Source organism: Veillonella parvula DSM 2008, from assembly GCF_000024945.1.
GTDB classification, from domain to species: Bacteria; Bacillota; Negativicutes; order Veillonellales; family Veillonellaceae; genus Veillonella; species Veillonella parvula.
Genome location: NC_013520.1, coordinates 1274559 through 1332229, shown reverse-complemented (window position 1 = coordinate 1332229; position 57671 = coordinate 1274559). Strand labels below are relative to the sequence as shown.

The window sequence follows — 57671 nt, the reverse complement described above, 5'->3', positions numbered from 1 at the left end:
AAATCCACCCGTTTTTGCGTGTTTGGAACGATATATTCAATCGCAACACCAGCTAAGTCAGGTATAGCAAAATCACGTATAACATTAGCCATATAAGATAAAGAAGTTTGCCATGAATGAATTTCAGATTCACCAACACGACGATATTTTTCTGTTAATGATTGATGTAACTTTTTGACCAAGACACCTTGTTCGAAATCTTGGATGAAAGCTTGTTTTGTAGAAGAGTAGATAATCATTTTCTAACCTTAATATAAAAATGAAGGAAAATTCATGAAATGTGTTGAATAATATTATTATAACATTTTATTATAGATACAAAATATATTGGTTATATAGTTGATGAGATATTAATTCTGAAATAAATGTATACTAGATAATTTATGAGGACAATTTCAATGAATGTAACAAGTAGTGATAATTTATCATGGGCAAAGTTTGAAGTAAATAATCCTAACAAACAAATTGCGTTTGAAAATATGTGTCGATCTTTATTTTCCCGAGAATTTGTTTTAGATTCTGAAGTGTTACATTCAGATCCTAATCATCCAGGAGTAGAGGTTGCTCCTGTAAGGTCAAAATATGGGGATTGCAATATTAGCTTTCAAGCTAAGTATTTTGATTCTAATATAAATTATAAACAAATAAGAGACTCATTAAAGAAAATGCTTGAAGTTTATACGGGAAAAATAGATAAAGTTTATCTATTTTCAAATAAAGATATCACTTCAACAAGTAGATCTTATAGAGATATTGTTGAGATGTTAGAAGCTTCAGGTGTTGCTATTGTCTTGATTACAGGTCAAACAATTTTAGATAAAGTAATGGATTATCCTACAGTTTTCACGACATATTTTGGGAAATATTCTTTTACTAAAGAGTGGTTTAGAGAAAATCTTGAACTTAGTTTAGAGAATCTTAGGAATAGATACAATGCGAGATTTAATATAAGTACTGAGACAGAAGATAACTTATTATTATTTTTGAAGGATTCAAATGCGGCACAATCAATTAATACACGAAAACATCAAGTTACAGAATATTTAAAAAAAATAGCTAGTAATTATAATTGTAGTAATAAAAAAGATGTTAGAGCATTTATTCATATTATTGAAGCTATTCCAGATGTAAAAATTTATAATTTGAATGAGGCGTTAAATTGGTCTAATATATTTAAAGATAAAAGTAAAGATATTATAAAACGTCTTTGTTCTAGTGAGAAGAAACTTTTAAGTAAACTTGAAAACAAAGAATCAAATTCTGATGATAAAGAAAACTTATATGATAAGTTAACTGAAGTAAGAAAGCTTTTAAAAATCTCAGAGCAATTAAAATTTTCTAAAGATGTAAAATCATTGATTAATAGTAATGTTTTAATTGTTAGAGGGGAAATGGGGACCGGAAAATCACAACTTTTAGCAAATACAGCAAAAAAAATTATTGATAATGATAATCTTGTAATCTTAAGTTTGGGGCAAACATATTTAAATGATGAGCGTATTGAAAAGCAGTTTTTAAAAAGCCTTAAAGGAGATATATCTAATATTTTTTTTGAAGATATACTTAGATATATGGACGAATATGCTTACTTAAATAATTGTTATTCAGTTATACTTATTGATGCTGTAAATGAATCAAATAATCGGGACATTTGGAGATATGGTATAAATAACTTGATTTCTATTATTAATAAATATAATAGAATTCGATTAGTTATATCTCTTAGGACTGGATTTGAGAAATTGACCTTGAGTGAAAAAGTTATTAATGATATTAGTGAAGGAACTATTGCATCAATTACTCATAGGGGATTAGATCATGAAAATATTGATGGGGTATTTGATTTTTTGGCTAATTATAAGATACCAGTATTTCCAGAAATTTATTTAAAACAAGAAATTTTTAATCCTCTTTATTTAACGTGGTTTTGTCAAACCTATAAGGGTGAAAGTCAAGATTTATTAGCTTTAATTAAGGAAGTTTTAAATAAGGCTGATAACGAGGCCTCCAAAGCGGCTAACTTTGAAGAGCCTATAGGCCTTATAAAGAAATTCTTAAATGAATATATTGAGAATAAGCAAAAGAAGAATATAATTTCTAAAGAAGAATTAATAGCTTTAAATTGTTGGCAGTTATATGGTGTAACTAATAAAATTTCTTATATAAAATCTTTAGAACGTTCAGGGATTATTACATCATTTATTTTTGATGAAAAAGAAATATATTATATTTCTTACAATTTACTGGAGGACTATATATATGCAAGTTGGATTATAGAGAATAAAAGTGATGATGAATTAAAAGTGTATGTTTTATATAACTTATTTGAGATAAATCATGAATTGCAAATAAGGAATGGTGGTAATGCAAGTCTATTTTCTATGATTGCCGCTTTATATTCAATTAAGAATGGTGCAGAATGTATAAGCATTATAGATGATATTGTAGAGGATGGATATAAACGAGATATTTTAGAGGAATACTTCAAGACCTTTTGCTGGCGAGAGTATAATGATTCTTTAGAATCTTTTATCGCATCTCTTGATAAGTATAAAGTCAGCCCTAATATTGTTTGGCAAATCTTTATTGAAAATTCTAGTAAAACTAATAACATATTAAACTCACTAGGTCTTAATAAATTGTTAAATAGTTATTCGCTGGCCCGTAGAGATTATTTGTGGACTATTTTTGTTAATAATTTAAATGAATCTGATATAATTATTAAATTTGCTTATCATATTGAAAAAGGTAATACTTTAGAATTAGTTTCTGAAGAAAAAATTAAATTATTATTGATATTATTTTCTTGGTTCCTTACCTCATCAAATCGTGTATTGCGTGATAGAATTTCTAAAGTGATGATTGAAATTCTAAGACATAGATTTACTCTTTGTAAATATCTACTTGATTTATTTAAAGCCGTAAATGACCCTTATATTGTACAAAGATTATATGGGATTGTTTTTGGTGCTGTAATGAAGCGGGGAGGGGAAGATGAAGCTGATTTTGAAGAGTTAGCAATTTACATTTATAAAGAGGTTTTTTGTAAGGATGAGGTATATCCTGATATTTTACTTCGTGATTATGCAAGGCTAATCATTGAGCGGTTTATATATGAGTTTCCCCATAAAGGATCTAACTTTGAAAATAATATATTTGAGCCACCATATACTTCACAGCCAATACCTAGAGGTAATGTGATAGATTATTATAAATCTGAATATTATTTCGGAGGGCGTGGTTGCATATGTTCGTCAATGATGTTTAACTCTAAAGTAAAAAGTGGAGGGATGTACGGGGATTTTGGTAGATACGTTTTTCAAGCTGCACTTTCATATTTTAAAGATGTAGATGAAGATAATATTTATTATTATGCTATGGATTATATATTTAATATATTGGGGTATTCTGAAAAGCTATTTGGTAAATATGATATGCGTAAAGGTGGATATGGGGATAGAAATTTTATGCAACGTACTGAGAGAATTGGAAAGAAATACCAGTGGATTACCTTCTATAATGTACTGGCTCGTCTTTCGGATACACATAAATTACTAGGATCCTATTCAGATGATAAAAAAGATATTCAATATAATGGACCTTGGAACCCATATGTAAGAGACTTTGATCCAACTTTAAATACACGATATTCTATGAATCATATTAGTACTCCTGTTTTTGAGGAGGAGCCTTTAGAAAATAGTTCTTTTTTGATTAATGATGTTTCAAAAGATGAAATTGATTGTTGGCTTGAAACTCCTGACAATATGTTTAATGAATTTCCTGATAGATTAATAAAAAAAGCATTTGATGGTATGGAATGGTTTTCATTAAGGTTTTATAAGAATTGTCAATTCCGGATTCATGATGATGATGTGTTATTTATAAAAGGGGATCAAGATATATGGATGTCATCAACTATGTATTTGGTATCAAAATCAAATGAACCAGTTACTTTAGATAAAATAGAATCATCAGAATTTATGAGTACTATTACTAGTAGCATACGATCATGTTATTCTTTATTCAATAGAGAATATAGTTGGAGTCCTGGATATGTTGATGAGTTTTGTAGCCATGAGAATTTTTTAAAGGGGACTGATTTAAATATAATTCCCGCATGTATAAACTTCTTGTGGGAAGAAGAATTTGATGCATCAAAAGAAAGCGCTATATCTTTTTATATACCGGCAGGTGAAATTATTCAAAGTATGGGCTTATACCAACGTGATATAGATGGAATTTATTATTATAAAGATGAAATTGTAGCATTTAATCAAAGTATTAATGATGGAGGCACTACAGAGCTATTGTTAAGACGAGATATATTAGATAAGTTTTTGGAAGAAAATAATTATAGTGCATTTTGGTATATTCAAGGTGAAAAGATATTCTTTCTAGATGATCGGCAATCTAAATGGAGTAATTGGAATGGTTACTATTTATATAAGAATAAGAAAATAAATGGGAAGCTTAAATGTGTAATAAAATCTGAATAAAGGTCAGATATTTTATCTGTATTTAGGTCATATTGTACTTATAACACAGACCTATTTTTAATTTCTTCATGAAATTTCTTTCTTTTATTTGTATAATACTGCCATTGGTCTTAAGAGAGGGCAGAGGTAGATGAAAGAAATAGCAAAACAGATTATAAATTATTGGTATTCATTAGATGCACTACAACCAAAGATAGTGTCAGATTATACAAAGATTGAGAAGAATAAGCCAAAGGTATTTGAGATATTTAGTGACCATATTAAGTTGTATCAACAATCAGCTATTGATTTTTCTCTTATAGATAGTGATTCGTATTATAAAACTGTATCTGAATTGGTATTACCTATTCCTGATATAGTACATAGTCAATCATTGTTATCGTATTTAACACATTTTGAAGAGTATTATAAGAAATGGATTAGTACGTATACGGTAGACCTGTCTTGTGCCGTATTTACTTGTGTGGTTGATGGAACGTCTGTACTGGAGCAGTTTATTAACAAGATGGGAATTACAGATATACCCGAAACACCTTTATTTCCAGCATTATATTGCTCATCTTTTATGACAGATAATGATGGAAATTATGTTGCTGATAGTGTTAGACTTTCACCATTTATATGGGCCGTACGGGAACTAGTGTTATTCCCGGATAAACCATTGCAGAATTTACATCTACATCAGTGGAAAGATATTGAAAAGGATATGGAGCGTGTATTACAATCCCAGGAGAAAGTGCTTTCAATAGATGAGACCATACAGATTGTGAATCATTACGTATGTGAACAGATTTTACAGCCTATAGGCGTAGAGATGAAGCGTGCTGGTGATGTATACACCTATTGTGGATTAACATCTACACTAGTGAATCGTAAAACCAAGAGTCAGCCTTACCGCCATGATTTGAAAGCAAGTTGTTTTTTAAATGATTTGTATTTTTTGTCTAAACATATAGACGAAATAGCTGAAGATAATAAGTTATTACACTATATTAATAGTTTAAACACGTCAATTGAACAATACGATTTATTACAAGACACTGAACAGCTACGACATTGGTATACGCCTAGAGCATTACCGTTAGGAAGATGGCCATCACCATTTAATTTATCCCTGATGCAACAAGTAGCCGTTAATATTGCAAAAGAGAACCCAAAGGAAATTTTTTCTGTTAATGGGCCGCCAGGGACAGGGAAAACAACGTTGTTAAAAGATATTATTGCTAATAATATTGTTGAGCGAGCTAGTAAAATTTGTGAATATAATCATGTTGAGGATATATTTACTAAGGTAAAAAGCCCAGATGGGGACGCATATTGTTATGAAATTCCTAGTTCTATTAGTAAATATGGTATGCTAGTGCTATCTGCTAATAATAAGGCTGTTGAAAATATATCATTGGAATTGCCCAATATATCAGCTGTTAGGACCGGATCTAATGATTCACACATATTTGATCCAAGGCATTCTGATATAAAAATAGATATCAGTGTATTGCAGAAAAAAGATGATAAAGACTCCGTCTCTCCTAATGAAATTTACTTCACATATCTTGCTAATCAGCTGCATAATACAACTGATCAATGGGGACTCATATCTACAAGGCTAGGTAATTCAAAAAATATTTCTGAATTTAAACCGATATTGAATTCTCTTTGTACACGATTAGAGTCTGTGATGAATGTAAAATCGGCACAAGATTTATTTGTTACAGCTAAGAAGCAATTTCAGGAACAATATGAGTTAGTAACACAATTGTTTGCTTATACTGAAAGCTATGAGCAAAATATACAGTGCTTGAAAGAATTAGAAGGGGATATTTCTAAACTAGAAGCTACTCAAAAAGCGTTAGATTGTGAAATTAATCAATATACGGATATAGAAGGAGACTTGACCTCTATTGAATCGCGTAAGCTAGAGCTATTAAATGATTTGATTGAGTTGAATGCTAAGCGTTCTTTAGTGGATAAGGTATTGGGGAAGATATCTATATCAGTATTAAAAGGGCTAAGTAATACAGCGTTACTATCTATTATTAATGAGAAAAATAGAGAATTGAAATCTATATTAGCTGAGCTTGTTACCTTACATGACAGATTGCAACTTAAGTATGTATTAGAAAAGCAACGTATTGAATTAGAATCTGAGTGTAAAACTTTGCAGGAAAATATAGTTGATATAAAGGCAGTACAAGGCAAATTATGTCAAACATTACAATTATCTAATAAGGATAATATTAGCTGTTTTGATACAGTTGAAAGTTCATATGGCGTATCACGCAATAAAGATGAATCGGCATATATTTCTGCACATACAGCCTATTTATATGCTTGTGATTATATCAATGAATGTCGAGAGCAACTATTTTTCGATGCCTTACAAGTACAAAAGGCAGTAGCTATTAGTAAACCATTTAGAAAGAACATGCAACTCTTATCATCTTATTGGGGTTCTTATAAGAAACGTCAAGAGTTAGATAAACAATTTGGCTTAGATCAAGTATTTCCTTTAGTATTTAATACATTATTTTTAGCGGTACCGGTTATATCCTCTACATTTGCGGCTGTTGAAAGTATGCTTCGTAATTGTACAGGTGAAGGTTCTATTGGGACTATTATTGTAGACGAGGCTGGTCAAGCATCGCCACATATGGTATTAGGTGCATTATATCGTGCACAACAAGCCATTATTGTAGGTGATCCAAAGCAAATTGAACCAGTTCAAACTGTTCAGGATTTATTTGTTAATTATGTAGGGAATCATGATATAGATTGTTATAGACATAAGGAATTATCCGTTCAACGTTTAGCAGATGCACAAAATCCATTTGCTGGTACGATACGAGAAGAGGATGATTCTGTTTCGTGGGTAGGCTGTCCACTAGTTGTTCATCGTCGTTGTGGTGAAATTATGTTTAATGTATCCAATGAATTGTCTTATGGCGGTTTTATGATTAATGAAACCGTGAAACCAAAAGAACCGGTTGAAATTGCCCTTCCTAGTTGTTGGATTACCTATGATGCTAGCCAAATCATTTCTAAGTCAAAAAAAGATCATTACATAAATACGCAAGGTGAAATTGGGGCTAAGTTAATTAATCTCTTACAGAATCATAATGTAAAGCTAGACGATATATTTGTCATATCTCCTTTTAAAACTGTTGCTGAAGGCTTTAAAGCATACATGAGTAATCAACTAGTATATATAGACGATGAAAGTCGTGATATCTGGATTGAAAATAATATTGGCACAGTTCATACCTTCCAAGGCAAAGAAGCCAAAGTCGTTATTTATATGTTAGGCTGTCAAAGCGATGGCACTGCTAATGGAGCTATTAAATGGGTTAACGCTAATAATGTAAATGTAGCCTTTACAAGAGCAAGGGAGTATATCTATGTTATTGGTGACGCTACCAAATGGGCAGAACTCAATAAAAATCTTGCATTTGCCCAAAGATACTTGCCTATTTATACTTTAGAGGATTTCTAAGTTAATAAGTTGCAATGACTATAGTAGATTGCTAGATTATAAGGTATAGGTTACTATAGATGTTTCTATAAAGAATTTATATTTACAATAAGGCTTTATAAAAGAAAACAAGGAAAGAAATCCTTAGATTCCTTTACTTATTTAAATATGATATAATTTATATCAAAGTGAGGCATAAATGGTTTCGACGCCAGACTTCGCTTCTAGATTTATTGAATTGAAGAAACGGTCTGACTTCTATGTCGGGCCTTTTTTCATGCGTTTTCTCACCGCCAATCCTCGAGTTGATTAGCAAAGGCTGGACCCATTTAGAGGTCTCAAGTTCAATATAGTGTTGTGAAAAATAAAAGTAAATAGATTAGAGGTTCCTAATAGTCACCTAGGTGACTATTAGGAACCTCTTTCGTTTTGTAATTACTATCATAAAAACGAATTAACTATGTTAAAATACAATTAATATTAGTGTTTAGTGGGGGAGATATTTATGAAACGTTGTATTACATTACTAAGTTTAGGTTTGTGTTTAGCGGCACCAATGCTTTCAAACGCTAACGATATTAGACCTCTAATACATGTTACGAATGTACATAATGGTCAATATGATGAAGGTTTAGATGCTATTACAGAAATCAAGTTTTTTGGTCCGTATCAGTTCCGTGTATTGAAGGACTCTGTGGAGACTAAGGGGGAAACTAAAGATATAGATGGGAGAGCTTTTAGAACCTCTGATGGTGTTTTTATGCATGTGAAGGCTAGATCTATCGATAATACAAGTATCTCTTTAGATAAAGAGATTAAAAAAATTGTTAAAGATAGAACGGTTCCTGAACCTACGGTAAAGATGGTATTGCCTATTAAGTATGATGTAACAGAGATTGATAATGATGGTGTGCGTAGTTTACTAGCCGAATTCATGTATGGCTGGCCATTACATAATAGGACGGACATGGTATTAGTTACTGATTATGAAGATACTCGTTACTATTATAATTTACAGTTTTATAGAGACCAGCTACCAAAAGGTGTTCGCATTGAGCAGTTACGCCAGATGATTATGGATGCGCAGTTTAGTTATAAATAAGGTGTATTTGATCAGATTCCCATATTTATTTATCCTAATGTATTTAGTCAGTTTGTAATATTTAGCTGAATGGGTATAGTAAAAGTAAATTAAAAAGAGGTTCCTATGTGTCAATTTGTGACCATCAGGAACCTCTTTTGTTGTGCAAGAGTTTATATAGTTTTCAAACTATTATAATATGCTTTTACCTAAAGGAAATACAGTTTTACCGAATACTTTGTTAACAAGTACAGCACCAGAACCGTAGAAGCCTAATAGGGAGATGAATAATTCAGACCATGCTGCAAGAGCGAAGAAGCCTGTTTTGCCGCCTAAGAATAGGTCAGTTGCTAGACCGAAGAATAGGAAGCAGATAAGTAGCATAATAGCGAATACAACTTTATTCGTTTTTAAAGATGCAATTGTACCAAAAATAGAGAAGATTAAAAAGCCCACAAAAGCAAATGCTAATTGTGTTACATCGAAACCTTTTTGAATTTCAGGACCGAAAGATCCCATTTGGATTAACCAAACGCCAGCCATTGCAGACCAGAATAAACCGTATGCACCGAATACAACAGAGCCGAAAGGATTATTTTTCTTGAAATCAAAATGGCTTGCCATTAATTGGGCCAAAGAACCTAATAAAACAGCCCAAGGTATAATAACGGATGTTGTTGGACCAGACCAGCCTACGCGGGACGTGGATACCACAAAACATACAATAGCTAAACCTAGTAGACCAAGACCTGTTGGATCTGCTACATTTTCACTCATTTCAACTTTTCTTACTTCCTTTTCCATTTGTTCCTCATTTCTCTGTCAACTAACTACAACCATACAGTAAAATATTCACATGATATTGTGCGGTCATCTCCCATTCAATACACTAGCTATTGAATTGACGGCGTATCTATGTGAAAGCACTGCCCCATAAATGTAACATATATCACATTTTTAAGGCAATAGATTTGGAATAGGAGCTATGTGTAAAATGTATAATGTGAAAAATGAAATAAAAGTGAGAAAATAAAAGAAAAAGCGTGCAAAATGAGAAGCCTATGATTTTATTTCCCAATTTTGTACGATTTTAATTTATAAATCTCTTATTTATATGAATTTGCTATAGATTATTGACAAGAATTTAGAATATATCAATGACTATACTCAATATATGAGTAGTGCCTTGAATATGACTAATTTTATTTTAAATTCCATGAAAAGGTGCATATATTATTTATTTAAGGTTTCAATAATGCTTAGAATATCATCTGCTTTTCGGGCAATATGTGTTACGCCTAGTTCTTTATGGAGTGATTCTTCTCTAAAGCCCCATGTAACACCGATGCAAAGTAGACCGGAGTTTTTGGCGGTAGCTACATCAACTTCAGAGTCACCTACATAAATGGATTCTTCTGGTGTAGAACCTAGATCTTTTAATGCTTGGAGCACCATATCTGGTGCTGGTTTACGTTGTAACCCTGGTCTTTCACCAATGGCAACAGGTAAACGATCGCCAAAGTACTCTTTATTAAGTGGTGTTACACCTTCTTGGATTTTGTTAGACACGATGGCTAATTTATAACCTTGTTCACGCAATACATCAAGCATATTTAGGATGCCTGGGTAAGGAGCTGTTGTGTCTTTTAAATGCTCACCATAGTAAGCTTTAAATTCCTCAATGTATGGCTCTAATTCATGATCAGCTACTGTACTAGGGAGACACTGACGCATTAAATATGTTACTGCATTACCGAGTGCTGCTTTTACCTCTGTTAGAGATTTTTCAGGGAAGTTATGTGTACGTAGAACATGATTTACGGCGTTAGCTAAATCTGTAGCCGTATTGAGCAATGTACCGTCGCAGTCAAAAACGATAGTCGTATATTTCATAGGGTCCTCCGATATTAAATTAATATGTACTTTTTAAGTATATGATAAATATGTAGAAAATCAAGAGAATAGACCTATTAGTTACTATAATTATGTTACAATGATAGAAGTAATAATTACAGTGTATAGGAGGCGTAGTATGACTGAAATACAAGCTCTTTTATTAATAAAAGCTACCCTAGAAGCCGCTGATATTCACGGCATCGAATCTATCTTGGCTGACGATTGTGAATATATGTCTACGGGCCGTGGCATTATTGGGCGAAACCGCAATGAAACTGTTGATTTTTTGTCCTCTATGGCTGAGTCTATTAAGGCCGACAATGTGCCTGTTACGTGCAAGGTGATGCATATTACCGATGTGTACGAGGAGGATGCGCTATTCCATGAGGGTCGTCATGGCTTAACCGTTTCTTATGAAAGCGGCGATAATTATGTGTATCTGCTATTTGTAGATTTAAATGACGAGGGACTAGTTGACCGTATTGTATCTAGTCAGGAAAATTATAGCATTGAGTATGATGATCTCCGCTTTAGTTCTGATGAAAGCGAATATGCTTTCACGACTTCGCCAACGACTGTGAAAGATTGGATTACAGCACTCAGCATGTGGCTTGAAACTGCAAATGTAGATGTAGACGATTTTTATCAATATATCGATGAAGATACGCGCGTTGTATTTCAAAAGGGCGATGCAGAATCTATTACTCTTGAAAGTGGCCTTGAGGTAGAGGACTATTTTGATCAGTTAATGAATCAACATTTTAATGCGGTGCCTCATATCATTCGAGATGAAGAAGATGGACTAATCTTAACCTATGGTCCTATGAGTGCCATTGCTACCCTCAATGAAGAGGGATCATTAGCTCTTATCAGTATCTATATCGACACCCGTGATGAAGACGAAGCAACGGATGAGATTGGCTATATCGAAGAGGACTTAACGAAGGAAACTATTATTGAAGAGGATCTATATTAGTCGATACTACTTATTTGATATATCTAATCTAATTAGGATTAATAGATAAAATAAAAACTACCAGTTAAACATATATCTTTTAAACAGACCTTCTACTATGGAAGGATAAGGCATTAGATATTATCAATAACTGGTAGTTTTTTGTATTATTTATATTTCGTCATGGTCTTTAATGAGACCAGCTTTTTTCTTTTTCCAGTAGGAGTAGTAGAACGGCAAGATTACGATACAGCCGCCTAGACCCCATAATAATTGGTTAGTTTGAGCTTGGGCAAGCATCCATAGGGATGTGCCAATAGCGATGACTGGGATTAAGTAGCCACCAGGGATTGTGTAGGAGCGAGCTTTGTCTGCCCATTTACGACGGAAGATAATAACAGCCAAACATGTTGGTAGGTATTGTGTAAAACGAGATACCGCACTAATGGCTGCTAGTGTTGTAAAGGAACCAGACCATGCAAGTAATACACTGGCAATGGCAGTAACGATAGCTGCTACATATGGTGCATTGTAACGATTACGTTTTGCCAAAGCACTTGGTAACATACCATCCTCCGCCATGGATGTTGCCACACGAGGTGCATAGTAAGCTTCGGCAAAGTTGATACCACCCATAGAGATCAATGTGCCTATTAATACGATATACATACCAATAGGTCCAACAATTACGTTGAATGCATCTTGTACTGGAGCCTTGGTATTTGCTAAATCTGTACCAAGTACACCAATAGATACGGCGAGGATTGCCATATACAGAACGGATACGAGAAGCATACACATGATAATAGCACGTGGTAAATTTTTTTTAGGATTTTTCATATCCTCTGCAGCAATGGCAATAACTTCAAACCCTGTATAGGCAAAAAATAGAAGAACTGCAGCTTGAGCAAATGATCCATCTACATAGTTGTCTTGAGGGAAGACTGGTGTAAAGTTAGCTCCATTTATAAAGAAAATACCAATTGCAATGAATAGGGTAAGCGGAACTAACTTAGAGATAGTAATTAAGTTATTAACGAATTTTGATACATTAACACCAAATATATTTACAATGGTAAGACCTACAATTAAGATAAATGAAATGACGTCCTTTGCAAAATCACCACTTAAAGCTGGTACTGCAGCACCTAATGCTGTAGCAAAGCCAACGGCCATAGCCGCCCAGGCAATAACGGTTACGATCCATTTTAAAACGCCCACTTCAAAGGCCCAAAAATCACCTAATGCATGTTTTGCATATAGATAAGGACCTCCATTACGTGTAAATAGGCTGGCTGCCTCTGCAAAGCAAAGGGCGATACAACCTGCGATAACGGCGTCAAATAACAGGACGCCTAAGCTAGCGGAACCAATTATAGAATATGCTTTGTTTGGTAGTAGGAAAATACCTGTCCCTACAATACCATTGATGCCAAGGAGTACAATACTCCAAAAGTCAAATTTTCCTGTTTCTTTCATGATACAATCTTCCTACTATTTAGTTATATTTTCTCGAACTGCTTTTACGAATGCAGTAAATAAACGTTTTGCATTTTCATCACTTGTAGACATCATTTCTGGGTGGAATTGACAGGCGACTAACCAAGGATAAGATGGGTCCTCTAAACCTTCTACAGTACCATCCTTAGCTCTTGCTACAACTTGTAATCCTTTACCGACGTTTTTAACTGTTTGGTGATGATGGGAATTCGTAATCCAAGTATTGCAACCTATAGCACTAGCTAGTTTTGAGTTGGTCTCAATCTCTACAGTATGGGTACCAAGAGAAGGTGTTTGATTCTGAGAGTGTTTTATTGTACAGTTTTGATCATATTTTAAGTCTTGGAATAAAGAGCCGCCACGATATACATTTAAGATTTGTAAGCCACGACAGATGCAAAAGATAGGAATTTGTCTTTCTTCTGCTGCTTTGATTAAAGCAAAGTCGAATTGATCTCGCTCCGGAAATACATCGCCAAGACCTTGCAAAGGTTCTTCTCCATAGTGAAGAGGGTATACATCATGACCGCCAGATAATAGTAAGCCGTCAAGCTTTGCTACCGTTTCGCGAGCTACATCAAGATTTTGGGTAAATGGAATTATAACAGGAATGCCACCAGTTTTCTCAATAGAACGAGGATAGTCTTGGTTTACGTAGGAGCGCAATAAATCTACGTAAGGACCACCATTATCTCGTAAGATATTGCCAGATATGCCAATAAATGGTTTCGTCATAATATCACCTCATATGTGTAAAAATCTGTACAACCTGATGTTAGTGTATCAGATTTTTATGGATAAAAACACTACTAATAGATATAATTATAAGACTTATAATAGAGAAAATATGTTAAAGTTGATACATTTTACTATATTTTCTTTCCAGATATAGTTGTATATGTTTAGTGCGAAACATGGTATGATAGACTACGAATAAACTGTGCGGGAGGTTTACTATGGTTTTTCTAACATCCTTACAAAGTATCATACCTATTGTACTACTTATTTTGTTAGGATATATATTAAAAGGGCGGGGCATGTTTAATCCTACCTTTAGCGGTAATTTATCGCGATTTATCATGTCGGTTGCATTACCAGCGGGAGTATTTGTATCTGTATTACATCACTTACATACTTCAGATATTTGGAATTTACGATATGGCATGTTAGTAGTTGTCCTAACATATGTTATTGCATATATTGTTGCGTTCATTATGATGAAAATGCTGAAAGTTCCTAAAGGGCGACGTGGTATTTTTATCAATATGGTAGTAAATGATAACTGCTTGTTTATTGGGTTACCAGTGCAAATTGCACTCTTTGGTCAAGATGCGCTGCCGTATTTCCTGTTATATTACATCGGTAACACTATTTCCGTATGGATGGTGGGGGTATTCCTTATAGAACTAGATCCACTGCCAAATTCTGAAGTAGATTTTAATAATGGCTCCTATAAGATTGATAGTATAAATAATAGTTCAGAATCTACTGAAGGTAAAAGCAAGAAACCTAAATTTGATTGGAAGAAGTTATTACCACCACCATTGATAGGTTTTTTTGTGGCATTAATCTTCTTGTTCTTTGAAATTCCTTTACTTCCAATTTTGCATACTACCTTGAATTACTTAGGTGACATGGTAACCCCACTATCCTTGATTTATATAGGTATTGTACTTCATGATGCGGGCTTAAAAAGCATGCGTTTAAATAAAGACTCCATCGGTGGGATTGTAGGACGATTTGTCATTTCCCCGATTATCATGTTCTGTTTGATTACGGTCTTACAATATGGAGCAGGCATTGTATTAGAGCCAATCGCAATCATCACCTTTGTTGTACAATCAGCAGGACCTGTCATTGCAGTATTGCCAATTGTAGCTAATGAATCAAAAGCTGACTTGCCATTTGCTACAGGTCTTGTAATGATTAGTACCATACTATTTGTTGTAGTAATTCCAATCATAATGGAAATTTTGACAATGATAGGTATACAGGCTTAAAATAAGGAGAAAATTAAAATAAGTAAATAAAAAATAGGTTCCTAATGGTCATATAGGTGACTATTAGGAACCTATTTTTATGTAAGTATATACAGCTTATCTAAAAAATCTACCAATGAGTGGCATGCTTGCGCCATCATTTTTATTAAGTCCTTTTAGAAGAACCATGATAATAACGTAGAGCAATAAGCCTTCGATACCAGTGAGTATAAAGTTAGCCCACATTGGTAAGATATCTGTTAAATAGTGGTAACTCAAGAAGATGAGGATACCCATAACACCGGCACTGACCACATTTTTCCATAGTAAGGAAATATCTAGGAAGTAGCCTGTGTATTTTTTGATGTAAATCAAGTTAAGTAATGCGGCGAAGCCAATATCAGCAACGGTTGCCCAGGCGGCACCGCCGATGCCTAGCCAAGGAATAGCCGTCAGTGTCCAGTTAAGGATGACCTTGATTATGAGGGAAATCCCCATATTTATGACTGGAATACGTGGTCTGTTGAGACCTTGTAGAATACCTGTTGTTACTTGATGTACACCTAGGAAGAATATAGAGAATGCCGTGATTTGCGTTGCTAGTTCTGCCTTAGGCGCATTGTAAATCAGTGTAACAGTTGGGGCAGCAAGTACATATAATAGCACTGTAAATGGTACGGTTGCCATAAATGTTAAACGCATAGAGCCAGCAGTGCGATCATATATACCTTGATGATCGCGTTTTGCAAAGGCATGAGAGATAGCTGGTACAATGCTTGTCGCAAGGGCTGCGGTAATGATGGTAGCCAAGTTGATGAGCGGTACCGCCATCCCAGTAAGATAACCGAAGAGTTCTGTTACTTCGTTCATTGGGAACCCAGCATCTAATAAGCGACGTGGTACGATAAGTAAGTCGAGATTCGCCGTCAACGGTAACATGATACTTGCTAAGGAAATTGGTATGGATAATGTTAAGAGTCGTGACAATATTTCTTTAGCTGATTCACGAGGACCATCGTAGCTTTCACCAGTACTACTAGCCTTAGGTAATTTGTAGTAATAATACAACAGCACCAGGAAGGCCCCAAAAGCACCTACACCTGCACCCAAGCTAGCGCCACCTGCCGCGGCCGGTAAACCGTAAGGTAATAAAATAGCAGCAGCACCTAGCATAACGATAACCCGTAGCAATTGTTCTACAATTTGGCTAATCGCTGTGGGCGTCATCATTTCATAGCCTTGGATATACCCGCGGAAACAGGAAATCCATGTTACAAAGAATACTGCCGGAGCGAGCGCGATGATAGAGTAGTAGGCACGGCTTTCAGCAATGAGACCACTAGAGATTAACCAATCTGCACCAAAGTACATGGCAAGACTGGCGATAAAACCTGTTATAGTCAACATTGTAAAAGAAATATTGAATACTCTCTTAGCACCACTAAAGTCGTGTAAGGCTAATCGTTCTGCCGTCAAAATAGAGATGGCAATCGGCACACCTGCGCTCGAAATTTGCAATAGTAACAAATAGATAGGAAAGGCCATCTGGTAGATGCCGATCCCTTCACCGCCCAAGATGCGGGATAGAAGAATCCAGTTGATACTACCGATGGCTTTCACTACGAAACCGGCAATGGTTAAAATTAAGGTTCCTTTTAAAAATCCACTAGCCATTGATTATAGTTTGTTGGAAGAACCCAATACATTTTTAATTTTGTGAGCTACCATGCCTTTAATAGCATCACGAGCAGGTCCTAAGTATTTACGAGGGTCAAATTCGGATGGGTTTTGAGCCAAGTATTCACGTACAGATGCGGTCATAGCAAGACGAAGGTCTGTATCGATGTTGATTTTGCAAACCGCCATTTGAGCTGCTTTGCGAAGCATTTCTTCAGGAACGCCTTGAGCACCAGGAATGTTGCCACCGAATTCATTACATTTTGCTACGAATTCAGGCAATACGGAGGATGCCCCATGCAATACGATAGGGAAGTTAGGCAATAATTCGCCCACTTTTTTCAAACGATTGAAGTCGAGGTAAGGGTCGCCTTTGAATTTGTAAGCACCATGGCTAGTACCAATAGCGATTGCTAAGGAGTCTACGCCAGTTAGGTGTACGAATTCAGTAGCTTGTTCTGGGTCTGTAAAGCGAGCATCTGCATCGGATACGTTTACATCATCTTCGACACCAGCCAAACGGCCTAATTCTGCTTCTACTACAACGCCATGAGCGTGAGCATATTCAACAACTTGTTTAGTGATTTTTACGTTTTCATCGAAATCATAGTGAGATGCGTCGATCATAACGGATGTGAAACCACCATCTACACAGTCTTTACAGATTTCAAAGGAATCGCCGTGATCAAGGTGAAGAGCGATCGGTAAGTTGCTGTCTTCAAGAGCTGCTTCTACGAGTTTAACAAGGTAAATATGTTTAGCATATTTACGAGCACCTGCAGATACTTGCAAGATAAGAGGGGATTGTTCCTCTTTCGCTGCATCTACGATACCTTGTACGATTTCCATGTTGTTTACATTGAAAGCGCCAACAGCATAGCCGCCTTCATAGGCTTTTTTGAACATTTCTGTAGTAGTAACTAATGGCATGTTGTCCTCCTTGGCTCTAGAGCCTGTCATATCATGTTATTAATACTGTGACTGCTAGTATTTCTAGCGCATATGAGCTAGATAAAAAAACTAGTGTTATTGCAATCATATATCAATTCAAGTTAAGTATATCAAGAAACACTATAAAGGGCCAATATTTTTTGTATAACTTATGCATAAAATTCGTCTTGTTATGTGACCCATGTGGGTTATTTCTGTGTAGGAGCATTTATTTAGGGTATTATATCAGCTCAATCGTTTAGCAATACTTTCATATCCTCTGGCATTTCTGCATGCAGTTCGAGCCATTCATTTGTTATGGGATGATAAAAGCTTACACGCGCTGCGTGTAGTGCTTGGCGTTGGATAGATTCTAGATGACCACCGTATAAGTCATCACCAGCTAGTGGATACCCTAGTTGAGATAAATGAACTCGAATTTGATGGGTGCGTCCTGTGTGTAATAAGCACTTTACATGGGTAAATTGACTATAAGATGTAAGCGAGCTGTCAGTTGAACATATATTACTATTATTATTCAGCGTAATTACATCATCAGAATTAATCTTACCACTACTGATTTTGCTTGTATTTTTACTAATAATAGTTATATCCGTGCGAGCTGGCTTTCCTTGGACTGTACAACAGCGCTCAATGATACTGCCTGGTTTACGACCTATAGGCCAGTTAATGCTTATAGGCACAGAAGGGAGATGTCCTTCTACAATGGCGTCGTAGCTTTTGTAAAAATGGGTGTGTTTTTTATCAAATGCATGTTGAACCACTGATGTTTTAGCAATGATGACAATACCTGAGGTATCCTTATCTAATCGGTGTACGGGATGGAAATCATAATGCTGATTTGTTTCTTGGTAGTAATGAAGTACACCATTTGCCAGTGTATGATCTCGTATGGTAGAAGTAGGGTGCATAAGAATACCAGCCGCTTTATTAATGACTAAAATATATTCGTCCTCATATATGATATCTAGTTCCATAGGGCTTAAACTAAACTCTTGCTCTGGTGTTAATTTCATAATGAGATGATCACCACCATGAACGAGCGTATTCCAGGTAGCAGGTTTACCATTAACTGTTATGATACTATCACTTCGTAAACGTCGTCTCATGCGCTGGGAGATATGCTGTTGTTTTATAATATGATTTATAGATTGTGTGTGTACATCAGAATCTACAATTAAGTCGATTATTGTTGCTGTTTTCATACGTATTATTATAACAAATAAAATAAAAATGAAGAATTTTTCATATTTCGTTGTATTTGTGAAGGTCGATATAGTATAATTTGAATTGCTGAATTTTATACATTATTTATGTGTGAACTTTTTACTATAATACTGTGTGTTTAGTTCTAACAGTATATTTTATGAACTATATATGTATGTTAATGACTGTATGGTTATAGCTTATTCTATAAAAGGAGAGGTTTATGAATATTAACAAGAAATCTTTATTAGTCGCATGTGTGTTAGCGGCTATGTCTACAACTACTTTCGCGGCATCTAGTACAACATCTACTAGTAGCACAACGGTAACAAACCACGATACACCAACATCTACTAGTACACGTGTTACTCGTGAGCAACATACAACGACTACATCAACTTCTACTGTTCGTACAGAGAGCTCTAGCTCCACTAAAAGCACAAAAGCTAGTGTAGGCGTTATGACCCCTCAAAAAATTGAAGAGCGTAGTGCACTTTCTGGCTATATCGCAGCTGATGTGGCGAGCGCATTAAATCCTTATCGCAATGCTCCTAAATCTTTAAAATCTGGTAAAGGCACTACTTTCAAAAATGACGAAGTGCTTGAACATGGTGTATTGGCAGCTATGAAACAAGGTGGTAAATGGGGTATTATTCGTCCAGATGGTACTGTTGCTATTGAACCTAAGTACAAAGAAATTAAAGATGTTGATTATAAAACAGGCAATGTGTTAGCTCAAGTAGATAAGAAAACAGAAACTTGGGTTACCCCTAAGGGTGTGGAAATCTCTGAAGAGGAAGCTTTAAAAGAACGTGTTAAACAAGAAGCAACTCAAGAGTATCCAAGCGATTCCTATGTAGAGTTTAAAGAAAAAGGTAAATATGGCTTTAAAACTACTGATGATAAAGTAGTGATTGCTCCACAATTCCGTCAAATCGTGACTGGATTTAGCGAAGACCGTGCTTTTGTTAAAAATGCTAAAGGTAAAATTGTAGCTATTGATGGTACTGGTAAAGAATTATTTAATGCTCCATCTAAAGAGGTATATAGATACCGTAATGGTCTGGCTGAATACCGCCGCTCCGTGAGTGGCTTTAATCTAGGTGGCCTTGTAGGTGGCTTCATCGTGGGCGGTATCCTTGGAGGTGCGCTTTTAGGTGGTCAACATTATCACGTAGGTGGTTTTGCTTATGATGGTGCAAAACGTGGCTATATCGATCGCTCTGGTAATATTGTAATCGACAGCAAAAAAGATAAAGTATGGCCTATCACAGCCTATGGCACAGTAATTAAAGATGCTGGTAACTTATACTTTGTGAACCGTAAAGGTGAAGTTGTTATTCAACCAGGCGATTACGATGCAGGTGAAATGGATAAATTAAATGGTCTATTAGCGTTAAGAGACAATAAGACTGAGAAATGGGGCATTTTCGATGTATCAACAGGTAAGCAAGTAGTAACCTTCAAATATGATTCTATTTCCTTTGCAGGGACTGATCGTTTAGTAGTTGTGAAAGATCATGTTAAAAACCTTATCGATATGAATAGTGGTAAATCCTTGTATTCTGCTCAAACAGAAGCAACTATTGAACCGTTCAACAACGATACTGTAACATGGGTTCATACTGGTAAAGAGGGCTATACAATCATAGATAATAATGGTCATATTTTATTTAGAGATACAAACAAACTTATTGAAGACGCTAAGTCCTTTAACCATGGTTTCAGCTCTGTTAAGTCTAAAGGCAAATGGGGAATCATGAACTCCAAAGGTGAATGGCTTGTACAACCTACATATGATGCGGTAAACGTTTTATAATATAATTGGTTGTAGAATTCTTTTGAATTTGTATTGTCTTTAGTTCTGGCTTAATTATTATTGTTTAGTTATAGTTCTTAGCTATAAACTAAATACAACATAATATCGTTATACAGAGACTAGCAATGTACATGTATCATGTATGTTGCTAGTTTTTTTATATTATTTGTCTTGTGTATTGCGTTGCATAACCGTATTAGAGAACTTTCACTATACTTATAAAAGCTTCATTAATACATAGCTAACAATTATAATTAAGAAAATCGATTTACCTAGAAAATAAGCCTATTTTAAGGTATAATTATAGAGATGTATTCCGATTTGGTGTAGTTTTACACTTTCACTTGGAATATGAGGATGATGAAAGTAATGCTATGAACCTTATGCCCAACAGGTTCAAGTGTAGGAGGTATAAAATGGCTAAAGATTGTTCCTTTGACGTTGTGTCTGAAGTGGATATGCAGGAAGTGGATAATGCGGTAAACCAAGCAAAAAAAGAAATTGGTACGCGTTATGATTTTCGTGGCTCTAAAGCGGAAATTAGTCTTGAAGGTGACACTATCAAAATCATCGGTGATGATGAATATAAATTGAATGCCATTATCGATGTATTAAAAGGCAAGATGGTTAAACGTAATGTAGCGATTAAAAATCTTGACTACGGCAAAGTTGAACCAGCAGCAGGTGCAACAGTTCGCCAAATCATTACTATTAAAAAAGGCATTACTAAAGAAAATGCTAAAGAAGTAGTAAAAGCAATTAAAAACATGAAAATTAAGGTACAAGCATCTATTCAAGAGGATCAAGTGCGTGTATCTGGTAAGGATAAAGATGATTTGCAAGCAGTAATCCAAATGTTAAAACAATTGGATATCCCTGTAGAATTGCAATTCGTTAACTTCCGTTCCTAATAACATATGTTCATAGGATAGGGTTAGTTAGACTCGTTTGAGTCGCTAATACTATCAGTGTAGGAGGCCTTATGAAAGTGGAGGACATGAAGGGTGGCTATACCACAGGTTCATGTGCTACGGCAGGTATGAAAGCTGGTTTATTGGCCCTCTTAGATAAGAATATTGTGGACCAAGTGGTCATTGAGAACCCTCAAGGTCAGTATATTGAGGTTCCTATTAAAGCGGTAGAGGTTATATCCGATACAGAGGCGAAGGTGACCGTTATGAAAGACGGCGGCGATGATCCTGATGTAACCCATGGCAATGATGTGGAAACGACAGTGACCATTGATAATACTGGTGAACTGCGATTCCGAGCCGGCTTTGGTGTAGGTACTGTAACGAAACCAGGCCTTGCTATGCCACCAGGAGAACCGGCTATCAATCCAGGGCCCCGGGCAATGATGAAAATAGTTTTTGAAGAACATTGTGTCCATGGTCAAGGTGTGACGGTAACCGTTAGTGTTCCTAATGGTAAGGTATTAGCTAAGAAAACATTAAATCATACACTTGGTATCGAAGGTGGCATTTCCATTATTGGTACTACCGGTATTGTTAAGCCTATGAGTGAAGAAGGGTTTAAGAACTCGTTAGTGCCACAGTTGAAAGTTATGAAGGCTAACGGATGTGAAACAGCTGTTCTCGTACCGGGGCGTATTGGTCAAGATCTTGCAGAGCAAGTATTGGGTATCCATAAGAACCAAATGGCAGAAACAAGTAACTTTATCGGATTTATGCTAGAAAAGGCTGTACAGATTGGATTCAAGCGAATCTTAATCATTGGTCATATCGGTAAGTTAATCAAACTAGCTAGTGGTAGCTTCCATACTCATAATCGCATGAGTGATGGCCGTATGGAAAGTATCGTGGCCTATGCTGCTTTAGAAGGAGCATCCCAAGAGGTGTGTGAAGAGTTATTTAATTGCCAAACCACAGAGTCTACATTCCCTATCTTGGAGCGAGAAGGATTGACTGGTGTGTACCAACGTGTTGTAGATCGTGCATCTCTACGTAGTGAGCGCTATATTGCTAACGAAGCAGAGGTGGGCATCATTATTACGACCTTAAAGGGCGAAATCTTGGCAATGGATAAGCATGCAAAAGAGATAGGAGAACTTGAACATTGGCACATACCTTGTATATCGTAGGCATTGGTCCGGGTAATCCTGATTATGTGGTGCCTAGAGGCCTTAATTTAATTAAACATGCTACAGTATTGGTAGGCAGTGAACGGTCCTTAGAGGACTTTCAAGAGCCTGGCCAAACTACATATCCTGTAACAGGTAAGCTCAGCGTATTAGCGGAGCAAATTGAGCGTGAACTCAACGACCATGACGTTGTAGTTATGGTTAGTGGCGATACAGGCTATTATAGCTTATTGCCCTATTTAAAGAAAAAATTTACTGCTAACCCTATTGAGGTGGTGCCTGGCATTAGCTCTATGACCTTTGCCTTTGCCCGTCTTAATGAGGTATGGCATGATGCGGATTTAATGAGCTTTCACGGTCGTCAACCGGCGCCCGAAAAACTCGTATATGAAGCAGGTAAAAAGATGGGATTCTTAACGGATCCTGAATATAATCCAGCGCATATTGCGCGTATTTTAATAGATGCAGGTTGGCCAAAAGAAACGAGAGCGGCAGCGCTAGAGCGTTTGAGTTATGATGATGAAAAAATTGTAGACTCTACGTTAGAGGTGTTAACGGAGCTCGAAGGATTTGGTCACTCTGTAATGGTGGTACTAGGATGAGACATTTTTTCGGAATTCCCGATGAGGAATTTATCCGCGGCGACGTGCCGATGACGAAATGCGAGATTCGCAAAGCCGTTATGAACGAGGCACGCATCGAGGAAGATAGCATTGTCCTTGACGTAGGTGCTGGTACGGGCTCTATTTCTATTGAAGCAGCCTTGGCAGCTCCTAAAGGGCATGTATATGCGATTGAGCGCTTTGATAAAGGCATCGACCTTATCAATGAGAACATGAAGAAATTTAATGTTAATAATATGACTGTTATCAAGTCCAAAGCTCCGGAAGGCATGGAAGAATTGCCTAAGCTTGATGCGGTTATCATCGGTGGTAGCGCTGGTGGCATGACAGGCATCATGGACGAGGCGCAACGTCTGTTAAAAGTAGGTGGCCGTTTAGTTGTAACTGCTGTAACGATGGAAACTGGCTATACAATCCTTAAAGAGTTGAAAGGTCGTCCTTTCACGTATGAAGGTTACCAAATGTCCATCAGTCGTTACCGCAAGGCTGGGCCTTATCATTTGTTAGACCCATTGAGTCCAATTTTCATTGTATCTGCAACGCGTATCGCAGAAGGAGAGTAATATGGTTGACGTATATATTGTAGGCGCAGGCCCTGGGGATCCTGAGTTAATTACTCGCAAAGGGTATCGTTTAGTGCAAGAGGCAGATGTTGTAATTTATGCGGGTTCCTTGGTAAACCCTGCCATTTTAGAGGCTTGTAAACCAGGCTGTGAAATCCATAACAGTGCTACTATGAACCTTGATGAGGTATTGGCTGTTATGAAAGCTTCTGTTGAGGCTGGTAAAAGCGTAGTTCGCCTTCACACAGGTGACCCTGCTATTTACGGTGCTATTCAAGAGCAAATGGATGCACTTGCTAGCATGGGGATTTCTTATGAAGTCGTACCAGGTGTAAGCTCTTTCCTTGCTACAGCTGCGGCATTGAAACAAGAATATACATTGCCAAATGTATCTCAAACAGTCATTATTACGCGTATGGAAGGTCGTACACCGATGCCTCCAAAGGAAAAATTGCGCATGTTAGCATCTCATGAAGCGACAATGTGTATTTTCCTTAGCGTTCAAATGTTAGATAAGGTTGTAGCTGAACTCATCGAGGGCGGTTATGACAAAACGACTCCAGTGGCTATCGTGGTAAAAGCTTCTTGGCCAGACCAACGCATTATTCGTGGCACATTGGAGACCATTGCGGACATCGTAGCTAAAGAAGGTGTATTGCGCCAAGCTATGATCGTAGTAAGCCATGTGTTAGATAGTGAATATGAATTATCTAAACTCTATGACAAAGGCTTCGCTCACATGTACCGCAGTGCTAAGGACTAATATGATGAAAGAACTAGAAACTGTTGTGCCTATGACGGGAGCTAAGAAGAATAGAACGGCTATTCTTTCTGTATCTGAACGAGGTGCAAAGCTAGGTCAACGTATCAAGTCTTTGGTGGCACCTCATGCAGATTGCTTTGAAAAGGAAACCCGTCCCTCTGGAGGTGAGGCTATTTATTTTGATTCCCTCAAAAGCCATATCGGACAGATTTTTAAGGATTACGATCAAGTATTATGCATCATGGCACTCGGTATTGTAGTACGCATGATTGCACCGTATATTGAGCATAAATCTAAGGATCCTGCGGTAGTCGTAATGGACGAAGTAGGGCACCATGTAATCAGTTTATTATCTGGTCACCTTGGGGGTGCCAACGAATGGACACAGTCCATTTCACTGGCCATCGATGCGGACCCTGTTATTACAACTGCAACGGATGTAAACGGATTGCCAGCGCCTGATGTGTTAGCGCGCCACGAGCATCTGTTGGTAGATGATTTTCAAACCTTAATCAATGTGAACTCTGCCATCGTTGGGGGAGAGCGTGTTGATTATTATATCGATGAAAGCTTACCGAATGCAGAGGAACTAGAACAAGCTGCGAAAGCTCATATTGGTGAACATGGCATAGTTCACGTTGTTTCTTTGGAGCAACTAGAGTCTATCCCATGTAAAAATGATAGTGCTAAAGAGGGTTCATCTCGGGTTGTAATTACCGATAAGGTGATTACTGAGCATGGTCATCAATTGATTTTACGCCCTCGTACGTATACGATTGGCATTGGATGTCGTAGAGATACGCCAAAGGAATTGATCCTTGACGCCATTCAACAATCTTTGACAGCGCATAAGCTTTCACCAAAGAGCCTTGTAAAGGCGGCATCGGTCATCGTTAAACAAGATGAAGTAGGCCTCTTAGAGGCTATGCAAATTATGGGGTGGCCTATCGTGTTCTATACACAAGACGAGATGGCACCACTCATTGAAGAAGAAAAATTAAAAGAATCTAATTTTGTAAAAGGAACTATAGGAGTAGGAAACGTATGCGAGACAACAGCATTACTAGCGGCCAAGAGCCGAACACTAATACAGCACAAAACAATTTATCCCAAAACAACGGTAGCCATTGCACAGGTAACATCAAAGTAATTGGCATTGGCCCTGGCGATGAAGAGTTCATGACACCTCAAGCGCGCGAAGCCATCTTAGCGGCTGACCGTGTTGTAGGTTATTTGACTTATCTTGACTTGATTAAAGACCTTATCGAAGGTAAAGAAACTGTAGGCACTGCCATGATGCAAGAGGTAGATCGTTGCCAACAAGCTGTTGATTTAGCGGTAGAAGGCCATCAAGTCGTAGTTGTATCATCTGGTGACTCTGGCGTATACGGCATGGCAGGTCTTGTGTTGGAACTTGCTAATAAAGTACCAGCAGAAAAACGTCCTTCCGTAGATATCGTACCTGGCCTTAGTGCTGTAAACGTAGCGGCTTCTGTTTTAGGCGCTCCGTTGATGCATGACTTTGCAGTTATTTCTCTTAGTGACTTGATGACTCCATGGGATTTAATTAAAAAACGTGCTGACCTTTGTGCACAAGGTGACATGGTTATCTCCTTGTACAACCCGCGCAGTAAAAAACGCGTTACTCATTTAGATGAAGTTCGTGAAATCGTTCTTAAATACCGCGATCCTAAAACACCTGTTGGTATCGTGCAAAAAGCAGGTCGTCCAGGGCAACACATGGTAATTTCTGACCTTGAGAATTTCACAAACGAAGAAGTGGATATGCAAACACTTGTTATTATCGGCAATAGTCAAACCTATGTTGAAAATGGTCGCATGATTACACCTCGAGGCTACAAATTATGATTTGGGTCATCGCTGGTACCTTAGATGGTCGTACCTTAGCGGTAGACATCCAAGAACGGACAGGTGAAGAGGTTCTCGTTACTGTTGTGAGTCAGTATGGGGCAGAGCTTGCTGCCCATAAAGGCATTACTGTTCATACGGGCCGTCTTGATCAAGAGGCTATGCAAAATTTGATTAAGAAACACAACGTACGTTTATTAATCGATGCAAGCCATCCGTATGCTGCTATTGTTACAGCTACGGCTCAAGATGCAGCAAAAGCTGAAGGTATTCCTTTTGTTCGCTTTGAACGTAAAGAGGTGCCATTGCCAGACTATGATAAATTGCATATCGTAGTGGATGAGGTAGAAGCAGCTAATTTGGCTGGCAAATTGGCAAAGGAGAATAACAAACATGTGTATTTGACCACAGGTAGTAAGACAATGCACATCTTTGCTAAATCTGAGGCTTTACAAGATTGTGAAGTATGGACACGTATTTTGCCGACCGCCGAGGTGTTACAAATGATGGAAGACCTCAACGTGAGTCCTAAGCGCATTGTTGCTGTCCAAGGTCCATTTTCTTATGATATGAACCGCATCATGTTCCACGATACACAGGCAAGCGTTGTAGTTATGAAAAACTCTGGCCTTGTAGGTGGTGCTGATACAAAATTACAAGCAGCTATGGATCTTGGTATCCATGTTATTGTTATCGATCGTCCGCGTGTTAAACTTGAAAGTCACGTGGTATCATCAAATGATGAATTCTTTAAATTATGGGAGGACACTAATGGATTACGTTAAAAATCCTAAAGCTATTGAAGATAAAAGCATGGAAATCATTTACGATTATGTAAAGGATTTAGGCTTAACAGATGATGAAGTGCGCGTTGTATCTCGTACAGTACATGCGTCTGGCGATGTTGAATATGCTCAACTTGTAAAAATGAGCCCTGATGCTGTTCAAAAAGGTATTGAAGCCTTGGATAATGGTGCAGATATTTATACAGATGTAGAAATGGTTCGCACAGGTATTTCTAAACCAGCTCTTAAAATTCGCGGTAACGAAGTACACTGCTTGATTAAAGACGAAAACGTAGCTAAAATGGCTAAAGAGTTAGGCGTGACTCGCTCCATCGCAGCTATGCGTACATTTGGCAAACAATTAGAAGGCCAAATCGTAGCTATTGGTAATGCGCCAACTGCATTGTACGAAGTATTGCGCCTTGCTTTAGAAGAAGGCATTAAACCAGCTCTTATCATTGGTATTCCTGTAGGCTTCGTAGGTGCTGCAGAATCCAAAGACTATCTGATGGAAGTATCTCCGGTTCCTTACATCACTGTAAAAGGCAACAAAGGTGGTAGCCCAATCGCTGCCTCCGTATGTAATGCATTACTTTACACAGACGTAAAACGCAATGACATGCTTTTCGTAGAAGGCAAAGAATCTAAATAGTACAAAACCCGAATCGTGTTTTAGTAGTTTTGCGATTCGGGTTTTACTGTATATATTTTTCACAATAATTGCTAAACATAAATTAGATAAACACAGTAATTATGCTATATTAAATTTCTTATAATGTAGTATCTGTAAAATAGAGTTCATTTTATAAGAGACTTATATTACATTAGGTAGGTTTTGAGAGGGGGTTCATATGGCATCTAGTAATGAACGAAAATTATTTCGTGTATCAGTGATTTGTATCTTAATCATCGCCGTTATTATGAGCATGATTATATCTCTTATTTGGGGATCAACATCCGTATCATTAGCTGAGATTTGGCATACATTATGGTCTAGTGAGCTAACTGACACATCTTCACAAATTATTTGGAATATTCGATTGCCTCGCAATATTGTAGCTGCGTTAGTGGGGGCTTGTCTAGCTGTATCTGGTGCAATTTTGCAAGCAGTTATGAAAAATCCTCTAGCAGATCCACAGATTGTAGGGGTATCCTCTGGTGCAGGGCTGGCTGGTGTTATCATATTTATTTTATTTCCTGGGTATGATCATATAGTTCCTTTAGTGGCCTTTTTAGGTGCTATGGCTGCAGCACTCATGGTGTATGCACTAGCATGGAAAAATGGAGTGCGACCTAGTCGTATTATCTTAGCTGGTGTTGCGGTCGCAGCCTTTTTAGGCTCAGGTATTTCAGCACTACTTGTATTCTTCGGTGATCGTGTACAAGGGGCATTGCTTTGGATGGTAGGGGGACTCGCTGCACGCAGTTGGCCTCAGGTAGAAGTGCTGTTTCCATATGCTATAATTGGTCTTATTTTTGCCTGTTTAGGAGCTAAACGACTTACCATTTTAAGCTTAGGTGATGAAACTGCAAAGGGATTAGGCCTTAAGGTAGAACAAACACGGTTTATTATGACTGCAGTGGCTGCTCTTTTAGCGGCTGGTGCTGTAAGTATAGCTGGGCTTATTGGATTTGTAGGTTTGGTTATTCCCCATATGTTACGTCTTATAATCGGTAATGACTATGCATATTTACTGCCTGGATCCGCATTATTAGGCGCTCTAGTTCTTGTTGTTAGTGATACAATAGGACGTGTTATGTGGAGCCCTATAGAGGTACCAGTGGGCATTATTATGGCATTCTTTGGAGCGCCGTTCTTCTTGTATCTATTGAGGAGGGATAACTAATGAATACCGCTATTGATGTAAAACAGTTATCCGTAACTCTTGGCAATCGTCATATTCTACATGACATTAATGTATCGGTTCCTATCGGTAAAATTACGACATTAATAGGGCCTAATGGCTGTGGTAAAAGTACGCTTTTACGATCTATGATCGGATATATTTATAGCCCTCATGAATGTATTACCATATTTGATAAACCGTTACAATCATATTCTCAAAACAATCTGGCACGGCAAATGGCATTTTTGCCACAAGTACCGAATATGCCAAAGGATATGACTGTAGAAGAATTGGTATATTGTGGACGGTATCCATACCAAACATGGTGGAAAAACACGGCTAAAGAAGATCGTGAGATTGTTGACTATGCGTTACATATCACGAAAACGAATCATTTGCGAGAACAATTAATCCCATCCCTATCTGGTGGTGAACGGCAACGCGTTTGGATTGCTATGGCGCTAGCACAGCAACCAAAATTATTAGTCTTAGACGAACCAACAACATATTTAGATATTAATCACCAATTAGAAATTATGGAGTTATTGAAACGATTAAATAAGGAACAAGATTTAACCGTTCTCATGGTACTTCACGAACTAACACAGGCGGTTCAATATTCACATTATATGGCTGTTATAAAAGAAGGCCATTTAGTAGCATCAGGAGAGACAAGTAAAATTATATCGGATGAGTTGTTTAGAGATGTATTCTCTGTAGATGTACAACTTGATACATTTGATAATAAAAAATATGTGCGCGTAATAGGATTAGTTGAGTAGCTTGATACTAATAGAAAAAGAGGGCATTCCCTATTTGGGGGATGCCCTCTTTCGCATGATACAATATGTTAGAATGTAACATTAATACCGTATGCTTCTTTAACTAAACGTGTCATAGCTTCAGGTGTTTGTAGTCCTGGGTTTAATAGGAATAGTTTAGATGGTAAGTATATTACGCGGTTATTTTGTACGGCTTTTAAATTAGCCCATGCAGGATTATCTGTCATAGCTTGTTTCATAGCTTTTGTAATTTCTTCTTCTTTACCCATTGTAACAACAAAGATAATATCAGGGTTATCTGCAGTCAATGTTTCAAGAGAGTAAGGGACAGTTTTATCCTTGGTTGTACCTTCTAAGTGGGAGGCAACAACGTTTGTCATGCCTAGTTCTTTTACCATAGATGCAGTAACTGCTTCATCAGTTTCGGCAGTTACACCTTTTCCTGTGGCACGTAATACGGCAACACGTGCAGGCTGTTGATTCTTAACAGCATCTTTTACCTTGGTAATATTGCTTTCATAGGTATTAATAACAGATTTAGCCTTATCTTGATGATTGGTTAACTCGCCAAGGAATGTTAACATTGGTACATTATCTTTAATACCATCGTAATCAAAAAGTACGGTTGGAATATTATTAGCTTGTAATTGGGATTCATATTTTTTATGTTGATTTACTAAACCCAATACTACATCTGGCTTCAAGCCTAATAGTTGTTCCATGTTGATATTTGCAGTTTGACCAAGAGCGGGTAGAGCTTCTAATTCTGGGGCTAATTTATCCGTTGTATTGGCACGGCTAATGGCTTTACCATCGACAGCATAAAGCATAGATAAAACAGAATTAGATAATACAGCAATTTTTTGTGGATCCTTTGGTACAGTATAGGTTTGACCATTAAAGGTCAACTCCTTCGTAGTAGCAGAAGAGCTGGATGTGGATTTACCACACCCAGCTATTGCTAGTACAACCATGACCAAAGTGAGACTACAAAGTAGTAGTTTTTTCATGATGTACTCCTATGTACGTTATATAACGATACTAGTTAAATTATGGATTGATTATTTTTGTAATGCGTCCCAAGATTCGTTAGCACGTTCAACGAATAAGTTACGGATGTTAGGATTTTCACCTAAGCCATGAAGGTAAGTATCTACTTTGAAGCCTTCTTTTTCAAGGATGGATTTATGGGAATCTGGTTCATTACCAGCCATGTCATTGTTTGCATGGTCGCCTGCAACCATCATGAATGGCATCAATGTAACGTGCTTAATACCATGTAATTTTAATTGAGGGATAACTTGTTCAAGATTTGGAGTACCTTCTACTGTGTAGACGAATACATTTTTCATACCAAGAGTATGGATGCGGTCTTGAATTACAGAATAGTAAGCATTGGAAGGATCTGGAGTACCATGAGCCATGATAAGAAGACCGTCTTCTTTGCCTAATTTAGGGAATTGAGATTGAACAGCTTTTAATGTTTCAATAACTTGGTCAGTTTGGTTTTCTTGACCCATCCAGTACATAAGAGATGTACCAAGTGTCATTTTTTTGAAATTATCTTTGTACAAATTATATACTGCTGCATCGTAGTTGTATTCCATACCAGGAATTACATCAAGGGATGCTAATGCAACGCGAGTGTAACCGTCTTTTTTTAGTTCAGCCAATGCTTCTTCAGGAGTTGGGTATGTAATACCTTCTTTTTGTTGGATACGATCACGAATAATATGGCTTGTGAAAGCTGTAATTACTTTTGTGTTTGGATGAGCTGCTTTAATAGCATCTACAGTTGCATCGATTGTTTTCGCACGAGTATCTTTATAAGTTGTACCAAAGCTCATAACAACCATAGCATCTTTGTTTGGCAAGTTTTGTAAAGCTTCAGTATTGTGTGTACGAACACCGATTGCAGAAGCTTCTTTTAATGCTGGAGTAGGGTCTTTTACTTCAGGATTTAATTGGTATGCAGCATTAGATACAACAGGTGCACCAAAGGATACTGCAAGACCTAGAATAGCGGATGCTAAAGCTAATTGTTTTTTCATTTCTATACTCCTAATTTATAACTATAACTACACTAATATGCAATCATTCACATAGTTCTAATATAATGAGAACTATGGATTTATCGCATATATATAACCTTAAATCAATCGTAGCAGAGGGGCTAAGGAGTGTCAATAAACCCTATACCCCTAGAAGTATAGAGAAAATAAGAAAGTATTAATAAATTAATGTGATGAATATAGTATGATAGTACATTTTATAATTATATTCTTGTTGGTTATAAGGATATGAATATGTGAATATATAAGTGATTTTATTTGATCTTTATTTAGGCATATTTTGATGGGGCCCCATAACATTACTACAAATATATTAAAAATGATGCCCTATATTTGTTTGCTCCTCGTTTCTGATGTCGCTACACAAGTACAGGGCATCATTTTTATTACTGTAGTTATGTAGGCGTCCCATCAAAATATGATATATAATAAATATAAATATAAAATTTTAGTAAAATAAAATTATCATATAAAAGAGAGAAGGACTATGTTTGTTTTTTTTGAGAGAGAACAAATTCTTTTAAAACAGAATGTATACGATCTACTACATAATACTAGGATAGGTAGAAAAGCTTTTTTACTTATTGTTTGGTAAGGGATCTTGGCAATTTGTAAAAGACCTCTAGGTTTATATTCTATGAAATAGGAAATAGATTATGATATATGATTTATTAATTTTAGGCATTAGTATATGGTTATTATATGATATTTTTCTTATGTATAAAGCAAAGAATAAATCACAAGTCCTAATAGAGTTTATATTGCTTGCTGTATTAATTGCTGGATACTTAATAAATAAACTGTATGAAACTAACTATTTTGTATCAGATACATATTTTTATTTAGGTATGGTATTAGCGGTTATTATATATTGTTGTATATTATGGTTACATAGGTATAAATATATAAATACTGACGACGAGAGAAAAAAGAAAATATAATTAATTCAATTCTAACAATTCATGCAATCATATTTTTATATGGATTAGTGATGGTTTGGATAGTATTCTTTTAGATTTTAATATAATTCTTAATTAAAACATGGTGTTGGACTCCTTTGAGTTTAACATCATTGGTAGATATGTTTGAGAATATTGTAAATGGAGGATGGATACCATTGAGTAAATCAGATTTTCAAAATAATTTTACTAAATATAAAGGGTAGATTATGCATCTTAAAATAAATATCCCTAATGACTGTAATTTATTCAAAGCTAATATACGAGCATTAGGAGATTCTAATATTTTTAGAAATAGACGTTTAAATATTATAACAGCAATAACATATTATGCTGCGATAGTATTTATATTCTTAATGACAATGGCTTTAGGTTTTTATGTTAACCCTAGATTATATAGCGTCTTTTTTTATGGAATTGATATGATAACTAATATATTGTTTTTAGTCGTATTGGGATATCGATGTCAAGATTATGGGATTCATAGATATATAGGTATTCTATGTGTTGTTATAATTAGTTCCATTATTACGTTATATTGTGGTGGTGATTTTTTTGTAAGCCCTAGTAATTATATTTTAGCGGTATCAGATACAACTATTTCTCTTAATAAACCCTTTTTTTTCATAGTAATGAATAGAATGATTTTTTTATTACTTTTAATTCCTGGAAGTCAAAAGAATTCGTATGGTGATAGACCTGCATCTGGATTTTGGGATGGCTCTTATTTAGTAATGGATCCTTTAAATATTAAAATTATAAAGATTAAGATTAGAAAATTATGGAATAATTTAATTGGTAAAAAGGACTGTGATGATACATTAAGGCATGGTAATGCTATAAAAGAGCAAAAGTTTGAGTTTATGGAAGTTCTCCAAAAAATTCTCATTAAAGATATTTTTAATTTTGAGGGCCGATCTTCTAGAGATGAACTGATGATATTTACTATGCTATTTTCTGTGCTATCAATGTTATTAAGTTATATAAATATATTTGATATATTGAATAGTTATGTTGTTAATATTTTTATAATTGACGTCTTAGTCGCTATTATTATATTAGTACCTTATATAAGTTTACTTGTTCGTCGTCTTCATGATAGTGGAAATAGTGGTCTTTGGCTTTTCTTTATAGTAGTTCCTATTGTAAACATATATGTTTTATATATGCTATTTTTTAAGCCAACCTATAATGATGATACAATCAAATGCTGAAATTGATTTTTTATTTATTTTTAGAGAAAATTGATAGGTTGGTATGTTTGAGAATATTGTAATTGGTCTCTTTGGCTTATTAATGGTGAATTATCTCGTCATATTTGAAGTATATTTTAATTATTATTCTTTGTGTTGCTTGTGTCTTTGATCTATGGCGTCATAATCGCTCAGGCAAAATCACAGCTGGCGACAAGAGAATGTATGATACCTTTATAGGTCGAATTAAGTTCATTGTTATGTTTTTACTTGTTTTATGTGGTGTTACATCGGTTATACATTATTTTGCTTGATTTTGATATTTTTTCTCATTGACTTCTATAGATTAATCTTGTACTATTATTACATAGTAGTTGATAACAGTTTTCAATTGTGAAAGTTGTTTCATGTATGAGTAATATGGAGGTCACATATGAAAGGCATAATTATTGCATCCTTTGGATCAATTTACCAAGATGCTGTGGAGAAATCCATTGGCAGTATAGAGAAAAAAGTACGTTCCATGTATAGTGATATGGAGGTACGCCGCGTATTCTTATCTGATGCATTAGTAGAGAAGTGGAATGAGAAATACGAAGATAAGATTTCTTCTTTCACAGAGGCTATGCAAGATTTCGCTCGTATGGGTATCGATGAGGTGTACATTCAACCTATTACCTTGGTGGCAGATCAGTGCTACCAACAAATGCGCAAACAAGCATTAAAATTTTTACATAGCAATGAATATGGTTTTAGTCAGGTTAATATTGGTAAACCATTGCTTACCTCTTTAGGTGTAAAAAATTATGCCGATGATTATGAAGCAACATTAGAAAGCATAGTTCGTCACGTTAATACAAAAGCACTTAATAAATCTGTTGTGCTCATGGCGAATGGTCAAAATCAATTAGAGTTCAGTACATTGCAATTAAAAGCGATGTATGGAGCAGCGCCAAACGTAGTAGTATTTACTACAAATGGTTTCCCTACATTCAAACAAGCTCTTACTTTCTTGGATCGTATGGGGCATAAAGATTTATTAGTTGTACCATTGGCTCTCATAGGTTCAACACATTTAATGGATTACCTTGGCGGTGAACGCTCCGATTCCATTTATGCTTTACTCGCTGAGGAAGGCTACAATGTTGACATCTGGAATGAAGGGCTTGGGGAAAACCCACATGTACAAGATTTATTCTTGAAACATTTAGGTCAAGCTATCCGCATGTCTGATCGGAAGCGGCCCATGCCTAGAGAATCTGTAAAACCTGTCATGACAAATTCTCGCTTGGAAGCGCAAGGTTTGATTTCTTGATATTTGTTATTACATAATTAGACATACAACACTCCACTCTTTCACATTAATAAAAATCCTCCTTGTTGGATATCCAATGAGAAGGATTTTTACTTTTACCATGAAAGATAAGAATAATTTCCATTTTATACGTACCATGGTATGCCCCTAGAGAATGGTCTATGGTATGATTAAGATACATTATTAGTTAATATAAGGAGACATTCATGAAACAAGCTATCTTAGTTGTTGCCTTTGGGTCCACTGTGGACAGTGCTCGTGAACATAATATTGATTCTGTAGTAGAACATATTCGTAAATCGTATCCGGATTATACTGTAGAATTAGCTTTTTCGTCTCGTATCATCGTTAAGCGCTTACGTGAGCGTGGTATTGAGATTCCTACTGAACAAGGGGCGTTAGAAAAACTGATTCAAGAAGGTTATACACATGTATATGTGCAGCCACTTCATTTCACCGGTGGTGAAGAGTTCGATAAATTAAAAAATAATATCCTTGCTCATGAAGGTGAAGGACAACTCGAAGTGTTGCGTGTAGGTAGACCTCTCGTATACTACATGGGACAAGAAGAGCATCCAGATGATTACCAAATTTTGATTGACCGTTTCATTAAATCTCTTAATATTTCCAAAGATGATGGTTTGTTATTGGTTGGTCATGGAGGTCTTGGTTCTGGCAATTCTTCATATGGTAATTTACAGTTTAAGCTAATCCGTAATGGACTTACGAATGTGCGTATTGCTGTACTTGAAAACGCACCATATGTGTCAGATGTAGCAATGCCTTGGGAATGGCTTGATGGTAAACGCCCGAAAACAATTTATGTACATCCTTTATTATTGGTACTCGGGGATCATGCACAAAATGATTTATTTGGTGACGAAGAGGATAGCATAGTGAATGAACTCGCTGAAGCAGGATATGAGGTTAAACCAATTCATAGTGCTCTAGGTGAATATGAAGCGATTCATGATATTTTCCGTCAACATGTGCAAGATTGTATCGACGATTTGTATGGCAAACGTAGCCCACATCGTCCTGCAATACCAAATATTAAATAGTATCTTTGTATATATTGTATAAATTGGTTATAATAAAAGATATTGCAATTATAAATAGAGTGTGACTATAAGAATAGGAGATACCCATGAAAGGTAAATTATATGGTATTGGCGTAGGCCCTGGCGATTCTGAATTAATGACTGTGAAAGCTGCTCGCATCGTAGGAGAAGCAGATATTATTATCACACCTAAAACAGAAAAGAAAGATGGTTCCGTAGCCCTTGATATCGCATCCCCATATATCCAAGAACATACAGAAATCGTTCCTGTAGTATTCCCAATGGTGTTGGATGATTCTACGCAAGAGGAAGGCTGGCAAGAGGCTAAACGCGTTATCTTGTCTTATTTGGATGAAGGTAAAAGTGTTGTATTCTTAACATTAGGTGATCCTATGTTCTACAGCACATATATGTATGTATACCGTTTGATTGAAAACACAGGGCATGAAATTGAAACAATTCCTGGCGTTACTGCATTCTGTGCTATCGGATCTCACCTTGGCTATCCAATCGTAGAGAAGGAAGAGGTATTGGCCATCGTTCCAGCTACAGCGCCTAAAGAAAAAATCGATGCTGTATTGGCTGTTGCAGATGATGCAGTTATTATGAAGGTATATAAAAACTTTGATGAAGTACAAGAAACCTTGATTAAACATAATATGGCAGATGATGCGGTTATGATTAGCCGTGTAGGTTTGCCTGATGAGCAAGTATTCGTAGGTTTAGATAATATGCCAAAAGATACTAAACTCAACTACTTATCTACAATTCTTGCAAAACGCAAGGATCGTTAACAAACACATCGTATTACGAGGTAATATCTATGAACACAGTACAGATTCCACGTGTTGTCATTGCTGGTACCAACTCTGGTGTTGGTAAAACAACTATCGTAGCGGGTTTATTGGCCGCTTATGCAAATGGTGGACGTACGGTGCAATCTTTTAAAGTGGGCCCGGATTATATTGATCCGGGCTTTCATAAAATTGCATCCGGCCGTGACAGCTATAATTTAGATACGTGGCTCGTGCCACCTCACAAGTTGACTCCTTTCTTTGCTACAATGGCACATGATGTAGACCTTGCCATTATTGAAGGTGTTATGGGCCTTTACGATGGTGGTCGAGAGGGCGTTAGTTCTACGGCTCAAATTGCTAAACAGTTAAATGCACCGGTGGTGCTTGTTATTGATTGTAAAGCTATGGGTGAAAGTGCAGCCGCTATTGCTAAAGGGTTCCGTGACTATGACCCAGAGGTAAACTTTGGTGGTGTCATCTTGAACCGCTTAGGCTCAGCCAATCATGAGCGTATGATTCGTGAAGGGATGGATAAAATCGGGGTACCTGTTATTGGTGCCATTTATCGTGATGATCGTATGCATTCTCCAGAACGTCATTTAGGACTTACACCGGTTACTGAGATTGATCCAACAGAGGCGATTAATACGATTCGAGAAGCTGTTGAGAAGATGGTAAATCTCGATGCACTATTGGAAATTGCTACTAATGCACCAACTATCGAACTACCAGATGCTATAGATGTTAAAACCATTGAAAAACGTGTGAAAATCGGTGTAGCTTATGATGAGGCGTTCTCTTTTTACTATCCAGCTAGTCTTGCTGCGTTAGAGGAAAAAGGGGCTGAGCTTGTTTACTTTAGTCCGCTTAATGACTCGGTAATTCCTGATGTAGACGGACTTGTATTCGGTGGTGGCTTCCCAGAAATGTTTTTATTTCAGTTATCTAGCAATGAGTCTATGAAGGAATCTATCCGCCAAGCTAATGCACAAGGTATGCCTATTTATGCCGAATGTGGTGGCCTCATGTATCTTTGTGAAAGTATTAATGACTTTGGAGGTTCTGTATATAAAACTGTAGGTATTGTACCTGCCAATTGTGTGATGCAACAAAAGCTTCAAAAGGTGGGCTATGTTACAGCAACTGCAAAGAGAGATACTTTATTAGGCGCTATGAATACAGCTATTCGTGGTCATGAGTTCCATTTCTCTACAATGGAGCCAACTATAGATGACTTTCCATGGGCTTTTCATTTAGAAGGAGGCCGTAAACCTCAATCGTATGACGGCGGCTATGCAACAAAAAATGTATTAGCTTCTTACTTACATTTGAACTTTGCTGGCTCTGATGAAGGGGCACAACATTTTGTTGATACATGTGCTGCTTATAAAGCCCAAAAGTAATAGATGTATAAATGTATTTAATAGGTTTATATTACTATGTATTATCACAATTACATACATAAGTATTGTAATGTGCAATTGCAATTGCAATTATATTCATATGTATTGTTGTGATCCTATTAGTAAATATGAGGAGAATGTAATTAATCAGGAATAGTTAGTTCTTAAAGTTATTGCGGGACAGTTCGTATTAAAGGAGCTATTATGGAAGAACGTGGATTAATTCTAGTTAATACAGGGAATGGTAAAGGTAAAACAACAGCGGCATTAGGCGTTGTTTTACGTGCTGTCGGACAAGGTTTCAAGGTTCTTATATTACAATTTATTAAGAGCGGTAATGGTTATGGTGAATTGGCAGGTCTTGCTAAACTAGGTGATCAAGTTGAAATTCGCTCTATGGGAAAGGGTTTTATTTACTATAAACGTGATGAAGTAGGAGAAGCTGAACTTGCTCGCCATAAAGAAGCAGCTCAAGCCGCTTGGCGGACATTGGTGGAGGAAGTAAACTCCGATAAATGGGATCTAATTGTTATGGATGAAATAAATAATGCCATTAATTATGAGCTTATCGATGTGCATTCTGTAGTGGAAATGCTTAAAAATAAGCCAGAAAGACTTCATGTTGTTTTGACGGGTCGCTATGCTAAACCTGAAATCATTGATATGGCAGATACTGTAACGGAAATGAATGTAGTAAAGCATGCTTATGAAAAGGGCATTAAGGCTGCTAAAGGAATTGAATTCTAACTAAATTAAAAAAATCGAAAAATATCGAAAAAGAACTTGCTAAAACTATATCGAAAATGTATAATATAGTCATAAGCACAGAGGTGCTCAATATTCTTGACATTAAGTATGTATATAAGACTAACCAGGAGGTTAACTATGGCTGTACATGATTACATTAAATCTGGCGATTTCGCTACTGAAAAACACGTTCCTGTTATCGAAACAGTTGACACTGTAAAAGCAGGTGAAACATTCCACGTTACTTTATCCGTAGGTAAAGACATTGCACATCCAAACACTGTAGAACATCACATTGATTGGATTAAATTGTACTTCGTAGCTGAAGGCACTCAATTACCATTCGAAGTTGGCGCTATCGAGTTCAACGTTCATGGTGACGGTGCAACTGCAAATGAAGGTCCTGTAGTAGCAGTTTCTGAAGGTACTTTAGCAGTAGCTTTGAAAAAATCCGGTAAATTGATCGCTGTTTCCTACTGCAATATTCATGGCTTGTGGGAATCCGAAAAAGATATCGTAGTTGCTTAATTAACTAAAACAACTAATAAAGACCAGCCCGAGGGCTGGTCTTTTTGTATATCTATGTGTTTACATAGCTTAATAATGAGGTAAAGTTAAACTTCCAATAGTAGATATTTAATGGCATTATGGCTAATACATGTTAGGATTATTTAATGCATATTCATAATATTATAAACATATTATTTGATTTTTAGTGTCCGCATAAAAAGGAGTTTTGTATCACTCCAGTGGATTAATTGCTGTACATCCCTTTACAGTGCTATTTGTTTGTGGTAAAGTATATGCATATTGATATTTAGTAAACATAGTTAAATGAGGGATTATTGTGGCCTTAATCGTTAAAAAATTTGGTGGTAGTTCCGTAGCTACACCAGAAAAAATATTTAATATTGTTGATCGCGTTCTTCGTGAGAAGCAAGCTGACGATAAAATCGTTCTTGTTGTATCCGCTATGGGTGATACAACTGATGACTTGGTGGCCTTAGCTAAACAAGTTACATCCAAGCCGTATGGTCGTGAAATGGATCGTTTGTTATCTACGGGTGAACAAGTAACAATTGCATTGATGGCAATGGCTTTTAACGAACGTGGTCAGGAATCTGTATCCTTAACAGGTGATCAAGCAGGTATTACAAGTAGTGATACGTTTAATAAAGGTCGCATTTTGGGCGTTGATCCTAATCGTGTGTTTGAAGCTTTGGATGAAGGTAAAATAGTAGTAGTTGCTGGTTTCCAAGGTATAACTGAATATGGTGATATGGTGACATTAGGTCGTGGTGGCTCTGATACAACAGCTGTTGCATTGGCAGGTGCTATGAAAGCGGATGTATGTGAGATTTTTACGGATGTAGACGGCGTATATTCTACAGATCCTCGCGTGGCGAAGGAAGCTTTCAAATTAGAAGAAGTAACGTATGGTGAAATGCTTGAAATGGCACGCCTTGGTGCAGGTGTAATGCAACCGCGTGCCGTAGAAATGGGTTTCCGTTATGGTGTACCTATTCATGTACGTTCTACATTTAGTGATAAACCAGGTACTATTATTCGGGAGGATTATACTGTGGAAGCAAATAAACACGTAATTACTGGCGTAGCTGATGATACAAATACAGCAAAAGTAGCCCTTGTAGGCGTTGAAAATAAACCAGGCGTTGCAGCGACTGTATTTAAAGCATTAGCTGCTAGAAACGTTGACGTAGATATGATTGTTCAATCTATCCGTTCCGTGGGAGAACCAAAAACTGATCTTATCTTCACAGTAGCTATGGATGATGTGGTATTAGCTCGAGAAGTATTAGAAGAATTACAAAAAGCAGTAGATATTGAAGCTGTTAATATCGATGAAAAAATGGCTAAAGTTTCCATTATTGGTGCAGGTATGTTAGGACAACCTGGTGTAGCTGCGCAAATGTTTGATATTTTGAGCCAAGAAGGTATCAATATTGAAATCATTTCTACTTCTGAAATTAGTATTTCTTGTCTTGTTGCTGAAGATCGCGTAAAAGATGCCGTTCGTGTAATTCATAATGGCTTATTGTTAGATCAACGAGGTTAATTACTTCATGGATAGTCTACGTAGTTTTATGGATGAAATGCTCAATGACCAAGGTCGTAAGGAAGGTTTCATTAGCGATCTACTAGGAAATCTAAAAAATCAGCCTATTCCAACATTGGAACAAGCTCAAACTGGTTATACAACAATGAGTAATTTACATGGTATCTTCTATGATTACGATAAGTCTGAGGTTACTATTACTTACAAGGTTGTACCAGATATGTATCAACCATATACATTGAGCTTTATACAATTTGAAGCCGTGTTAGAAGGCTTATTAACCTTACGTCGCAATCAAAAGTGGCAGATGCAATATAATAAATAATATGAACCCCATGGGTATACTTGCCTATGGGGTTTTGTAATTCGATAATTATTCTTAACATCTATATATAGAGTCATCGATATGATATAATAAATTATTCAGAGAGAAATCATTATATTAGTATAGAAAGAAGGGACAGCATGGAAATAAATAAGGTTTATTCTGGCTTTCGCCTTGACCGCATTGAGCGCATTGATGAGATCAATGGTACCGCTTATGAAATGAAACACGAAAAGTCTGGTGCACGTTTAATTTATATTGATTCACCAGATTCTAATAAAGTATTCAATATTGCTTTTAGAACCACGCCACATAATAGTACTGGTGTAGCACATATTATGGAACATTCCGTTTTATGTGGTTCTCGTAAGTTTCCTTTAAAAGAGCCATTTGTTGAGCTTGTTAAAGGGTCTTTAAACACGTTCTTAAACGCTATGACATATCCTGATAAAACGATGTATCCTGTAGCCAGCAAGAACGATAAAGACTTCCACAACTTGATGGATGTATATCTTGATGCTGTGTTATATCCACGTGTTCGCGATGATGCAGAAATCGTGATGCAAGAAGGTTGGCATTATGAACTAGATAATGCGGAAGATGAACTTACCTATAAAGGTGTTGTATTTAATGAGATGAAGGGGGTTTATTCCTCTCCGGATTCCGTTCTAGAACGCCAAATGATGCGTGAACTTTTCCCAGATACCACTTATGGTGTTGATTCTGGTGGAGATCCTGACCATATTACGGACTTAACTTATGAAGAGTTCCAAGAGTTCTATCGAGTTCATTATCATCCGTCCAATAGTTATATTTTCCTTTATGGTGATATGAATATTGAAGAGCAATTGGCATTCTTGAATGATGAGTACTTAAGTCATTTCGATGCTATTGAGGTTAATACAGAGGTTGGCTTACAAGCTCCATTTACGGAAGGTAAGGTGGTGAGCTATCCATACAGCGTAGGTTCTGAAGAACCTACAGATAACCGTACTTTACATTCTTTTGCCTATGTTTTACCTGATGTAACACCTGAGCATAGCTTGGCTTTTGAGGTATTAACACATGCATTGTTGACATCTCCTGCGGCTCCTCTTAAACAGGCTTTGGTGAAAGCAGGTATCGGTTCTGATGTGAGTGGTTATTATCTTGATAGCATTCGTCAACCTTTGTGGACCGTGCAAGCAACTGGTTCTAATCTCGATAAACAAGCTGACTTGCAGCGTATTGTGGAATCTACATTGCAAGAACTTTGTGATAACGGTTTAGATAAAGAATTATTAGAAGCTTCTTTGAATAGTATTGAGTTTGCTCTTCGTGAAAGCGACTTTGGTGGTCGCCCAATCGGTTTAGCTTATGTTATCCGTATGATGGATAATTGGCTATATGACAATGACCCACTTGAGTTATTACACTACGAAGAAGCATTAGTGAATATTCGCAAGGGCTTATCCGGTACGTACTTTGAAGATTTAATTCGTCAATCTATCTTAAATAACAATCATAAAGTGCTTGTTTCTATTTATCCTGAGCGTGGTCTTCAAGAGCGTAAGGATGCAGAGGTTAAAGAACATTTAGCCGCTGTAAAAGCTAAGATGTCTCCAGAAGAAATCGAAGCAATTGTAGAGCAAACAAAACGACTTAAACTTCGTCAAGAAGCTCCAGATAGTGATGAAGCGTTAGCGTCGATTCCATTGCTTGAATTATCTGATTTAAATCCTAATATTGAAGAGGTAGAGCGTCGTGAAAGTAAAATTGGCAACACTACAGTACATTTTGTACCTACTTTCACAAAAGGTATCAACTATGTAGGTCTTTACTTTAATTTAAGTTGTCTTACAGAAGATGAGTTGTTCTATGCCGATATTCTAAGTGATATTATCGGTCGTATCGACACATCTGAACGTAGCTACGAAGCATTGGCTAAAGATATCAATATGAACCTTGGCGGTTTAAGCTCAGATATTACGGCTATTAGTAAAGATGGTAAGCGTGATGAATTTACTCCTCTCATGATTGTTCGCGCTAAAGCCTTGCATTCTAAATTACCTGACTTATGTCGCTTGATTAACGAAGTAGTACAAAAAGCAGATTATAGTAACGATAGACGCTTGACTGAACTTGTTCAAGAAAGCAAAGCTATTTGGGATAATGAAGCGTTTCGTCGTGGTAATTCCATTGTAAGTCAACGTGTTATGGCACAAGTATCTGCAGTTGGTAAATTTAGAGATAATGGTAACTTTGGTTATTATCAAAAGATTAGCGAATTGGCTTCTAATCCTGCGGCATTACCATTATTGCCAGAAAAATTAGCTGATGTGGCTCGTAAGATTTTCCGTGCTAACAATGTAGATATCATGTTCGTTGGTGAAGAAGGTGAATTAGAAGCCTTTGAAAATCTCATGAAACCATTGATTGAAACTTGGGATACTACTGACTTAAGTAATGATACATTAAAGATTATACGTTTGTCTGGTAATGATGGTATCGTTACAGCTGGTAAGGTTCAATATGTAGCTCAAGGTGGTAATTTTATAGACCATGGGTATAAACACGTAGGCCCAATGAGTGTATTGGAAACGATTTTACGTTATGAATATCTTTGGATTCGCATTCGTGTACAAGGCGGTGCTTACGGTGCCTTTGCAAACTTCTATGACGATGGTAATATGATTTTCTGTAGCTATCGCGATCCAAACTTGGTAGAAACATTAAATGTATATAAAGAGTTACCTCAATACCTTCGTGAGTTCACGTTGACTGATCGTGAGATGCGAAAATATATTATCGGTACTATGAGCTCTTTAGATTTACCAATGACTCCTGCATTGCGTGGTCCACGTGCGATGGGCATGTATTTTAGCGGTGCTAAACTAGAGGATAAAGTGAATTTCCGTAAACAAGTTATCGCTTGTAAGCCAGAGGATATCGTTGCTTTAGCAGATGTGGTTGAACCAGTATTGAAGGACAATCATATTTGTACAATGGGGAACGAACAAAAAATTAAAGACGCTGGCAAGGTATTTGATAACATTATTTCTCTAGGATAATCGTTTTATATTATTTATAGTGGCATATTCTGTGTAAGTTTACGGGATATGCCACTTGTTTTGTACTGTAGGAGGGCATCATGAAAGGTCGATTTGCTCCAAGCCCCACAGGATATATCCATCTCGGCAATGTGTGGATAGCCCTCTTATCTTATGTTTCTACGAAGCAACAAAATGGGCAGTATGTTGTGCGAATGGAGGATATAGACACCCAACGCTCTAAACGTGAGTTAGGGGAAGCTCTATTAGATGATTTAGAGTGGCTAGGATTTGAATGGGATGAAGGACCTCGTGTTGGTGGACCAGAATCAACGTATTGGCAACGTGAGCGACAAACATATTATAGAGACATATTAGAACATCTTGCATTAGAAAAACTAATTTATCCTTGCTTTTGTAATCGTACAAGGCTCCAGTCTATTGCTTCGGCTCCCCACGTTGGAGAAATAATTCATCGATACGATGGACACTGTCGTCATCTAGAGGATAAATTGATAAAAGAGTTTATGACATCTAAGGAACCATCTTTGCGTTTAGCCGTTAATTCCTGTGATATAGATTTTGTAGATCGCTGGCAAGGCTTTCAACATATTCATTTGGAAGGTGAATTAGATGATTATGTATTGCGTCGTGGTGACGGTATGTATGCCTATAATTTAGCTGTCGTACTGGATGATATTGCTATGGGGATAACGGAGGTCATTCGTGGAGACGATTTACTAGAGACTACGGGGCAGCAAATATATTTATATAAAACATTACAATCTAGTTTTACATCTAAAAATATACAAATACCTTCTTATGGACATGCTCCATTACTAATTGATTCTGAAGGGCATAGATTATCTAAACGACAAAAAAGTATTACTATTCGTGAATTACGTGAAAGTCAATGGTCTCCTAATAGAATTTTAGGTGAACTAGCTATTGCTGGCGGCTTAGTTGAAGCTCATACATTTAGTCGTAGAGAAATTAGTTTATCTGAATTAATTGAGATTGATTTAAATTTACCTAGTCTTAGTCAGAAAACGATTGAGATACAAATTAAAGAATAGAGTAATAGAATAGTATTGCTTTATGTTATAGGATGATTGCTAAAAGAGAATAATTCTTTAACTATATAATTCGATATAATATATTGACAATGTTCGATATTTATTTATAATAGTATATAAGAGGTGGTCGAAATGACAATTCAACAAGCTTTAGATCAAAAAGTATGGGCCGTTATTGGAGCTACCCATAAAACCGAAAAGTTCGGTTATAAGATTTATAAATGTCTTAAAGATCACGGATATGAAGTATATCCAGTTAATCCTAATATTGCAGAAATAGATGGAGACACCTGTTACTCTAGCCTTTCTGCACTTCCTGTTGCGCCTGCTGTGGTAGATTTTGTTGTGCCAGAAGCAGCGGGATTAGCTGCACTTGATGAATGTAAAGAACTTGGCATTTCTATTGTGTGGTTGCAACCGGGGGCGGATAAACCATCTGTTGTTGAAAAAGCACATGCTTTAGACCTGCATGTCATTCAAGATTGTGTATTAGTTCAATTACCGTAGGAGGGTACAATGAGCGAATTAAAAGACTTAAAAACTGCTGAATATCAAGATTTAGTAAACCAAGGTGGTGTTACTGTTGTTGACTTCTGGGCTCCATGGTGCGGTTATTGCGTACGTATGATGCCAATCATTGAAGAAATTGCAGGTGAGCTTGAAGGTAAAGCTAACTTTGTAAAAGTAAACGCTGATGAAGAACCAGAATTAGCACGTAATTTACAAGTTGAAGTATTGCCTACATTCGTTATCTTAAAAGATGGTGAAGTAGTAGACCGTAAAATTGGTTTTTTACCTAAAGGCGATCTTCAAGCGGCTATCGAATCTAAATTCTAATACTATAATCAAAACTATATAAATAGAGGAAAACCTCATCAATGTATGTGTTGTACATTGATGAGGTTTTTTTGTGCTTTTTTGAATATAGTCCTAAATATCTTTAACTTTTATGAGTTGCTAATCATAATACATCTAAAGTGGGGATTATGTCCATCTAAGGAGTGATATTTCACCATTGTGGTGGAGAGTGGTTTAAATTGATTAGTTTTAAATATTTAATCGAACATATGTATTGTAGAAAAGCGGAGAAAAATAGAGATTAAACAAGAAAAATATAAAAAAGTGGGATAAAAATGGATTTTTTGTTGTGAAAGGTGGGGAATTGTGGTAGAATTTACCATATAGTGGTGGATAAGAAATAGTGAAAGGCGGTGATACGTATGTTCATGGGCGAATATAATCACACTATTGATACAAAAGGGCGGATGATTATACCTGCGAAAATACGTGAACAACTAGGCGATTTGTGCATCGTTACAAAAGGCTTAGATAACTGCTTGGCTATTTACACCGAAGAGGCGTGGAAAAAAATTTCTACTGCTTTACAATCACAATCCTCCACTAAAGCTAGCGTGCGTGCCTTAAAACGTTTTGTTTTTGGTAGTGCTGCTGAACTTGAATATGATAAACAAGGTCGTGTCCTCATTCCTGTACCACTACGTGAATATGCAAGCCTTGATAAACAGGCTGTTATTGTAGGTGCTGGGGACCACGTTGAAATTTGGAGTCGTGAAAAATACGATTTCTATGATGAGCAAGTGGCTGAAAGCATGGAAGAATTAGTTGAAGGGCTTGAAGGGATTATGTTATAGGAGGCTATGATGGAATTTAATCATACTAGCGTACTCTTACATGAAACGGTGGACTCCGTCGTAACTAATCCAAAAGGCATTTATGTGGACTGTACCCTTGGTGGGGCAGGACATGCTCACGCAGTGGGCGAGATGCTAGACCCAGAAGGTATGATTATAGGTTTAGATCAAGATGAAGATGCTTTGAGTGTAGCTCGACAGCGTTTATCTGATTTGAAATGTCAGGTGTTAACAATACCTACAAACTTTTCTAACTTAAAAGAAGCCCTCCGAAATGCGGGCATCTATGAAGTAGATGGCTTTATATTTGATCTTGGCGTATCAAGCTATCAACTAGATACCCCTGAACGAGGTTTTTCATATATGAATGATGGACCTCTTGATATGCGTATGGATAAAGATGCACCTCTCACGGCAGAGGAAATTGTTAATGAATATGACAGTGAACAATTACTGCAAATTATCCGCGACTATGGGGAAGAACGATGGGCTAAACGGATTGTTGAGTTTATTGTTGAAGCACGCCAAGAAAAAAGAATCACTACTACTGGTGAGTTAGTTAGAATTATTAAGAATGCAATACCTGCAAAGGCACGACAAGATGGACCTCATCCGGCAAAACGGACGTTTCAGGCCATACGTATTGAAGTAAATAGAGAATTAGCAATTTTGCATGATAGTTTTGTAGATGCTGTATCGATGTTAAAACCAAAGGGAAAGATTGGAGTTATTACATTCCACTCCTTGGAAGATCGAATTACAAAGCAAACTTTTAAAGAGTTAAGTACCGCATGTATATGTCCTCCACAATTGCCTATGTGTGTTTGTAATCACAAGGCAGTTGTAAAGGCAAAAAATAAGGCTATAGAGCCAAGTATAGGGGAGATTGAAGTTAATCCGAGGGCTAGAAGCGCTAAATTGCGCGTAGCAGTAAAGTTGTAGAATTGGAAGGGGTTAAGTGTTATGTTAGCAAGAAAGGCTGTTGTGGGCCAAGTAAAAGGTGATATGTTGGTCATTGCACAAGGGAGAAGACGTAGTGCAAACGTAGCTTTAGATTTAAGCCCTATGATGTGGCAAGTTGTATATGGTATTGCTGCATTAGTTGCATGCTTGCTTATCATGATGGTTATGAATGCATACAGTACAAAGTTGGGCTATGAGGTAGTTAAAACACAGCAAGCTGTAGTACAATTAACAAAAGATAACGATGCATTGGACGTTGAAGTGGCTTCTTTGAAGTCTCCTGTACGTATCCAACAAATCGCAGAAGAACAACTAGGAATGGTTTTGCCTGATTCTTTTGTTTATAGCACAAAAAGCGCTGTTACTGAACGTAATGTACAAGAGAAACAGCAAATTATAGACTAGCAGGCGAAGCAGCTCGTATTGGGCTGCTTTCCTTTGCGTGTAAAGGAGATTGTATATGAAACAATTACAAGATATAGTAAAAACCTTACATGCACCGCATGTAGAAGGTAATACAGCTGTTGAAATTTTAGATGTAACCGCTGATTCTCGTGCTGTAAAAGCGGGTAGTTTATTTATTGCTTTAGATGGTGCTACTGTCGATGGTCATAACTATGTTAATAAAGCTGTTGAGTCTGGGGCAGTAGCTGTATTAGTATCTAAACCTGTTGAGGTAAGTAGTGACGTTTGTGTTATCACTGTTGAAGATACACGTGCGGCTATGATGTCCTGTGTGCCATACTTTTTTGATTATCCAGCCAATTCCATGCGCATGATTGGTGTTACTGGTACTAATGGTAAAACGACTACAACTCATATGATTCGTCATATTTTGAAAGCTCAAGGTCATAAGGTCGGTGTGATTGGTACGGTTCATATCATGATTGGCGATACATCATATCCGATTCATAACACGACCCCTGACGTAGTAGATTTACAACATATTTTGCATCAAATGGTGGAAGAGGGCGTTACACATTGCGTAATGGAAGTATCTTCCCATGCATTGGCTTTGGGACGCGTATCTGGTGTTGAGTATGATACGGCAGTATTTACAAATCTTACACAAGATCATTTAGACTTTCACAAAACATTTGAGAATTACTTAGCAGCTAAATGTAAACTATTTGAACAGGTTAGCAAACCAAACCAAATAAAATCTGGTAAGGGTGCTGTCATTAACATCGATGATGCCTATGGACATCGGGTTGTTGAAAAAACTACAGCCCCTATCATTACCTATAGTATTGATGGTAGCGGCACATTGAATGCTCATGACGTTGATATGACGCCAAAGTCTAGCCGTTACACGGTATCTTATGATGGTCATGACTATACAGTTGCAATGAATACGACTGGCTTGTTTAATGTGTATAATACATTAGCAGCTATTGGTGCCTGCCTATTAGAAGGTATTTCCATGGAAGACATCGATAAAGCGTTGAAAACATTTAGTGCTGTACCTGGTCGTTTTGAATTGATTGAAGAAGGTCAACCATTTGCTGTTGTTGTAGACTATGCACATACACCAGATGGGTTAGAAAATATTTTACAAACAGCAAAGGCTATTCAAGAAAATCGTATTATTGTAGTCTTTGGTTGTGGCGGTGACCGAGATGCAACCAAACGTCCTATTATGGGACGCATTGCGGCACAATACGGTGATGTTGTGTATGTTACATCTGATAATCCGCGTACAGAGGATCCTATACAAATTGTTAAAGATGTGGAAGTCGGCGTTAAAGACGGCCTTCGAGAAGGAACTCACTATGAAGTTATCGTTGATCGTCGGGAAGCGATTCAACATGCTATACAAAATGCAAAACCTGGGGATATTGTACTCATTGCAGGTAAGGGGCATGAGGATTACCAAATCTTAAAGGATAAAACGATCCATTTTGATGATCGTGAAGAGGCGCGAGCAGCCCTCAAGGAGATCTAATATGGCAGAATTTACATTGTCTCAAGTAGTGGAGGCCACACAGGGGACGAGTGCACATACCGACAATATTAAGTTTTTAGATATATCTACTGATACGAGAACTATTGAATCGGGATTTTTATTTGTAGCATTAAAAGGCGATACTTTTGATGGTCATGATTTTATCAATACGGCTATTGAAAAAGGTGCCACAGGAGCTATCGTTGAAAAAGGACGTGCTGTAGAAGGCATTGCTTGTATCGAGGTAGACAATACTTTGGTAGCATATCAAAATTTGGCACGTTATCATCGTCGCCGTTTTGATATTCCTGTAGTTGCTATTACCGGTTCATCTGGTAAGACTACAACAAAGGAAATGGTGGCAGCCGTACTTGGTACAGAATTTAATGTATTAAAAACTGAGAAAAACTATAATAATGAAATTGGCTTACCAAAAACCTTGTTACGTTTGACCGCTGAGCATGAAGCCTGTGTTGTTGAAATGGGTATGCGTGGCCTCGGCCAAATTGAAGAACTGGCGTTGATTGCAGAACCAACGATGGGGATTATTACCAATGTTGGTACTAGTCATATCGAGCTTTTAGGCTCTCGCGAAGCCATTGCTGAAGCAAAAGGTGAGTTGATTCGTTGCTTGCCTGAAAATAGTGTGGCTATCCTTAATGAGGACGATCCATATGTAAAAGCAATGGATAGCTTAGCTAAAGGTAAAACTATTACGTATGGTATTGAACGTAATGCTACCTGTATTGGTAGTCATTTGCGCTATAAAAAAGATGGTATTAAGTTTACCTGTAAGTGTTATGATGAAGTTTTTGATATCTTCTTGCCTATGATTGGTGAACACAATGTATATGATGCATTGGCGGCTATCGTCGCAGGTCGTGTGTTAGGTATAAAATCCAATACAATTCGTAAAGGTTTGAGCGAGTTTACTGGAACTCCAATGCGTCAAGAAATCGTTCCGTTTGAAGATATTGTTATCTTAAATGACGCTTATAATGCAAATCCATCATCCATGGCTGAAGCGATTAAAGCTCTTGGTCAATTGGAAGGTAAACGTAAAATTGCAATGCTCGGCGATATGCTCGAGCTCGGCGACTTCTCTGAAGAAGCACATCGCGAAATTGGTCAATTACTTGCTGAAGAAGGATATAGTGTTGTATTTACCTTTGGTGATGCTGCTGCCTTTATTGCAAAGGAAGCGAAAAAAGCAGGTTTAACTGCATTCCGTTGTAAGAGTCATTTAGAAATGGCAAACGCATACAGTGATATTCGTGAAAAAGGGGATGTTATCCTTGTGAAAGGTTCCCGTGGTTTACGAATGGAGCGCGTTGTTGAAGAATTAAAGGATCGAGAATAATAGGTAACGGCTAGTTATATCTAGCCGTCCTATTTATTAATAAGTAGAGGATTCATATGATAAATCACATTCTGTTAGCCTTCGTAGCGACTTTCATCATTACGGTAGTGCTAGGTAAAATTGCTATTCCTATGTTGCGTTCTTTGCACGCACAACAAAGTATTCGTGAAGAAGGCCCTGAAAGTCATCAAGCGAAAGCAGGTACGCCAACAATGGGCGGTGCTTTCATGATGGTTGCCCTTGTTATTGGCGTGGCATTGTTTGCACCATGGAATGTGGGCACAGGTATGTTATTATTTTTAACACTGGGTCATTGTTTATTAGGTTTTTTTGATGATTTTGTAAAAGCAGTAAAGAAACGAAATCTTGGTTTAACAGCGAAGCAAAAATTACTTGGACAATTTATATTGGCTGCCGTATTCTGTTATTGCATTACTGAGATTATGGTTGTTCCTACCACATTATGGATTCCTGTTGTAGATATACAATTACAATTGGGATGGGGGTATTATGTATTGGCATTCTTGATTATTGTAGGAGCTACAAATGCAGTAAATTTAACAGATGGTCTTGATGGTCTTGCTGGTGGTACATCAGCAGTGGCGGCGATAGCATTCTCTGTTATTGGCCTGATGGCTGTATCGATGACAAATTCTATCGGTGCTGAAAGTGTTGCGTACTTCGGTGCTATTATAGCAGCTGTATGTCTTGGCTTTTTGGTATATAATGTGAACCCTGCAAAAGTATTCATGGGGGATACAGGCTCTTTGGCATTAGGCGGTGCCTTTGCAGCAATGGCTATTTTAACTAAAACAGAATTGTTACTTGTGGTGATTGGCGGCATTTTTGTTATGGAAGCATTATCTGTTATTATTCAAGTTATTTCTTTCAAAACACGTGGTGTGCGTGTATTTAAGATGAGTCCTATTCATCACCATTTTGAACTTTCCGGATGGGCAGAACAAACAGTTGTTAATCGTTTCTGGTTTGGTGGAGCTGTTTTAGCCATTATTGGTGTGCTTTTAGCGACTATAACTTTATAAGATAATACTTAACGGAAGTTGTAAATAATGGTATGCTTATTAGATAGGATACATTAATTTTGTAGATAATTTAGGTGATATAGATGGAATACGGAGATAAACATATACTTGTTCTTGGCGCTGGAGCCAGCGGTATAGGTGCATCTTGGGTATTAGCCCAAGTGGGTGCGCATGTTGTGTTAAATGATTATAAGCCTATGACACTGCCTACGGCTGAGGAGAAACGACTCGTTGCGGCAGGGGTAAATATTATTACAGGACGTCAAGATGAATCCTTGCTAGATGGCGTGGATCGTATCGTTATTTCTCCAGGTATTTCTTTAGATATTCCGATTGTAAAAGCAGCACAGGCTCGTGGTATTGACGTGGTCAGCGAAGTAGAATTAGCTTATGAAGTATCTAAATCACCTATCGTAGCTGTTACTGGTACAAATGGTAAGACTACGACAACAACCTTATTAACTAAAGTACTAGAAGGCTCTGGAAAACCAGTTCACGTCGGTGGAAATATTGGTGATTCCCTTAGTGAAGTGGCGTATTCTATGCCTGCAGACGGTTTTTTGGTAGCTGAATTATCTAGTTATCAATTAGAGACAATCAAGCATTTTAGGCCTATTGGGGCTATTATGCTCAATATTACTCCAGATCACTTAGCTCGTCATAAGACGATGGAAAACTATATTGCTGCGAAGGAACGCATCTTTGAAAATCAATTAAGTACAGATTATTTAGTGTTGAATATAGATGATCCCGTTGTAGCTGATATGGAACATCGTGCGCCTAGTCATATTCTAAAGATTAGTCAAAAAAAAGCCGTAGAGAATGGCGCTTATTATGCTGATGGGAAATGTTATATTGCTAAAGATGGGGTAGCAAAATTTGTTATTGCAGATGAAGATATTCATATTCCAGGCAGTCATAATATTGAAAACATATTGACCGTTATTGCTTTATCTTATGCATTGGGCGTACCTGTAGAAACAATTCATCGTATTATTAGTGAGTTCCATGGCGTTGAACATCGTTTAGAACGCGTTAAGACGATTGATGGTATTACATTTTATAATGATTCTAAAGCGACTAATGTAGATTCTGTGGTTAAAGCATTAGAATCCTTTGATCAACAAGTTATTCTATTAGCTGGTGGTCATGATAAAATGACGCCTTTAGAAGACTTCATGGAGTTAGTTAAGGAGAAGACTAAAGCTGTTATTTTCATGGGGGAAGCGGCAGATCGTTTCGAGACGGCTGCAAAAAAGGCTGGTGTGAAGCCGATTTATCGTGCTTTATCCATGAAGGACGCAGTAGAGAAAGGCTATAAATTGGCAGAGACGGGCGATATTGTGCTATTATCTCCGGCTTGCTCAAGCTTTGATTGGTACAGCTGTTTTGAAGAGCGTGGAGATGACTTTAAACGTTGTGTTCATATGTTGCAAGAGGGAGGACACCATTAATGAAACGTGTTATTATTTCAGGTGGTGGCACTGGTGGACATATATATCCAGCAATAACTATATATAAGGAAATTATGAAACAAAATCCTGATGCAAAGGTGTTATATGTTGGTACCAAGCAAGGTCTCGAGGCTACATTAGTTCCTAAAGAGGGAATAGAGTTTACTACGATTCCTGTGCAAGGCTTGCAGCGTCAATTATCGTTAGGTACTTTAGTTACATTAGGTAAAACTGCTTTAGGCATTGTAAAAGCTAATGCTATAGTTTGTAAGTTTAAACCTGATGTTGTTATTGGTACTGGTGGTTATGTATGTGGGCCTGTTCTCTTGGCTGCAGCATTACATAATATTCCTACTATAATTCAAGAACAGAATGTCATAGCAGGTATTACTAATAAAATTCTGAGTCGTTTTGTTGATGTGGTAGCCCTAGGCTATAAGGATGCGGAAGCATCGTTTTCTAAAGCAAAGCGCGTAGTCTATACAGGGAATCCTGTTCGTCCAGATGTGCTAGTTGATTCGAGAACAGTGGGACGTAACTATTTCAATTTAAGTGATGATACCTTTACAGTACTCATAGCTGGAGGTTCTCGAGGGGCGAGAACTATTAACAATGCTATGATAGATGTACATAAACACTTCCAAGGTGTGAAAGGTATTAAATTAATCCATATTACGGGAAACGGAGAATATGAATCTGTTTTATCCCAATTGGGCATTACCGATGGGGATGGTTTAGGTAGTTCATCTTTGATTTTGCCGTATTTACATGATATGCCAAAAGCACTAGCAGCAGCCGATTTAGCAGTATTTAGATCTGGTGCTATAGGTCTTGCAGAATTAGCAGTTCGCGGTATTCCATCCGTATTGATACCGTATCCATACGCAGCGGAAGATCATCAAACCTATAATGCACGTATCTTTGTACAAGAAGGGGCGGCGCATATGATTGTAGATAAAATGTTGAGTGCTCACGATTTAATAGGGGAAATCGAGATGTTTATGGCCAACCGTGATTTGTTGGCACAAATGGGAGACCGAGCATTGCAATTGGGGAAACCGAATGCGGCTCATGATATTGCAAAATTAGCTTTATCTATTGCAAAGTAACAAGGAGAGGTTTTATGTTAGACGGTATTCACAAAATTCACCTTATCGGTATTGGTGGATCTGGTATGCGTGCGATAGCGAATATTTTGATTCAAAAAGGTTATGATGTATCTGGTTCAGATATTGCTGAATCTGCAGTGATTTCTAAGTTTAGAGATATGGGTGCCACGGTGCATATCGGTCATAATAAAGAATATGTAAATGGTGTTGATGCCATAGTTCGTTCTACAGCGATTCGTGAAGACAATCCTGAAATTGTTGCTGCTAAAGAGCAAGGGATTACCATTTTACATCGTTCTGATATTGTAAAGGCTGTATTAGATGTAACAGATGGTATCGCAGTAGCTGGTGCGCATGGTAAAACATCTACAACCTCAATGATTGGACAAATTTTAGTGGAGGCTAATGCGGATCCTACAGTAATTATCGGTGGCGAAGTAGATTATCTCAAAGGTAGCAGTTGCCTTGGGAAAGGCCATTTTTCCGTTGTGGAAGCGGATGAGAGCGATGGTTCATTTTTAAAATTGCATCCACATACTATCGTTATAACTAATATTGAAGATGATCATATGGATCATTATAAAACTATGGATAACTTGTTAAACGCTTTCTGTGAGTTCGTCGAAACGTTACCAGAAGCAGGCAAAGCTATCGTATGTGGTGATAATGAAAATATTCGTTATGTTATGAGCCGCGTAAAACGTACTTTTATTACGTATGGGTTAGAGGATAATAATGATTATGTAGCAAAAAATATTCATTATGTGGACTCTTCCTTGGTATATGATGTATATCATAAAGGCATTAATATAAGCCGCATCAGCTTGCGCGTGCCTGGAGAACATAATGTATTAAACTCATTGGCAGCCTTTATTGTGGCTCATGAATGTTGCGGTGTAGAGAATCGCTTTATTACAAAAGCGTTAGGTAAATTTATCGGTGCAAAACGACGCTTTGAAACAAAAGGTCATGTTGCTGGCGTCTGGGTTGTCGATGATTATGCACATCATCCAACAGAAATTAAAGCGACCTTAAGAGCAGCAAAAGAGCTTGAAAAACATCGCGTTATTTGTGTGTTTCAACCGCATCGGTATACACGTACAAGCTTGTTGAAAGATGAATTTGCCACTGCTTTTACAAGTGCTGATGAAATATATATGACAGATATTTACAGTTCTGGTGAAGATCCGATTGCAGGTATCGATGGACGTACTATTCCTGACGCTGTTGAAGCTGCTACACATAAGGTTGTACATTATGTACCTTCTGTTGATGATATACCGGCTGTATTGGCAAAAATTGTGCGACCTAATGATCTAGTTATCACAATGGGTGCCGGCTCTATTAATCAATATGGACCTAAATTATTAGCTATATTGGAGGAAGGCTTGCAATGAAAGATAGAAAAATAATCGTATTGATGGGTGGTCCTTCCAAAGAGGCTGAAGTATCTCGCCGTACTGGCGCTGCTATTGCGGAAGCACTCGAAAGTAAAGGGTATAATGCCCAAACATTAGAACTTAATCCTCGTACTGTTTTAAAAGACATTGAATCCTTAGGTGGAGAGATTGTATTTAATGCAATTCACGGTCGTTATGGTGAAGATGGTGCATTACAAGGCTTACTTGAAATGGCAGAAATTCCATATACTGGATCGGGCATCATGGCTCATGCGGTAGGAATGAATAAAAAAGTAAGCAAAGATGTTTTCAAAGGGGCTAATATT

The 57671-nt window shown here is 37.0% G+C and carries 50 protein-coding genes (2 of these 50 cut by a window edge); 40 read left to right on the top strand and 10 right to left on the bottom strand.

Annotation, left to right across the window (positions count from 1 at the left end):
• Nucleotides 1-239: the 5' portion of a DUF2075 domain-containing protein gene (locus VPAR_RS05870; protein ID WP_012864546.1), read on the bottom strand. The gene continues 1720 nt to the left of window position 1, outside the view; only the first 239 of its 1959 coding nucleotides appear in the window; it begins with the start codon at nt 237-239; its stop codon lies off the left edge, out of view.
• Nucleotides 240-398: 159 nt separating this feature from the next.
• Between VPAR_RS05870 and VPAR_RS05865 the strand changes: the two genes are divergently transcribed.
• From VPAR_RS05865 to VPAR_RS05855, 3 genes are all read left to right on the top strand, one after another.
• The gene (locus VPAR_RS05865) at nt 399-4499 is read left to right on the top strand and encodes an NACHT domain-containing protein (RefSeq protein WP_012864545.1); all 4101 of its coding nucleotides are present in this window, start codon (nt 399-401) and stop codon (nt 4497-4499) included.
• 130 nt (nt 4500-4629) lie between these two features.
• The gene (locus VPAR_RS05860) at nt 4630-7989 is read left to right on the top strand and encodes a DEAD/DEAH box helicase (protein ID WP_012864544.1); all 3360 of its coding nucleotides are present in this window, start codon (nt 4630-4632) and stop codon (nt 7987-7989) included.
• Nucleotides 7990-8473: 484 nt separating this feature from the next.
• On the top strand, nt 8474-9070 hold the full coding sequence (locus VPAR_RS05855; RefSeq protein WP_012864543.1) for a hypothetical protein: 597 nt from the start codon (nt 8474-8476) through the stop codon (nt 9068-9070).
• 171 nt (nt 9071-9241) lie between these two features.
• On the opposite strand, the gene VPAR_RS05850 is transcribed toward VPAR_RS05855, so the two are convergent.
• Both VPAR_RS05850 and VPAR_RS05845 read right to left on the bottom strand, forming a co-directional pair.
• Nucleotides 9242-9853 carry an acetate uptake transporter gene (locus tag VPAR_RS05850; protein WP_012864542.1) on the bottom strand — a complete coding sequence of 204 codons (612 nt, stop codon included), beginning with the start codon at nt 9851-9853 and terminating at the stop codon, nt 9242-9244.
• Between the two features lie 429 nt (nt 9854-10282).
• Nucleotides 10283-10942: an HAD family hydrolase gene (locus tag VPAR_RS05845; RefSeq protein WP_012864541.1), complete on the bottom strand. Its 660-nt coding sequence runs from the start codon at nt 10940-10942 to the stop codon at nt 10283-10285.
• Between the two features lie 139 nt (nt 10943-11081).
• Here VPAR_RS05845 and VPAR_RS05840 point away from each other — a divergent pair, with 139 nt between their 5' ends.
• Nucleotides 11082-11921, top strand: coding sequence for a hypothetical protein (locus VPAR_RS05840; RefSeq protein ID WP_012864540.1), 840 nt, complete (start codon nt 11082-11084; stop codon nt 11919-11921).
• Between the two features lie 150 nt (nt 11922-12071).
• Here the strand turns inward: VPAR_RS05840 and VPAR_RS05835 are convergent, their stop codons facing one another.
• Nucleotides 12072-13379: an APC family permease gene (locus VPAR_RS05835; RefSeq protein ID WP_012864539.1), complete on the bottom strand. Its 1308-nt coding sequence runs from the start codon at nt 13377-13379 to the stop codon at nt 12072-12074.
• 15 nt (nt 13380-13394) lie between these two features.
• Complete coding sequence (locus VPAR_RS05830) at nt 13395-14135, bottom strand: gamma-glutamyl-gamma-aminobutyrate hydrolase family protein (protein ID WP_012864538.1); 741 nt, start codon at nt 14133-14135, stop codon at nt 13395-13397.
• Between the two features lie 221 nt (nt 14136-14356).
• Here VPAR_RS05830 and VPAR_RS05825 point away from each other — a divergent pair, with 221 nt between their 5' ends.
• Complete coding sequence (locus VPAR_RS05825) at nt 14357-15400, top strand: AEC family transporter (protein WP_012864537.1); 1044 nt, start codon at nt 14357-14359, stop codon at nt 15398-15400.
• Between the two features lie 96 nt (nt 15401-15496).
• Here VPAR_RS05825 and VPAR_RS05820 read toward each other — a convergent pair whose 3' ends face one another.
• The 3 genes from VPAR_RS05820 to VPAR_RS05810 all read right to left on the bottom strand — a co-directional run bounded on the left by VPAR_RS05820 (nt 15497) and on the right by VPAR_RS05810 (nt 19212).
• Nucleotides 15497-17053, bottom strand: a complete 1557-nt coding sequence (locus tag VPAR_RS05820) for a putative polysaccharide biosynthesis protein (protein WP_012864536.1) — start codon at nt 17051-17053, stop codon at nt 15497-15499.
• A 3-nt stretch (nt 17054-17056) separates the two neighbouring features.
• A complete protein-coding gene (gene fba, locus VPAR_RS05815; RefSeq protein WP_012864535.1) occupies nt 17057-17986 on the bottom strand; it encodes a class II fructose-1,6-bisphosphate aldolase in 930 nt (309 codons plus the stop codon).
• Nucleotides 17987-18237: 251 nt separating this feature from the next.
• The gene (locus tag VPAR_RS05810) at nt 18238-19212 is read right to left on the bottom strand and encodes an RluA family pseudouridine synthase (RefSeq protein ID WP_012864534.1); all 975 of its coding nucleotides are present in this window, start codon (nt 19210-19212) and stop codon (nt 18238-18240) included.
• A gap of 224 nt (nt 19213-19436) precedes the next feature.
• Here VPAR_RS05810 and VPAR_RS05805 point away from each other — a divergent pair, with 224 nt between their 5' ends.
• From VPAR_RS05805 to VPAR_RS05750, 12 genes are all read left to right on the top strand, one after another.
• A complete protein-coding gene (locus VPAR_RS05805) occupies nt 19437-21032 on the top strand; it encodes a WG repeat-containing protein (RefSeq protein ID WP_012864533.1) in 1596 nt (531 codons plus the stop codon).
• 416 nt (nt 21033-21448) lie between these two features.
• A complete protein-coding gene (locus VPAR_RS05800) occupies nt 21449-21943 on the top strand; it encodes a YajQ family cyclic di-GMP-binding protein (protein ID WP_004696277.1) in 495 nt (164 codons plus the stop codon).
• A gap of 71 nt (nt 21944-22014) precedes the next feature.
• Nucleotides 22015-23133, top strand: a complete 1119-nt coding sequence (gene cbiD, locus VPAR_RS05795) for a cobalt-precorrin-5B (C(1))-methyltransferase CbiD (protein WP_012864532.1) — start codon at nt 22015-22017, stop codon at nt 23131-23133.
• Nucleotides 23109-23735: a precorrin-6y C5,15-methyltransferase (decarboxylating) subunit CbiE gene (cbiE, locus tag VPAR_RS05790; RefSeq protein ID WP_012864531.1), complete on the top strand. Its 627-nt coding sequence runs from the start codon at nt 23109-23111 to the stop codon at nt 23733-23735. Before cbiD ends, cbiE begins: the two co-directional genes overlap by 25 nt.
• Nucleotides 23732-24319 carry a precorrin-6Y C5,15-methyltransferase (decarboxylating) subunit CbiT gene (cbiT, locus tag VPAR_RS05785; protein WP_012864530.1) on the top strand — a complete coding sequence of 196 codons (588 nt, stop codon included), beginning with the start codon at nt 23732-23734 and terminating at the stop codon, nt 24317-24319. The genes cbiE and cbiT overlap by 4 nt, the downstream gene beginning before the upstream one ends.
• 1 nt (nt 24320) lies before the next feature.
• Nucleotides 24321-25082 (top strand): precorrin-4 C(11)-methyltransferase, encoded by a 762-nt coding sequence (cobM, locus tag VPAR_RS05780; protein ID WP_012864529.1) that lies wholly within the window; start codon nt 24321-24323, stop codon nt 25080-25082.
• 4 nt (nt 25083-25086) lie between these two features.
• Nucleotides 25087-26232 (top strand): cobalt-precorrin 5A hydrolase, encoded by a 1146-nt coding sequence (locus VPAR_RS05775; RefSeq protein ID WP_042466914.1) that lies wholly within the window; start codon nt 25087-25089, stop codon nt 26230-26232.
• A gap of 29 nt (nt 26233-26261) precedes the next feature.
• Nucleotides 26262-26951: a precorrin-3B C(17)-methyltransferase gene (gene cobJ / locus VPAR_RS05770; RefSeq protein WP_004696265.1), complete on the top strand. Its 690-nt coding sequence runs from the start codon at nt 26262-26264 to the stop codon at nt 26949-26951.
• Nucleotides 26948-27736, top strand: coding sequence for a precorrin-6A reductase (gene cobK, locus VPAR_RS05765; RefSeq protein ID WP_008714166.1), 789 nt, complete (start codon nt 26948-26950; stop codon nt 27734-27736). The genes cobJ and cobK overlap by 4 nt, the downstream gene beginning before the upstream one ends.
• A complete protein-coding gene (locus VPAR_RS05760) occupies nt 27723-28388 on the top strand; it encodes a precorrin-8X methylmutase (RefSeq protein WP_004696261.1) in 666 nt (221 codons plus the stop codon). Before cobK ends, VPAR_RS05760 begins: the two co-directional genes overlap by 14 nt.
• A 199-nt stretch (nt 28389-28587) precedes the next feature.
• The gene (locus VPAR_RS05755) at nt 28588-29583 is read left to right on the top strand and encodes a FecCD family ABC transporter permease (RefSeq protein ID WP_012864526.1); all 996 of its coding nucleotides are present in this window, start codon (nt 28588-28590) and stop codon (nt 29581-29583) included.
• Entirely contained in the window at nt 29583-30365 is a 783-nt protein-coding gene (locus VPAR_RS05750; RefSeq protein ID WP_012864525.1) for an ABC transporter ATP-binding protein, read from the top strand. The genes VPAR_RS05755 and VPAR_RS05750 overlap by 1 nt, the downstream gene beginning before the upstream one ends.
• 68 nt (nt 30366-30433) lie before the next feature.
• Here VPAR_RS05750 and VPAR_RS05745 read toward each other — a convergent pair whose 3' ends face one another.
• Together VPAR_RS05745 and VPAR_RS05740 are read right to left on the bottom strand one after the other, a co-directional pair.
• Nucleotides 30434-31375: an ABC transporter substrate-binding protein gene (locus tag VPAR_RS05745; protein WP_012864524.1), complete on the bottom strand. Its 942-nt coding sequence runs from the start codon at nt 31373-31375 to the stop codon at nt 30434-30436.
• Nucleotides 31376-31426: 51 nt separating this feature from the next.
• Nucleotides 31427-32416 carry a sirohydrochlorin cobaltochelatase gene (locus tag VPAR_RS05740; RefSeq protein ID WP_012864523.1) on the bottom strand — a complete coding sequence of 330 codons (990 nt, stop codon included), beginning with the start codon at nt 32414-32416 and terminating at the stop codon, nt 31427-31429.
• Between the two features lie 1342 nt (nt 32417-33758).
• Between VPAR_RS05740 and VPAR_RS05730 the strand changes: the two genes are divergently transcribed.
• The 23 genes from VPAR_RS05730 to VPAR_RS05620 all read left to right on the top strand — a co-directional run.
• Complete coding sequence (locus tag VPAR_RS05730; protein ID WP_169302144.1) at nt 33759-34610, top strand: DUF805 domain-containing protein; 852 nt, start codon at nt 33759-33761, stop codon at nt 34608-34610.
• A gap of 412 nt (nt 34611-35022) precedes the next feature.
• The gene (locus VPAR_RS05725) at nt 35023-35904 is read left to right on the top strand and encodes a sirohydrochlorin cobaltochelatase (RefSeq protein WP_004696252.1); all 882 of its coding nucleotides are present in this window, start codon (nt 35023-35025) and stop codon (nt 35902-35904) included.
• 206 nt (nt 35905-36110) lie between these two features.
• Nucleotides 36111-36965, top strand: coding sequence for a sirohydrochlorin cobaltochelatase (locus VPAR_RS05720; protein ID WP_012864520.1), 855 nt, complete (start codon nt 36111-36113; stop codon nt 36963-36965).
• A gap of 86 nt (nt 36966-37051) precedes the next feature.
• Nucleotides 37052-37759 (top strand): precorrin-2 C(20)-methyltransferase, encoded by a 708-nt coding sequence (gene cobI / locus VPAR_RS05715; protein ID WP_012864519.1) that lies wholly within the window; start codon nt 37052-37054, stop codon nt 37757-37759.
• 29 nt (nt 37760-37788) lie between these two features.
• Nucleotides 37789-39165, top strand: coding sequence for a cobyrinic acid a,c-diamide synthase CobB (locus VPAR_RS05710; RefSeq protein ID WP_012864518.1), 1377 nt, complete (start codon nt 37789-37791; stop codon nt 39163-39165).
• Between the two features lie 204 nt (nt 39166-39369).
• On the top strand, nt 39370-39912 hold the full coding sequence (gene cobO / locus VPAR_RS05705; RefSeq protein ID WP_012864517.1) for a cob(I)yrinic acid a,c-diamide adenosyltransferase: 543 nt from the start codon (nt 39370-39372) through the stop codon (nt 39910-39912).
• A gap of 138 nt (nt 39913-40050) precedes the next feature.
• Nucleotides 40051-40440, top strand: a complete 390-nt coding sequence (locus VPAR_RS05700; protein ID WP_012864516.1) for a class II SORL domain-containing protein — start codon at nt 40051-40053, stop codon at nt 40438-40440.
• 319 nt (nt 40441-40759) lie between these two features.
• Nucleotides 40760-41989, top strand: coding sequence for an aspartate kinase (locus VPAR_RS05695; RefSeq protein ID WP_004696945.1), 1230 nt, complete (start codon nt 40760-40762; stop codon nt 41987-41989).
• 7 nt (nt 41990-41996) lie between these two features.
• A complete protein-coding gene (locus VPAR_RS05690; RefSeq protein ID WP_012864515.1) occupies nt 41997-42314 on the top strand; it encodes a hypothetical protein in 318 nt (105 codons plus the stop codon).
• Between the two features lie 140 nt (nt 42315-42454).
• Nucleotides 42455-45364, top strand: coding sequence for an insulinase family protein (locus VPAR_RS05685; RefSeq protein WP_012864514.1), 2910 nt, complete (start codon nt 42455-42457; stop codon nt 45362-45364).
• Between the two features lie 80 nt (nt 45365-45444).
• Nucleotides 45445-46419 (top strand): tRNA glutamyl-Q(34) synthetase GluQRS, encoded by a 975-nt coding sequence (gene gluQRS, locus VPAR_RS05680; protein WP_012864513.1) that lies wholly within the window; start codon nt 45445-45447, stop codon nt 46417-46419.
• Between the two features lie 132 nt (nt 46420-46551).
• Nucleotides 46552-46926, top strand: coding sequence for a CoA-binding protein (locus VPAR_RS05675; RefSeq protein ID WP_012864512.1), 375 nt, complete (start codon nt 46552-46554; stop codon nt 46924-46926).
• 9 nt (nt 46927-46935) lie between these two features.
• Nucleotides 46936-47256: a thioredoxin gene (trxA, locus tag VPAR_RS05670; RefSeq protein ID WP_004696229.1), complete on the top strand. Its 321-nt coding sequence runs from the start codon at nt 46936-46938 to the stop codon at nt 47254-47256.
• Nucleotides 47257-47639: 383 nt separating this feature from the next.
• Nucleotides 47640-48071: a division/cell wall cluster transcriptional repressor MraZ gene (mraZ, locus tag VPAR_RS05665; protein ID WP_004696227.1), complete on the top strand. Its 432-nt coding sequence runs from the start codon at nt 47640-47642 to the stop codon at nt 48069-48071.
• Nucleotides 48072-48080: 9 nt separating this feature from the next.
• Nucleotides 48081-49013, top strand: coding sequence for a 16S rRNA (cytosine(1402)-N(4))-methyltransferase RsmH (rsmH, locus tag VPAR_RS05660; RefSeq protein WP_012864511.1), 933 nt, complete (start codon nt 48081-48083; stop codon nt 49011-49013).
• Nucleotides 49014-49034: 21 nt separating this feature from the next.
• Entirely contained in the window at nt 49035-49439 is a 405-nt protein-coding gene (gene ftsL / locus VPAR_RS05655; RefSeq protein WP_004697156.1) for a cell division protein FtsL, read from the top strand.
• A gap of 55 nt (nt 49440-49494) precedes the next feature.
• Nucleotides 49495-50979 (top strand): UDP-N-acetylmuramoyl-L-alanyl-D-glutamate--2,6-diaminopimelate ligase, encoded by a 1485-nt coding sequence (locus tag VPAR_RS05650; RefSeq protein WP_012864510.1) that lies wholly within the window; start codon nt 49495-49497, stop codon nt 50977-50979.
• Between the two features lies 1 nt (nt 50980).
• Nucleotides 50981-52339 carry a UDP-N-acetylmuramoyl-tripeptide--D-alanyl-D-alanine ligase gene (locus tag VPAR_RS05645; RefSeq protein ID WP_012864509.1) on the top strand — a complete coding sequence of 453 codons (1359 nt, stop codon included), beginning with the start codon at nt 50981-50983 and terminating at the stop codon, nt 52337-52339.
• A 56-nt stretch (nt 52340-52395) separates the two neighbouring features.
• Nucleotides 52396-53382 (top strand): phospho-N-acetylmuramoyl-pentapeptide-transferase, encoded by a 987-nt coding sequence (gene mraY, locus VPAR_RS05640; protein ID WP_012864508.1) that lies wholly within the window; start codon nt 52396-52398, stop codon nt 53380-53382.
• 83 nt (nt 53383-53465) lie between these two features.
• Nucleotides 53466-54836 carry a UDP-N-acetylmuramoyl-L-alanine--D-glutamate ligase gene (gene murD / locus VPAR_RS05635; protein ID WP_012864507.1) on the top strand — a complete coding sequence of 457 codons (1371 nt, stop codon included), beginning with the start codon at nt 53466-53468 and terminating at the stop codon, nt 54834-54836.
• Nucleotides 54836-55945, top strand: coding sequence for an undecaprenyldiphospho-muramoylpentapeptide beta-N-acetylglucosaminyltransferase (murG, locus tag VPAR_RS05630; RefSeq protein WP_012864506.1), 1110 nt, complete (start codon nt 54836-54838; stop codon nt 55943-55945). The genes murD and murG overlap by 1 nt, the downstream gene beginning before the upstream one ends.
• Before the next feature lie 14 nt (nt 55946-55959).
• A complete protein-coding gene (gene murC / locus VPAR_RS05625; RefSeq protein WP_004696210.1) occupies nt 55960-57342 on the top strand; it encodes a UDP-N-acetylmuramate--L-alanine ligase in 1383 nt (460 codons plus the stop codon).
• Nucleotides 57339-57671 carry the start of a D-alanine--D-alanine ligase family protein gene (locus VPAR_RS05620; protein ID WP_004696208.1) on the top strand. The gene runs 600 nt beyond the window's last position, so 333 of the gene's 933 nt are visible here — the first part of the coding sequence; its start codon is at nt 57339-57341; its stop codon lies beyond the right edge, outside the window. The genes murC and VPAR_RS05620 overlap by 4 nt, the downstream gene beginning before the upstream one ends.

Excerpts from the sequence above, each read along its gene's own strand:
- VPAR_RS05865 (WP_012864545.1), top strand. The coding sequence starts at position 399 with ATGAATGTAACAAGTAGTGATAATTTATCATGGGCAAAGTTTGAAGTA.
- VPAR_RS05860 (WP_012864544.1), top strand. The coding sequence starts at position 4,630 with ATGAAAGAAATAGCAAAACAGATTATAAATTATTGGTATTCATTAGAT.
- VPAR_RS05855 (WP_012864543.1), top strand. The coding sequence starts at position 8,474 with ATGAAACGTTGTATTACATTACTAAGTTTAGGTTTGTGTTTAGCGGCA.
- VPAR_RS05850 (WP_012864542.1), bottom strand. The coding sequence starts at position 9,853 with ATGGAAAAGGAAGTAAGAAAAGTTGAAATGAGTGAAAATGTAGCAGAT.
- VPAR_RS05845 (WP_012864541.1), bottom strand. The coding sequence starts at position 10,942 with ATGAAATATACGACTATCGTTTTTGACTGCGACGGTACATTGCTCAAT.
- VPAR_RS05840 (WP_012864540.1), top strand. The coding sequence starts at position 11,082 with ATGACTGAAATACAAGCTCTTTTATTAATAAAAGCTACCCTAGAAGCC.
- VPAR_RS05835 (WP_012864539.1), bottom strand. The coding sequence starts at position 13,379 with ATGAAAGAAACAGGAAAATTTGACTTTTGGAGTATTGTACTCCTTGGC.
- VPAR_RS05830 (WP_012864538.1), bottom strand. The coding sequence starts at position 14,135 with ATGACGAAACCATTTATTGGCATATCTGGCAATATCTTACGAGATAAT.
- VPAR_RS05825 (WP_012864537.1), top strand. The coding sequence starts at position 14,357 with ATGGTTTTTCTAACATCCTTACAAAGTATCATACCTATTGTACTACTT.
- VPAR_RS05820 (WP_012864536.1), bottom strand. The coding sequence starts at position 17,053 with ATGGCTAGTGGATTTTTAAAAGGAACCTTAATTTTAACCATTGCCGGT.
- fba (WP_012864535.1), bottom strand. The coding sequence starts at position 17,986 with ATGCCATTAGTTACTACTACAGAAATGTTCAAAAAAGCCTATGAAGGC.
- VPAR_RS05810 (WP_012864534.1), bottom strand. The coding sequence starts at position 19,212 with ATGAAAACAGCAACAATAATCGACTTAATTGTAGATTCTGATGTACAC.
- VPAR_RS05805 (WP_012864533.1), top strand. The coding sequence starts at position 19,437 with ATGAATATTAACAAGAAATCTTTATTAGTCGCATGTGTGTTAGCGGCT.
- VPAR_RS05800 (WP_004696277.1), top strand. The coding sequence starts at position 21,449 with ATGGCTAAAGATTGTTCCTTTGACGTTGTGTCTGAAGTGGATATGCAG.
- cbiD (WP_012864532.1), top strand. The coding sequence starts at position 22,015 with ATGAAAGTGGAGGACATGAAGGGTGGCTATACCACAGGTTCATGTGCT.
- cbiT (WP_012864530.1), top strand. The coding sequence starts at position 23,732 with ATGAGACATTTTTTCGGAATTCCCGATGAGGAATTTATCCGCGGCGAC.
- cobM (WP_012864529.1), top strand. The coding sequence starts at position 24,321 with ATGGTTGACGTATATATTGTAGGCGCAGGCCCTGGGGATCCTGAGTTA.
- VPAR_RS05775 (WP_042466914.1), top strand. The coding sequence starts at position 25,087 with ATGAAAGAACTAGAAACTGTTGTGCCTATGACGGGAGCTAAGAAGAAT.
- cobJ (WP_004696265.1), top strand. The coding sequence starts at position 26,262 with ATGACACCTCAAGCGCGCGAAGCCATCTTAGCGGCTGACCGTGTTGTA.
- cobK (WP_008714166.1), top strand. The coding sequence starts at position 26,948 with ATGATTTGGGTCATCGCTGGTACCTTAGATGGTCGTACCTTAGCGGTA.
- VPAR_RS05760 (WP_004696261.1), top strand. The coding sequence starts at position 27,723 with ATGGATTACGTTAAAAATCCTAAAGCTATTGAAGATAAAAGCATGGAA.
- VPAR_RS05755 (WP_012864526.1), top strand. The coding sequence starts at position 28,588 with ATGGCATCTAGTAATGAACGAAAATTATTTCGTGTATCAGTGATTTGT.
- VPAR_RS05750 (WP_012864525.1), top strand. The coding sequence starts at position 29,583 with ATGAATACCGCTATTGATGTAAAACAGTTATCCGTAACTCTTGGCAAT.
- VPAR_RS05745 (WP_012864524.1), bottom strand. The coding sequence starts at position 31,375 with ATGAAAAAACTACTACTTTGTAGTCTCACTTTGGTCATGGTTGTACTA.
- VPAR_RS05740 (WP_012864523.1), bottom strand. The coding sequence starts at position 32,416 with ATGAAAAAACAATTAGCTTTAGCATCCGCTATTCTAGGTCTTGCAGTA.
- VPAR_RS05730 (WP_169302144.1), top strand. The coding sequence starts at position 33,759 with ATGGCTTTAGGTTTTTATGTTAACCCTAGATTATATAGCGTCTTTTTT.
- VPAR_RS05725 (WP_004696252.1), top strand. The coding sequence starts at position 35,023 with ATGAAAGGCATAATTATTGCATCCTTTGGATCAATTTACCAAGATGCT.
- VPAR_RS05720 (WP_012864520.1), top strand. The coding sequence starts at position 36,111 with ATGAAACAAGCTATCTTAGTTGTTGCCTTTGGGTCCACTGTGGACAGT.
- cobI (WP_012864519.1), top strand. The coding sequence starts at position 37,052 with ATGAAAGGTAAATTATATGGTATTGGCGTAGGCCCTGGCGATTCTGAA.
- VPAR_RS05710 (WP_012864518.1), top strand. The coding sequence starts at position 37,789 with ATGAACACAGTACAGATTCCACGTGTTGTCATTGCTGGTACCAACTCT.
- cobO (WP_012864517.1), top strand. The coding sequence starts at position 39,370 with ATGGAAGAACGTGGATTAATTCTAGTTAATACAGGGAATGGTAAAGGT.
- VPAR_RS05700 (WP_012864516.1), top strand. The coding sequence starts at position 40,051 with ATGGCTGTACATGATTACATTAAATCTGGCGATTTCGCTACTGAAAAA.
- VPAR_RS05690 (WP_012864515.1), top strand. The coding sequence starts at position 41,997 with ATGGATAGTCTACGTAGTTTTATGGATGAAATGCTCAATGACCAAGGT.
- VPAR_RS05685 (WP_012864514.1), top strand. The coding sequence starts at position 42,455 with ATGGAAATAAATAAGGTTTATTCTGGCTTTCGCCTTGACCGCATTGAG.
- gluQRS (WP_012864513.1), top strand. The coding sequence starts at position 45,445 with ATGAAAGGTCGATTTGCTCCAAGCCCCACAGGATATATCCATCTCGGC.
- VPAR_RS05675 (WP_012864512.1), top strand. The coding sequence starts at position 46,552 with ATGACAATTCAACAAGCTTTAGATCAAAAAGTATGGGCCGTTATTGGA.
- trxA (WP_004696229.1), top strand. The coding sequence starts at position 46,936 with ATGAGCGAATTAAAAGACTTAAAAACTGCTGAATATCAAGATTTAGTA.
- mraZ (WP_004696227.1), top strand. The coding sequence starts at position 47,640 with ATGTTCATGGGCGAATATAATCACACTATTGATACAAAAGGGCGGATG.
- rsmH (WP_012864511.1), top strand. The coding sequence starts at position 48,081 with ATGGAATTTAATCATACTAGCGTACTCTTACATGAAACGGTGGACTCC.
- ftsL (WP_004697156.1), top strand. The coding sequence starts at position 49,035 with ATGTTAGCAAGAAAGGCTGTTGTGGGCCAAGTAAAAGGTGATATGTTG.
- VPAR_RS05650 (WP_012864510.1), top strand. The coding sequence starts at position 49,495 with ATGAAACAATTACAAGATATAGTAAAAACCTTACATGCACCGCATGTA.
- VPAR_RS05645 (WP_012864509.1), top strand. The coding sequence starts at position 50,981 with ATGGCAGAATTTACATTGTCTCAAGTAGTGGAGGCCACACAGGGGACG.
- mraY (WP_012864508.1), top strand. The coding sequence starts at position 52,396 with ATGATAAATCACATTCTGTTAGCCTTCGTAGCGACTTTCATCATTACG.
- murD (WP_012864507.1), top strand. The coding sequence starts at position 53,466 with ATGGAATACGGAGATAAACATATACTTGTTCTTGGCGCTGGAGCCAGC.
- murG (WP_012864506.1), top strand. The coding sequence starts at position 54,836 with ATGAAACGTGTTATTATTTCAGGTGGTGGCACTGGTGGACATATATAT.
- murC (WP_004696210.1), top strand. The coding sequence starts at position 55,960 with ATGTTAGACGGTATTCACAAAATTCACCTTATCGGTATTGGTGGATCT.